General features: G+C 71.1%; 55 protein-coding genes, 1 rRNA gene, 1 pseudogene and 1 riboswitch (1 of these 58 only partly in view). Of the genes and pseudogenes, 25 read left to right on the top strand and 32 right to left on the bottom strand.

The genetic code is table 11. The annotated features are described in order from the left end of the window. A protein-coding gene (locus ACGFW5_RS19440; RefSeq protein ID WP_393835475.1) for a DNA alkylation repair protein crosses the window boundary here: on the bottom strand, window positions 1–686 show its 5' portion. 13 nt of this gene lie to the left of the window's left edge; only the first 686 of its 699 coding nucleotides appear in the window; the start codon lies at window positions 684–686; its stop codon lies off the left edge, out of view. Between the two features lie 84 nt (window positions 687–770). Here ACGFW5_RS19440 and ACGFW5_RS19435 point away from each other — a divergent pair, with 84 nt between their 5' ends. Then, window positions 771–1,499 carry a TVP38/TMEM64 family protein gene (locus ACGFW5_RS19435; protein WP_393835474.1) on the top strand — a complete coding sequence of 243 codons (729 nt, stop codon included), beginning with the start codon at window positions 771–773 and terminating at the stop codon, window positions 1,497–1,499. Between the two features lie 221 nt (window positions 1,500–1,720). Continuing rightward, complete coding sequence (locus ACGFW5_RS19430) at window positions 1,721–2,593, top strand: undecaprenyl-diphosphate phosphatase (RefSeq protein WP_393835473.1); 873 nt, start codon at window positions 1,721–1,723, stop codon at window positions 2,591–2,593. Window positions 2,594–2,622: 29 nt separating this feature from the next. Here the strand turns inward: ACGFW5_RS19430 and ACGFW5_RS19425 are convergent, their stop codons facing one another. Then, window positions 2,623–3,000, bottom strand: coding sequence for a hypothetical protein (locus ACGFW5_RS19425; RefSeq protein WP_393835472.1), 378 nt, complete (start codon window positions 2,998–3,000; stop codon window positions 2,623–2,625). A gap of 209 nt (window positions 3,001–3,209) precedes the next feature. On the opposite strand from ACGFW5_RS19425, the gene ACGFW5_RS19420 reads away from it, so the two are divergent. The 3 genes from ACGFW5_RS19420 (at window position 3,210) to ACGFW5_RS19410 (ending at window position 4,546) form a co-directional block, all read left to right on the top strand. Beyond that, window positions 3,210–3,386 (top strand): hypothetical protein, encoded by a 177-nt coding sequence (locus ACGFW5_RS19420; protein WP_393835471.1) that lies wholly within the window; start codon window positions 3,210–3,212, stop codon window positions 3,384–3,386. A gap of 116 nt (window positions 3,387–3,502) precedes the next feature. Next, on the top strand, window positions 3,503–3,697 hold the full coding sequence (locus ACGFW5_RS19415) for a hypothetical protein (RefSeq protein WP_393835470.1): 195 nt from the start codon (window positions 3,503–3,505) through the stop codon (window positions 3,695–3,697). A gap of 51 nt (window positions 3,698–3,748) precedes the next feature. After that, window positions 3,749–4,546 (top strand): GNAT family N-acetyltransferase, encoded by a 798-nt coding sequence (locus ACGFW5_RS19410; protein ID WP_393835469.1) that lies wholly within the window; start codon window positions 3,749–3,751, stop codon window positions 4,544–4,546. 235 nt (window positions 4,547–4,781) lie between these two features. Here the strand turns inward: ACGFW5_RS19410 and ACGFW5_RS19405 are convergent, their stop codons facing one another. Beyond that, on the bottom strand, window positions 4,782–5,567 hold the full coding sequence (locus ACGFW5_RS19405; protein ID WP_393835468.1) for a crotonase/enoyl-CoA hydratase family protein: 786 nt from the start codon (window positions 5,565–5,567) through the stop codon (window positions 4,782–4,784). Window positions 5,568–5,650: 83 nt separating this feature from the next. Between ACGFW5_RS19405 and ACGFW5_RS19400 the strand changes: the two genes are divergently transcribed. Then, window positions 5,651–6,127 (top strand): nuclear transport factor 2 family protein, encoded by a 477-nt coding sequence (locus tag ACGFW5_RS19400; protein WP_393835467.1) that lies wholly within the window; start codon window positions 5,651–5,653, stop codon window positions 6,125–6,127. Window positions 6,128–6,360: 233 nt separating this feature from the next. Continuing rightward, window positions 6,361–7,932, top strand: coding sequence for an apolipoprotein N-acyltransferase (gene lnt, locus ACGFW5_RS19395; protein WP_393835466.1), 1,572 nt, complete (start codon window positions 6,361–6,363; stop codon window positions 7,930–7,932). Here the strand turns inward: lnt and ACGFW5_RS19390 are convergent. Continuing rightward, window positions 7,856–8,761, bottom strand: a complete 906-nt coding sequence (locus ACGFW5_RS19390) for a Gfo/Idh/MocA family protein (RefSeq protein WP_393835465.1) — start codon at window positions 8,759–8,761, stop codon at window positions 7,856–7,858. The two genes, lnt and ACGFW5_RS19390, sit on opposite strands and share 77 nt — an antisense overlap. 237 nt (window positions 8,762–8,998) lie before the next feature. Here ACGFW5_RS19390 and ACGFW5_RS19385 point away from each other — a divergent pair, with 237 nt between their 5' ends. After that, window positions 8,999–9,529, top strand: coding sequence for a DinB family protein (locus tag ACGFW5_RS19385; protein ID WP_393835464.1), 531 nt, complete (start codon window positions 8,999–9,001; stop codon window positions 9,527–9,529). A 165-nt stretch (window positions 9,530–9,694) separates the two neighbouring features. After that, complete coding sequence (locus ACGFW5_RS19380) at window positions 9,695–10,177, top strand: hypothetical protein (protein ID WP_393835463.1); 483 nt, start codon at window positions 9,695–9,697, stop codon at window positions 10,175–10,177. Between the two features lie 21 nt (window positions 10,178–10,198). Here the strand turns inward: ACGFW5_RS19380 and ACGFW5_RS19375 are convergent, their stop codons facing one another. The 7 genes from ACGFW5_RS19375 to ACGFW5_RS19345 all read right to left on the bottom strand — a co-directional run bounded on the left by ACGFW5_RS19375 (window position 10,199) and on the right by ACGFW5_RS19345 (window position 16,324). After that, window positions 10,199–10,663, bottom strand: a complete 465-nt coding sequence (locus tag ACGFW5_RS19375; protein ID WP_393835575.1) for a hypothetical protein — start codon at window positions 10,661–10,663, stop codon at window positions 10,199–10,201. Window positions 10,664–10,880: 217 nt separating this feature from the next. Further along, window positions 10,881–11,564 (bottom strand): uracil-DNA glycosylase, encoded by a 684-nt coding sequence (locus tag ACGFW5_RS19370; protein ID WP_393835462.1) that lies wholly within the window; start codon window positions 11,562–11,564, stop codon window positions 10,881–10,883. A 93-nt stretch (window positions 11,565–11,657) separates the two neighbouring features. Continuing rightward, entirely contained in the window at window positions 11,658–13,193 is a 1,536-nt protein-coding gene (locus ACGFW5_RS19365; RefSeq protein WP_393835574.1) for an ABC transporter substrate-binding protein, read from the bottom strand. 189 nt (window positions 13,194–13,382) lie between these two features. Beyond that, complete coding sequence (locus ACGFW5_RS19360; RefSeq protein WP_393835461.1) at window positions 13,383–14,144, bottom strand: SDR family oxidoreductase; 762 nt, start codon at window positions 14,142–14,144, stop codon at window positions 13,383–13,385. Window positions 14,145–14,161: 17 nt separating this feature from the next. Then, window positions 14,162–14,923 carry a 3-oxoacyl-ACP reductase FabG gene (gene fabG, locus ACGFW5_RS19355; protein WP_393835460.1) on the bottom strand — a complete coding sequence of 254 codons (762 nt, stop codon included), beginning with the start codon at window positions 14,921–14,923 and terminating at the stop codon, window positions 14,162–14,164. A 148-nt stretch (window positions 14,924–15,071) separates the two neighbouring features. Then, the gene (locus ACGFW5_RS19350) at window positions 15,072–15,455 is read right to left on the bottom strand and encodes a DUF3037 domain-containing protein (protein WP_393835459.1); all 384 of its coding nucleotides are present in this window, start codon (window positions 15,453–15,455) and stop codon (window positions 15,072–15,074) included. Beyond that, window positions 15,452–16,324, bottom strand: coding sequence for a HipA family kinase (locus ACGFW5_RS19345; protein ID WP_393835458.1), 873 nt, complete (start codon window positions 16,322–16,324; stop codon window positions 15,452–15,454). The genes ACGFW5_RS19350 and ACGFW5_RS19345 overlap by 4 nt, the downstream gene beginning before the upstream one ends. Before the next feature lie 671 nt (window positions 16,325–16,995). Between ACGFW5_RS19345 and ACGFW5_RS19340 the strand changes: the two genes are divergently transcribed. After that, window positions 16,996–18,417: a hypothetical protein gene (locus ACGFW5_RS19340; RefSeq protein WP_393835457.1), complete on the top strand. Its 1,422-nt coding sequence runs from the start codon at window positions 16,996–16,998 to the stop codon at window positions 18,415–18,417. Between the two features lie 245 nt (window positions 18,418–18,662). Continuing rightward, a complete protein-coding gene (locus ACGFW5_RS19335; protein WP_393835456.1) occupies window positions 18,663–19,109 on the top strand; it encodes a Rieske (2Fe-2S) protein in 447 nt (148 codons plus the stop codon). Here ACGFW5_RS19335 and ACGFW5_RS19330 read toward each other — a convergent pair. Continuing rightward, the gene (locus ACGFW5_RS19330) at window positions 19,096–19,746 is read right to left on the bottom strand and encodes an isochorismatase family protein (RefSeq protein WP_393835455.1); all 651 of its coding nucleotides are present in this window, start codon (window positions 19,744–19,746) and stop codon (window positions 19,096–19,098) included. The genes ACGFW5_RS19335 and ACGFW5_RS19330 overlap by 14 nt on opposite strands. 114 nt (window positions 19,747–19,860) lie before the next feature. Between ACGFW5_RS19330 and ACGFW5_RS19325 the strand changes: the two genes are divergently transcribed. Then, complete coding sequence (locus ACGFW5_RS19325; RefSeq protein WP_393835454.1) at window positions 19,861–20,337, top strand: pyridoxamine 5'-phosphate oxidase family protein; 477 nt, start codon at window positions 19,861–19,863, stop codon at window positions 20,335–20,337. A 196-nt stretch (window positions 20,338–20,533) separates the two neighbouring features. On the opposite strand, the gene ACGFW5_RS19320 is transcribed toward ACGFW5_RS19325, so the two are convergent. Then, window positions 20,534–21,436, bottom strand: a complete 903-nt coding sequence (locus ACGFW5_RS19320; RefSeq protein WP_393835453.1) for a LysR family transcriptional regulator — start codon at window positions 21,434–21,436, stop codon at window positions 20,534–20,536. 74 nt (window positions 21,437–21,510) lie between these two features. Here ACGFW5_RS19320 and ACGFW5_RS19315 point away from each other — a divergent pair, with 74 nt between their 5' ends. Continuing rightward, window positions 21,511–22,551, top strand: a complete 1,041-nt coding sequence (locus ACGFW5_RS19315; RefSeq protein WP_393835452.1) for an EamA family transporter — start codon at window positions 21,511–21,513, stop codon at window positions 22,549–22,551. Here the strand turns inward: ACGFW5_RS19315 and ACGFW5_RS19310 are convergent. Next, on the bottom strand, window positions 22,545–23,885 hold the full coding sequence (locus ACGFW5_RS19310; RefSeq protein ID WP_393835451.1) for an aminotransferase class I/II-fold pyridoxal phosphate-dependent enzyme: 1,341 nt from the start codon (window positions 23,883–23,885) through the stop codon (window positions 22,545–22,547). The genes ACGFW5_RS19315 and ACGFW5_RS19310 overlap by 7 nt on opposite strands. 23 nt (window positions 23,886–23,908) lie before the next feature. Here ACGFW5_RS19310 and ACGFW5_RS19305 point away from each other — a divergent pair, with 23 nt between their 5' ends. Continuing rightward, on the top strand, window positions 23,909–24,592 hold the full coding sequence (locus ACGFW5_RS19305) for a pyridoxamine 5'-phosphate oxidase family protein (protein WP_393835450.1): 684 nt from the start codon (window positions 23,909–23,911) through the stop codon (window positions 24,590–24,592). 159 nt (window positions 24,593–24,751) lie between these two features. Here ACGFW5_RS19305 and ACGFW5_RS19300 read toward each other — a convergent pair whose 3' ends face one another. From ACGFW5_RS19300 to ACGFW5_RS19290, 3 genes are all read right to left on the bottom strand, one after another. Continuing rightward, window positions 24,752–25,711: a DMT family transporter gene (locus ACGFW5_RS19300; RefSeq protein ID WP_393835573.1), complete on the bottom strand. Its 960-nt coding sequence runs from the start codon at window positions 25,709–25,711 to the stop codon at window positions 24,752–24,754. Window positions 25,712–25,902: 191 nt separating this feature from the next. Then, window positions 25,903–26,886: a DMT family transporter gene (locus ACGFW5_RS19295; RefSeq protein ID WP_393835449.1), complete on the bottom strand. Its 984-nt coding sequence runs from the start codon at window positions 26,884–26,886 to the stop codon at window positions 25,903–25,905. 394 nt (window positions 26,887–27,280) lie between these two features. After that, window positions 27,281–27,823 carry a Clp protease N-terminal domain-containing protein gene (locus ACGFW5_RS19290; RefSeq protein WP_393835448.1) on the bottom strand — a complete coding sequence of 181 codons (543 nt, stop codon included), beginning with the start codon at window positions 27,821–27,823 and terminating at the stop codon, window positions 27,281–27,283. Between the two features lie 397 nt (window positions 27,824–28,220). Here ACGFW5_RS19290 and ACGFW5_RS19285 point away from each other — a divergent pair, with 397 nt between their 5' ends. Continuing rightward, entirely contained in the window at window positions 28,221–28,412 is a 192-nt protein-coding gene (locus ACGFW5_RS19285; protein WP_393835447.1) for a hypothetical protein, read from the top strand. Window positions 28,413–28,536: 124 nt separating this feature from the next. Then, window positions 28,537–28,965 (top strand): SRPBCC family protein, encoded by a 429-nt coding sequence (locus ACGFW5_RS19280; RefSeq protein ID WP_393835446.1) that lies wholly within the window; start codon window positions 28,537–28,539, stop codon window positions 28,963–28,965. Window positions 28,966–29,016: 51 nt separating this feature from the next. On the opposite strand, the gene ACGFW5_RS19275 is transcribed toward ACGFW5_RS19280, so the two are convergent. Then, window positions 29,017–29,622, bottom strand: a complete 606-nt coding sequence (locus ACGFW5_RS19275; RefSeq protein WP_393835445.1) for a PadR family transcriptional regulator — start codon at window positions 29,620–29,622, stop codon at window positions 29,017–29,019. Window positions 29,623–30,028: 406 nt separating this feature from the next. On the opposite strand from ACGFW5_RS19275, the gene ACGFW5_RS19270 reads away from it, so the two are divergent. The 5 genes and pseudogenes from ACGFW5_RS19270 (at window position 30,029) to ACGFW5_RS19250 (ending at window position 34,355) form a co-directional block, all read left to right on the top strand. Further along, the gene (locus ACGFW5_RS19270; protein WP_393835444.1) at window positions 30,029–30,550 is read left to right on the top strand and encodes a DUF2199 domain-containing protein; all 522 of its coding nucleotides are present in this window, start codon (window positions 30,029–30,031) and stop codon (window positions 30,548–30,550) included. A 239-nt stretch (window positions 30,551–30,789) separates the two neighbouring features. Next, the gene (locus ACGFW5_RS19265; protein ID WP_393835443.1) at window positions 30,790–31,359 is read left to right on the top strand and encodes a DinB family protein; all 570 of its coding nucleotides are present in this window, start codon (window positions 30,790–30,792) and stop codon (window positions 31,357–31,359) included. A gap of 503 nt (window positions 31,360–31,862) precedes the next feature. Continuing rightward, a pseudogene (locus tag ACGFW5_RS19260) lies at window positions 31,863–32,110 on the top strand (SCO4226 family nickel-binding protein). 240 nt (window positions 32,111–32,350) lie between these two features. Continuing rightward, window positions 32,351–33,118: a dienelactone hydrolase family protein gene (locus tag ACGFW5_RS19255; RefSeq protein WP_393835442.1), complete on the top strand. Its 768-nt coding sequence runs from the start codon at window positions 32,351–32,353 to the stop codon at window positions 33,116–33,118. 400 nt (window positions 33,119–33,518) lie between these two features. Continuing rightward, window positions 33,519–34,355: a PhzF family phenazine biosynthesis protein gene (locus ACGFW5_RS19250; protein WP_393835441.1), complete on the top strand. Its 837-nt coding sequence runs from the start codon at window positions 33,519–33,521 to the stop codon at window positions 34,353–34,355. Window positions 34,356–34,405: 50 nt separating this feature from the next. Here the strand turns inward: ACGFW5_RS19250 and ACGFW5_RS19245 are convergent, their stop codons facing one another. After that, window positions 34,406–35,188, bottom strand: coding sequence for a CPBP family intramembrane glutamic endopeptidase (locus tag ACGFW5_RS19245; RefSeq protein ID WP_393835440.1), 783 nt, complete (start codon window positions 35,186–35,188; stop codon window positions 34,406–34,408). Window positions 35,189–35,371: 183 nt separating this feature from the next. On the opposite strand from ACGFW5_RS19245, the gene ACGFW5_RS19240 reads away from it, so the two are divergent. Continuing rightward, window positions 35,372–37,162 carry a substrate-binding domain-containing protein gene (locus ACGFW5_RS19240; RefSeq protein ID WP_393835439.1) on the top strand — a complete coding sequence of 597 codons (1,791 nt, stop codon included), beginning with the start codon at window positions 35,372–35,374 and terminating at the stop codon, window positions 37,160–37,162. Window positions 37,163–37,472: 310 nt separating this feature from the next. Here ACGFW5_RS19240 and ACGFW5_RS19235 read toward each other — a convergent pair whose 3' ends face one another. After that, window positions 37,473–38,993, bottom strand: coding sequence for a glutamate--cysteine ligase (locus tag ACGFW5_RS19235; protein WP_393835438.1), 1,521 nt, complete (start codon window positions 38,991–38,993; stop codon window positions 37,473–37,475). Between the two features lie 489 nt (window positions 38,994–39,482). Between ACGFW5_RS19235 and ACGFW5_RS19230 the strand changes: the two genes are divergently transcribed. Both ACGFW5_RS19230 and ACGFW5_RS19225 read left to right on the top strand, forming a co-directional pair. Beyond that, complete coding sequence (locus ACGFW5_RS19230) at window positions 39,483–40,070, top strand: hypothetical protein (protein ID WP_393835437.1); 588 nt, start codon at window positions 39,483–39,485, stop codon at window positions 40,068–40,070. A 330-nt stretch (window positions 40,071–40,400) separates the two neighbouring features. Beyond that, the gene (locus tag ACGFW5_RS19225) at window positions 40,401–40,607 is read left to right on the top strand and encodes a DUF5999 family protein (RefSeq protein WP_393835572.1); all 207 of its coding nucleotides are present in this window, start codon (window positions 40,401–40,403) and stop codon (window positions 40,605–40,607) included. Window positions 40,608–40,727: 120 nt separating this feature from the next. On the opposite strand, the gene gcvP is transcribed toward ACGFW5_RS19225, so the two are convergent. Beyond that, window positions 40,728–43,613 carry an aminomethyl-transferring glycine dehydrogenase gene (gene gcvP / locus ACGFW5_RS19220; RefSeq protein WP_393835436.1) on the bottom strand — a complete coding sequence of 962 codons (2,886 nt, stop codon included), beginning with the start codon at window positions 43,611–43,613 and terminating at the stop codon, window positions 40,728–40,730. Between the two features lie 193 nt (window positions 43,614–43,806). Continuing rightward, window positions 43,807–43,914: riboswitch (glycine riboswitch) on the bottom strand. Between the two features lie 135 nt (window positions 43,915–44,049). Here gcvP and ACGFW5_RS19215 point away from each other — a divergent pair. Then, a complete protein-coding gene (locus tag ACGFW5_RS19215) occupies window positions 44,050–44,427 on the top strand; it encodes a PRC-barrel domain-containing protein (protein ID WP_393835435.1) in 378 nt (125 codons plus the stop codon). On the opposite strand, the gene ACGFW5_RS19210 is transcribed toward ACGFW5_RS19215, so the two are convergent. The 11 genes from ACGFW5_RS19210 to rrf form a co-directional block, all read right to left on the bottom strand. Continuing rightward, window positions 44,343–45,953, bottom strand: coding sequence for a DNA polymerase IV (locus tag ACGFW5_RS19210; RefSeq protein WP_393835434.1), 1,611 nt, complete (start codon window positions 45,951–45,953; stop codon window positions 44,343–44,345). The genes ACGFW5_RS19215 and ACGFW5_RS19210 overlap by 85 nt on opposite strands. 71 nt (window positions 45,954–46,024) lie before the next feature. Beyond that, a complete protein-coding gene (locus ACGFW5_RS19205; RefSeq protein ID WP_393835433.1) occupies window positions 46,025–46,612 on the bottom strand; it encodes a MerR family transcriptional regulator in 588 nt (195 codons plus the stop codon). 345 nt (window positions 46,613–46,957) lie between these two features. Further along, window positions 46,958–47,431 carry a bifunctional nuclease family protein gene (locus ACGFW5_RS19200; protein ID WP_006123076.1) on the bottom strand — a complete coding sequence of 158 codons (474 nt, stop codon included), beginning with the start codon at window positions 47,429–47,431 and terminating at the stop codon, window positions 46,958–46,960. 53 nt (window positions 47,432–47,484) lie between these two features. Next, on the bottom strand, window positions 47,485–48,228 hold the full coding sequence (locus tag ACGFW5_RS19195) for a MerR family transcriptional regulator (protein ID WP_393835432.1): 744 nt from the start codon (window positions 48,226–48,228) through the stop codon (window positions 47,485–47,487). Window positions 48,229–48,249: 21 nt separating this feature from the next. Then, the gene (locus ACGFW5_RS19190; protein ID WP_393835571.1) at window positions 48,250–49,152 is read right to left on the bottom strand and encodes an FHA domain-containing protein; all 903 of its coding nucleotides are present in this window, start codon (window positions 49,150–49,152) and stop codon (window positions 48,250–48,252) included. 82 nt (window positions 49,153–49,234) lie between these two features. Further along, window positions 49,235–50,044 (bottom strand): DUF881 domain-containing protein, encoded by an 810-nt coding sequence (locus ACGFW5_RS19185; RefSeq protein WP_393835431.1) that lies wholly within the window; start codon window positions 50,042–50,044, stop codon window positions 49,235–49,237. A gap of 5 nt (window positions 50,045–50,049) precedes the next feature. Beyond that, entirely contained in the window at window positions 50,050–50,382 is a 333-nt protein-coding gene (locus ACGFW5_RS19180; protein ID WP_003970459.1) for a small basic family protein, read from the bottom strand. Beyond that, complete coding sequence (locus ACGFW5_RS19175) at window positions 50,379–51,311, bottom strand: DUF881 domain-containing protein (RefSeq protein WP_393835430.1); 933 nt, start codon at window positions 51,309–51,311, stop codon at window positions 50,379–50,381. Before ACGFW5_RS19175 ends, ACGFW5_RS19180 begins: the two co-directional genes overlap by 4 nt. An 88-nt stretch (window positions 51,312–51,399) precedes the next feature. Further along, complete coding sequence (locus ACGFW5_RS19170; RefSeq protein ID WP_393835429.1) at window positions 51,400–53,895, bottom strand: sugar phosphate nucleotidyltransferase; 2,496 nt, start codon at window positions 53,893–53,895, stop codon at window positions 51,400–51,402. Window positions 53,896–54,009: 114 nt separating this feature from the next. Beyond that, the gene (locus ACGFW5_RS19165; RefSeq protein ID WP_393835428.1) at window positions 54,010–54,618 is read right to left on the bottom strand and encodes a CDP-alcohol phosphatidyltransferase family protein; all 609 of its coding nucleotides are present in this window, start codon (window positions 54,616–54,618) and stop codon (window positions 54,010–54,012) included. A gap of 182 nt (window positions 54,619–54,800) precedes the next feature. After that, a 5S ribosomal RNA gene (rrf, locus tag ACGFW5_RS19160) occupies window positions 54,801–54,891 on the bottom strand; the annotation flags it as partial.

The raw sequence follows: 54,891 nt of genomic DNA, 5'->3' as shown, positions 1-54,891 counted from the left end.
AGGGCCTCGCGCACGGACAGCGGCGACAGGCTCTCCTGCTCGGCCGCGACGAAGGAGCGGACCGCGCCCGGGTCGGTTTTGGCGTACTCGCGCAGGCTCCAGCCGATGGCCTTGCGGATGAAGAAGTCCGGGTGTCCTGCGCGGCGCAGACAGTGGCCGAAGAGGCGGTCGGCGTCGGTGCGGTCCTTGTAGGTGAGCTGGTGCAGCAGTGCGGTGCGGGCGAGCCAGAGGTCGTCGTCGTCGATCCACGCGTCCATCACCGTGGCCAGTTGCCCGTCGGCGGCGACAAGCGGGCCGACGACGTGGGCGGCGAGGTGGTCGACGGTGTCCCACCAGGAGGTGGTGACGACGAGGTGGCGGGCGATGGGCAGGAAGGCGGACGAGCAGACCCGGACGTGGCGCCGCAGGTAGTCGACCGCGAAGTAGTGGTACTCGCGCTCCTCCAGGGCCCAGCACCGCAGGGCGACGGCCGTGCAGTCCGCCTCGGTGGGCCGCGGGAGTCCGGCGAGCACGGTCCGCGACAGCGCGCGGCGTTCGGGGGTGCGTACGCCGAGGAAGGGCGCGACGCCTTTCATGTACGCGACCATCTCGGCGGCCCGGTGCGGATTCCCGCCGCCCGGGTAGACCCGCACCAGGCGCGCGAGGACGTCGTCGGCGAGCGGGCTGTGCGGCACACGGGCGGTCATGGGGTCACCGTACGCATCGCGCGCCGCGATCGTGTGGGACTGCACTCACGGCGGGCGGGTGCCCCGGTCGGTTAGTCTCCCGAGATGTTCGAGCCCGCTGCCCGACCCATGTCCGGTCTCACCGCACGGTGCGGCAGAGCCCTGCTCTCGCCGTGGTCGCGGCTGTCGCTGCTCGTGGTGGTGCTGGCCGGCGCCGGGGCCGCCGTGCTGGTCCTCCAGCCGCAGCGGCTGCTCGCCGACGGCCTGCCGCCGCAGGTGGGCGGGGCCGGGGCGGTGGCGCTCTTCGCGGTGGCGTACGGGCTGTGCACGGCGGCTTTCGTGCCGCGCCCGATCCTCAATCTGGCCGCCGGGGCCCTCTTCGCCACCCAGGCGGGGCTGTTGTCCGCGCTCGCCGGCACGGTGCTGGGCGCCGGCATCTCGTTCGGGCTCGGCCGGGTGCTCGGGCAGGACGCGCTGCGCCCCCTGGTGCGCGGGCGCTGGCTCAAGGCGGCGGACGGTCAGCTGTCGCGGCACGGGTTCCGTTCGATGATGGCGATCCGGCTGTTCCCGGGGGTGCCGTTCGCCGCCGCCAACTACTGTGCGGCGGTCTCGCGCATGGGGTGGGCGCCGTTCCTGCTGGCGACGGGACTCGGATCGGTGCCCAACACCCTCGCGTACGTCGTCGCGGGCAGCAGCGCGTCGTCGCCGACGTCGCCCGCCTTTCTGGTCGCGATGGGCTTCATCGTGCTGAGCGGGGTGGCGGCCGCCGTGGTGGCCTGGTGCAGGCGGAGCCGGTTGCGCCGACGCCGGGCGGGCCGCGGGCCTGCGGCCTGACCCCACCGGTCAGAGGGGCCGGGCGGTGTCCGATGCCTGTTGCCACCGGGATGCGGCCGCGCGGCCACCGTCCGTTCACCCGCCGTCGCTAGCGTGCCCCTCGTTCCGCGCACGGTCACCTGCGCGCCGTGCGGCCAGGCAGCCGTGCGGCCCGGTGTGCCGGCCGGTCCCGTCGTGCCGGCCGGCTCTCGCCCCGACCCCCTTGGATGGCGCAGCACCCCATGTCTTGGTTCGAATCGTTCATACTCGGGCTCGTCCAGGGGCTCACCGAGTTCCTGCCCGTCTCCTCCAGCGCGCACCTGCGGCTGACCGCGGCGTTCGCGGGCTGGCACGATCCGGGGGCCGCGTTCACCGCCATCACCCAGATCGGCACGGAGACGGCCGTTCTCATCTACTTCCGGGCGGACATCGCGCGCATCGTGTCGGCGTGGTTCCGCTCGCTCGGCGACCGTTCGGTGCGCGGCGAGAGCGATGCGCGCATGGGGTGGCTGGTCATCGTCGGCTCGATCCCGATCGGGGTGCTGGGCATCGTCCTGAAGGACCAGATCGACACCTCCTTCCGCGATCTGCGGGTGATCGCGACCACCCTGGTGGTGATGGGCGTCGTACTCGGCGTCGCGGACCGGCTGGCGGCCCGTGACGAGTCGGGCGGCCGGCACCGCGCGGCCAGGGAACGCAAGTCGTTGGCCGAACTGAGCACCAGGGACGGCCTGGTCTACGGAATGTGCCAGGCCATGGCGCTCATCCCGGGGGTCTCGCGGTCCGGCGCCACCATCAGCGGCGGCCTGCTCATGGGGTACACCCGCGAGGCGGCGGCCCGCTACTCCTTCCTGCTGGCCGTGCCCGCCGTGCTGGCGTCCGGGGTCTTCGAGCTGAAGGACGCGGGCGGCCCGGGCCAGGCCCCCTTGCTCGCGACGCTGTTCGCCGCGGTCATCGCCTTCGGCGTGGGCTACGCGGTCATCGCCTGGTTCATGTCCTTCATCTCCAGCAGGAGTTTCATGCCCTTCGTGGTCTACCGCATCGTGCTGGGCGTCGTCCTGTTCGTCCTCATCGGCGCGGGCTCCCTCGATCCGGACGCCGGTGGCGGACTCTGACTCGGGCCGCGCGGGCTCCGGTTGGCCGCTCAGTCCGCCGCGGGGCCGGGGCCGCCCCCCTTGATCTCCTCCGCGCGCAGCGCCAGGTCCTGGAGCACATCGGCCGACGACACGTCCTGTTCGCCGGCGTCGTGGACCTGCGCGAGAGCCACGAAGGCCAGGCTGAAGGCGGCCACGAGCTGCCGGATGGCGCCGCCGACCTCCCTGGCCACGAGCGTCGCCATCTCCTGCGGCGTGGCGTCCGCGGGGATCTCGATGTGCGGCATCGTCTCGTTGAGCAGAGCGGTGACGATGCCGATCTCGGTGTCCCGGCCGGTGCGTTCGCCCTCTTCCTCGATACGGCGGCGGTAGTCCCCTGCCTCGGTGAGGATGCCGATCACACGCTTGAGAACTTCGCTCTGCTCCATGCCGCGAGGATAGGCGGCGCCGCCCGCGACGGCACCCGACAACGCCTTGCCCACGCCGCGCAGTTGACCCGCCGCGCCTCGCACCTGCCCGGATGCAGCTTCCCGGGGGCCGCCGGCACCGGTTCCGCCACCGCACTCAACCGGCCCGAGTTGGCTGAGAGTTCCCACTCCGTGGCGGTGGGTCACATCATGGCCGTAGGCTTGTCCTCATGCCCCCGACTTTCGACCGCCGCTGCCTTCGCCCTGCCGACGTGGTGAACGCGGAGATCCGCTCCCTGTGGGAGCGGTCCGACGGACGCCTCTCGCCCGACGAGGAGGAGCGCTACCGCCGGCTCCTGATCGAGTGGGCCGCCGCAGTGCGCACCGACACCGCGCAAGCGGCCTGAACCAGACCCTTCCAAACCTCCCACGGCCTGTGATCTTGGCCACCCCGCACGGCTCCCACCTGGGCTTCCTCGCATAAACGCGTGTGGGCGCACGGCCGGACCCGTAGCCTGGTCACATGTCCTACTCCCCCGAACGGTCCGGCCCCGAGCCGTCCGACGCGGATGCCGCCAACGACGCCATCCGTGCGCTCGTCGACGGCGCGGACGGGCAGTGGCCCGCGGAGGAATACGAGCGGCTGCTCGCCGAATGGGCGGCGGCCGTGGGCGAGGGAGTTCCGCTCGCAACGGCAGCGGCCCGGCCGCAGGCCTGAGCCACCCTATTCCGCTTGCCGCCGCCCGCACACGGGTGTTGGAGTGGCCCGATGGACACCGACCCCTTGGACAGCGGGACCGATGACGCGCTGCTCGCCGTCTTCGACCGGCAGATGCGCGAGAACGCCCAGCCCGACGGGGCCGGCGCCCGGGTCGAGCGGAGCGGCGACGTCGTACGCCAGGTGGGGCCCGCCCCCGTCTGGAACGGCGTGCTCTGGTCGGACCTGACCGCGGCGAACGCGGATGCCCACATAGCCTCGCAGGTAAGCCACTTCGCCTCTTGCGGCACCGAGTGGGAGTGGAAGCTGTACGCCCACGACTGCCCCGCCGACCTCGGCCGGCGCCTGCTGGCCGCAGGTTTTTCGGCCGAGCCCGAGGAGACCGTCATGGTGGCCCGCGTCGCGGAGCTGCCTCTCGGCGTCGAGCAGATCCCGGGCACCCTGCGTCCCGTGACGGACGCCGCGGGGGTGCGTCTGATGACGGAGGTCCACACGGGGGCGTTCGGCAGCGACTCCTCGCGCCTCGGGGAGCGGCTGCTCGCCCAGTTCGCCGAGGCTCCCGACACCGTCATCGGGGTCGTCGCCATGGCCGGGGACCAGCCGGTGAGCGCGGCCCGCATGGACTTCCATCCCGGCACGGAGTTCGCCAGTCTGTGGGGCGGGGGCACCCTGCCCGAGTGGCGCGGCAGGGGCATCTACCGGGCGCTGGTCGCCCATCGCGCCCGCATCGCCGCCCGACGCGGCTACCGCTACCTCCAGGTCGACGCCTCCGCCCAGAGCCGCCCCATCCTGCGGCGCCTCGGCTTCGTACCGCTGACGGTGACGACGCCGTACATCCGCCGGCCGTAGGCGTCCGGGCCCGGGCCGGACGCGGCCCGCGATCCGGCTGCGGCCGTACGCCGGGTTCGTGGCCGGCGTCGGTGTCGGCTCGGCCCCGACTCGCTCAGGTCAGGCCGCGGTCAGGCCCGGTCAGGTCAGGCCCGGCCCCGTCAGGTCAGGACCGGCCCGGCCCCGTCAGGTCAGGACCGGCCCGGCCCCGTCAGGTCGCATCAGGTCGGATCAGGTCGGATCAGGTCAGGGCACATCAGATCGGGTCCTCGAAGGCTCCGTGCCGGCCGGCTCCCGAGGTGAACCTCGCCGCTCCCTCGGCCGCTTCGCCCAGCGCGTGGAGGCCGTGCCGCACCTCACCCCGCAGCGCCTCCTCCTCGCCAAGGCCTTCCTGTTCGAGCAGGGACATCCGGTCGTGGCGCAGGCAGGTCCCCGGGAAGGCGGCGATCTCCGCGGCGAGCCGTTCCGCCGCCGTGCGGGCGGCCCCGTTGGGTACGACCCGGTCCGCGAGGCCGATGGCGTGGGCCTCCGCGGAATCCACCGGCCGCCCGGTGAGGACGAGGTCCATGGCACGGCCCGCCCCGATGAGCCGCGGCAGCCGGACCGTGCCGCCGTCGACCAGCGGCACGCCCCAGCGGCGGCCGAAGACGCCGAACACAGCGTCCCGCTCCACCACCCTCAGGTCGCACCAGAGGGCGAGTTCGAGCCCGCCCGCCACCGCGTGCCCGGCGACGGCGGCGATGACCGGCTTGGAGAGCCGCAACCGGGTGGGGCCCATCGGTCCGTCGCCGTCCTCGGTCACCGTGTTGCCGCGTCCGGTGCCCAGCGCCTTGAGGTCGGCGCCCGAGCAGAACGTGCCACCCTCGCCCCAGAGCACCGCGACCGCTGCCCGCTCGTCGGCATCGAAGGCGCGGAACGCGTCGGCGAGCGCCCGTGCGGTGGGGCCGTCCACCGCGTTGCGCACGCCGGGGCGCGAGAGGATGACGGTCGTGACCGGGCCGTGCCGTTCGCTGCGTACCGCCGGGATGGTGTCGTCAGTCATGGCGCCAGCGCTAACACGGCGCGCCAACCACCCACAAGTGCAGGGCTCTTGGACTTACGGGCCAGTGGGCGGAGACTGACCCGATGACGCAGCGTGTGGATCTCGGGACCCTCTTGGACCGCCTGGCCATCGACGAACTCATCACCGGATATGCCGCGGCCGTCGACGACGGGGACTGGACCGCCTACCGCGCCCTGTTCGCCGCCGACGGCCGCGCCGACTACCGCGCGGCGGGCGGCATCGAGGGCGGGGCCGAGGAGGTGGCCCAATGGCTCACCGAAAGCCTGCGGCTCTTCCCGGTCCGCCAGCACCTGATCACCAACCGGATGCTGACCCTCCAGGACCTCGGCGGCTACCCGGGCGACCGGGCCGAGCTGCGCGCCGACTACGTCAACCCGATGTGCTTCGGCGCCGACGGCGGCACACCGTCCGCGCCCGACTTCGAGTCCGGCGGGCGGTACGCGTTCTCGCTGGTGCGCACCGAGGAGGGGTGGCGGCTGCGATCGGTCACCGTGCACGAGAAGTGGCGGCGGATGTCGGGGGCGCTCGCCGAGGGGTGAGTGACGGCGGGTGGCGGGGCCCCCGCCAGGGGCTGAGTGGCGGCGGATGTCGGGGGCGCTCGCCGAGGGGTGAGTGGCGACGGTACGCGCCGGGACGTCGGGTCCGCCGGCCCCCGGCCGTGGCTCCGCCCGACACTGCTGTCACACGTGGGCTGTGGACACGCCGGTTGTGGGCACACTGACGGGGGGACGACACAACTGATCACCGGGGGGGGTGGGCAAGGAGGCGCGGTATGCGGATGTGGGTCGGCCGTCATGGACGGAGTCTTGCCTCGGCCTGGTGGCGGGGAGCCGCCGCGCTGCTGGCCGGGGCGCTGCCGGCGCTCGCCTTCCCGGCGCCCGCGCTGTGGTGGCTCGCCTATGTCGCGCTCGTGCCCCTGCTGCTCCTGGTCCGTTCCGCCGACAGTGTCCGGCGGGCCGCGCTCGACGGCTGGCTCGGCGGCACCGGGTTCATGCTCGCCGTGCACCACTGGCTGCTGCCGAGCCTCAATGTCTTCATCGTGGTGCTGGCCGGGCTGCTCGGCCTGCTGTGGGCGCCGTGGGGCGTCCTGGTGCGCTCGACGCTCGGCGGCAGGCCCTCGGCCCTGCGCGCCCTGACCGCGGTGGCGGTGGTGCCATCGGGCTGGCTGATGGTCGAGCTCGTCCGGTCGTGGCAGGGGCTCGGCGGCCCATGGGGGCTGCTCGGCGCGAGTCAGTGGGAGGTCGCTCCCGCGCTCCGGCTGATGTCGGTGGGCGGGGTCTGGCTGGTGAGCCTGCTGGTGGTGGCGGTGAACACCGCCGTCACGCTCATCGTGGCGCTCCCCCCGGTGCGGACCGCCATGGTGGCCGCCCTCGTAATGTGTGCGCTCACCACCGGCGCGGTGTGGATGTGGGCTCCGCACATGGAGCGGGAGGGGCACCTCAGGGTCGCCGTCGTACAGCCGGGCGTGATCGAGAACGAGGACGCGCGGTTCGCCCGCGGCGAGGCGCTGACCCGCTCCCTCGCGGGGCAGCGCGTGGACCTCGTCGTGTGGGGTGAGAGCAGCGTGGGGCAGGACCTGGCGGCCCGCCCCGATCTGGCCGCGCGGATCGCGAAGCTCTCGCAGGAGCTGGATGCGGACATCCTCGTGAACGTGGACGCGCACAGGTCCGACAAGCCGGGGATCTTCAAGAGCTCGGTGCTCGTGGGGCCGCACGGCCCGACCGGGCAGCGCTACGACAAGATGCGGCTCGTGCCGTTCGGTGAGTACATTCCGGCGCGCTCGCTGCTGGGCTGGGCCACCTCGGTCGGCAAAGCGGCCGACGAGGACCGCAGGCGCGGTACGACGCCCGTGGTGATGACGCTGCCGAACGCCGTGCGGGTGGGACCGCTGGTGTGCTTCGAGTCGGCGTTCCCCGACATGAGCCGTCATCTGGTGCGCAGCGGCGCGCAGTTGCTCATCGCGCAGTCATCGACCTCGTCGTTCCAGGACACCTGGGCCCCGGCCCAGCATGCCTCGCTGGCCGCACTGCGCGCCGCCGAGACGGGCCGCCCGATGGTCCATGCGACGCTGACCGGCATCAGCGCGGTCTACGGTGCGGACGGCGGCCGGATCGGCAAGTGGACCGGCACGTCCGCCAGCACCGCCACGGTGTACGACATTCCGCTCGCCACCGGCACCACGCCCTATGTGCGTTTCGGCGACTGGGCGGTGTACACGGCGCTCGCGACGCTCGCCGTGTTCTGCGCGGCCGAGGCGGCGCGTGCGTTCAGGAGGCCTGCTCCAAGGACTCCCGCACCACCCGCTCGCACAGGGCATGGGTCGCCAGCGCGTCCTGGGCGCTGAGCAGCTTTTCGGCCCGTACGGCGTCGAGGAAGGACAGCACGGCCTGTTCGATGCCGCGCTGGCGGGCGACCGGCACCCAGTCACCGCGGCGGCGCAGCGTCGGCTGGCCCTTGTGGTCCACGACCTCGGCGAGGTTGAGGACCTGGCGCTTGCTGTCCTGCCCGGAGACTTCGAGGATCTCCTCGGTGGAGCCGCTCATCCGGTTCATGGTGCCGATCGCGGTGAATCCGTCGCCGGAGAGCTGGAGGACGACGTGCTCCATGAGGCCTTCGCGGATCCGGGCGCGTACGACGGTGTGCTCGATCGGGCCGGGCGCCAGGAAACGCAGGGTGTCCACGACGTGGATGAAGTCGTCGAGGACCAGGGTGCGCGGGTCCTCGGGCAGTCCCACGCGGTTCTTCTGCATCAGGATCAACTCGCGCGGATGGTCGGCGCACTGGGCGTAGCCGGGCGCCAGACGCCGGTTGAAGCCCACGGCGAGGCTGACGCCGCGCTTTTCGGCGAGCGCCACCAGCCGCTCGGACTCGGCGAGTTCGTACGCAAGCGGCTTGTCCACGTAGGTCGGTACGCCGGCTTCGAGCAGCCGCGTCACGATCGCCGGGTGCACGGCGGTCGGCGCGTGCACGAACGCCGCGTCGAGGTCCTGCGCGAGCAGCGAGTCGAGGTCGGTGTGGCATTGCGCGGCGGGAATGCGGTGGGTGCCGGCCACCGCGGCCAGGGTGGCCGGGGTGCGGGTCTGGAGGTGCAGTTCCGTGTCCGCCAGCTGGGTCAGAACCGGCAGATAGGCCTTCTGCGCGATGTCCCCGAGCCCGATGCATCCGACCTTCACGGGATCTCCCTGTCGCCGAGTGGTGTCCTGCTCCGTCGCCCGGTCAGCATACGTGCGGCCGGAAAGCGGCCGGAAAGCGGCCGGGCCGCGGGCCGAATCCGGTCGGTGGCTGGGGCCGCGGAGCCCCCGCCCCGCCGAGTGCCGCGCGCGGTCCCGACGGCGCCGACGCCGCGACAACCGCCGGCCATGACGCGATAACCGCTGGCCATGGACGGGGCAGGCGGTAAGGATGGCGGCATGACGACCTCCGAAGTACCGCCGGCCGCGACGGCCGAACGCGATGAGCCCGCCCTGGACGCCGGCGAGCGGGCCATGCTCGACGGCTGGCTGGATTACCACCGCGAGACGCTGGTTCACAAATGTTCCGGGCTCACCGACGAACAGCTCAAGCTGACCGCCGTGGCACCCTCCGCGCTCACCCTGCTCGGACTTCTGCGGCACATGTCCGAGGTCGAGCGCTGGTGGTTCGTCACGGTGTTCGCGGGCGAGCCCGAGCAAGGCGTGTACGGCGAGGACCCGGACGGCGACTTCCACTTCGGCCCTGACGACACCTACGCCGAGGCGCTTGCCACCTGGCGGAGCGAGGTCGCCGTCGCACGGAAGCAGGCGGCCGGGCACGACCTCGACGAGCTCAGCGTCGGCACCGCGCGCGAGGGGCAGCACTTCAACCTGCGCTGGATCTACACCCACATGATCGAGGAGTACGCCCGCCACAACGGTCACGCCGATCTGCTTCGCGAGGCGATCGACGGTTCGACCGGGACCTGAGGCAGCCGCCTTGAGCCTTGCGCCTTGAGCCCGGGCCGCAGGAGGCCCGGGGCAGCGCCCTCGGGGTGTCACTCGTGCGGGCCATTCCCGCGGGGTGTCACTCGTGTGGGCCATTGTGGTCCCGCGCCCTGGCCCAACCCCCGTGGTGGTCAGCAGAGTTGTCGGATGCACCGAACCAGGAACGCGCTGAACCTGCTGACGGCCGTGGCGGCGCTCGCCGTCTGCGGATGCGCCGCGGGCTGTGTCTCCGTGGATGCGGGCCCCGCACCGTCCCGGTCTGCCGTACCGCCCGCCCGCCGGCAGGGTCTGGTCGCCCCGCAGGTCGTGCAGGCGCCCGCCCGCGAGGCACTGGAAGCGGTCGCCCCCACGGACTCTTCGGCACCCGCGCCGGCCCCACCGCCCTCGGCCGGCCGCCCGACGGCCGATCGACCGACGGCCGATCACCCGGCGGTGGCCCGTCATGACCATCGCCATCGGGTCGAGCAGCCCGGCCACCGGCACCTGCCCGCCGCCCCGGACAGGCCTCGCCATCGGCCAGCCCCCGCGCCGCCCGCGCTCGGCGGCCTCTGCGCGCTCGGCCAGGACTACGGCGGCTGGCGGCCCGACAGCCCCGAGGCGCGCATCTGCCGTGCGACGTACGGCCCGTGACCCCCGTGACGACGCGCCTCGTCACACGGTGTCGAGCTCTCGTTCGAGCCGGCGCAGCGCCTCGCGGATGTCGTTGCCGTAGGCGTCGCCGGACAGCGCGTCCAGGGCGGTGTGGGCGCGGTCCAGGTGCAGGCGGGCCTCTTCGGGGCGGCGCAGCTTCACATAGTCGGCGGCGAGGTTGAGGTGCAGTGAAGGGTAGAAGGCGCGCACCGCGAGTGAGGCGTGGTGTTGCGCGAGACGGTCCTGGCTCAGACCGTCGGCGGCTGCCAACGCCCTGAGATCCCAGGCGAGTTCGTCCCCGGCGTCGTCCTGGGCGTCTGCCATGTAGTGGGCCAGGGTGCAGCGGTGCAGCGCGTCGCCGCCTTCGCCGATCTCCGACCACAGGGTGGCGAAGCGGTTGCGGGCCTCCTCGCGGTCCCCGCCGTGCAGCAGCATCATCGCCTGCCCGATCCGGGTCATCACGATGTCCCCCGGGGCTTCCCGCATGTCCGTCACCGCTGTCTCCGACCGGTCGTCACGAAAGTCGAACGACGTCGACGCTAGCCCCCGCCACTGACAATCGGCCTCAGGCTCGGGCGGGGGCACCGGCCTGTCAGCCGGACGCCGTCACACGCCCGGCCGGGCCACCGCCCCCGGCCCCCTCTGCCGGACGCCGTCACACGCCCGGCCGGCCCTCCGCCCCCGGCCCCCTCTGCCGGACGCCTCAGCCCAGGTTCGGAATACGCCAGTCGATGGGGTCGTGCCCCTGCGCCGCGACGGCCTCGTTGATCTGCGTGAAGGGGTGCGAGCCGAAGAACTTCTTGGCCGAAAGCGGCGAGGGGTGGGCGCCCTTGACCACGATGTGACGCTCCTCGTCGATCAGCGGGAGCTTTTTCTGCGCGTAGTTGCCCCACAGCACGAAGACCGCCGGGTCGGGCCGCGAGGCGACCGCCCGGATCACCGCGTCGGTGAACTTCTCCCAGCCCTTGCCCTTGTGCGAGTTGGCCTCGCCCGAACGCACGGTGAGGACGGCGTTCAGCAACAGCACGCCCTGTTCGGCCCAGGGCATCAGATAGCCGTTGTCCGGGACGTCGTGGCCCAGCTCGTCGCGCATCTCCTTGTAGATGTTGCGCAGCGACGGCGGCGTCTTGACGCCGGGCCGCACCGAGAAGCACAGGCCGTGCCCCTGGCCCTCGCCGTGGTACGGATCCTGACCGAGGACGAGCACCTTGACCTTGTCGTACGGCGTCGCGTCCAGGGCGGCGAAGACCTCGTCGCGGGGCGGGAAGACGGGACCCTTCGCCCGCTCCTCCTCGACGAACGCGGTGAGCTCCTTGAAGTACGGCTTATCGAGCTCCTCGCCGAGGACGCCCTGCCAGGACTCGGGCAGCATGGCGATATCGGTCACGTCAACAACCTCCGTGGGACATTCGGTTCCACACCCTCGGTGCGGAGTTCAGAACCTACCCGCCGCCACTGACAACGCCGTTCGCACCCGTCCCTACCAGCTGGTCTTGCGGTGCAGCTCCCACATCTGCATGACCGTCTGCGGGTCCATGGCCCGTTCGCCGCCCGCGATGTCGTCGCTCACCGCGATGAAGAGCTTGCCCTGCCACAACGGCAGCAGGCGTACGTCGTCGACGAGGATGTCCTGGGCGCGTTCGAACTGCCGGCTCGCCGCGCCCCGGTCGGAGATCTCACGGGATCGCGGGATCAGCTGTGTGGTGATCTCCAGCGGCTCATAGGGCGTGCCGACCGCGTTCTCCTTGCCGACGAACGGCGCGATGAAGTTGTCCGGGTCGGGGAAGTCGGGGAACCAGCCGCGTCCGAAGACGGGGAGGTCTCCGGCCTGGACGCCTTCGGTGTAGGTCTTCCAGGGGCGGCTGTTGAGGGTGACCTGGAACAGCCCGGACGTGTCGAGCTGCCGCTTGAGCTCCTTGAACTCCGCGGCCATGGACGAGCCGTACCGGTCGGTGGTGTACCAGAGGCTGAGCGGGACCGGGCCGGTGATGCCGGCCTTGCGCAGGATGTCCTTCGCCTTGGGGACGCTGGGCGATCCGAAGGTGTCGAAGAAGCTGGTGGTGTGCCCGTTCACCCCCGTGGGGACCATGGAGTAGAGCGGCTCGGCGGTGCCTTTGTAGACCTTGGCGACCAGCGCGTCGCGGTCGATCAGCTGGGCGACGGCGCGGCGCACCGCGGGGTTCGCGGCCTGTGGGTCCTTGGGGTTGAACACCAGGAAGCGGATTTCGGTGCCGGTGTTCTCCACGAGGTCGAGCGGCTTGCCCGCGGCCTTCTCGGCGCGGATGTCCTCGACCTCGTCGGCGGTGATGCCGCGATAGGTGACGTCGATCCGTTTGTCCTTGAGCGCGTCCACCATGGCGGTGGAATCACGGAAGTAGCGGATGGTGACACCGTCGTTCGCACGCTGCGCGAAGCCCTGGTAGCTGTCGTTCTTCTTCAGGACGGCGCGGTCGCCGGCCGCGTAGGACGCCAGTGTGTACGGGCCCGAGCCCGTGAGGCCGCCGTCCGCGCGGAGTTTGCCGGCCGGGTACGTCTTGGGGTCCACGATCGACATGGCGGGCGCGCCGAGCACGTAGGGGAAGGTCGCGTCGGGCTTGTTGAGGTGGAAGGTGACCGTGAGGGCGTTGTCGACGGTGACCTTGTCCAGGCTGCTGAGCAGTCCGCTGGGACCGGCCTTCACGTTGATCTTCACGATCCGGTCGATGGAGTATTTGACGGCGTTCGCGTCGAGCACGGAACCGTCGGAGAAGGTCATTCCCTTGCGCAGCGTGCAGGTGTACGTGCGGATCGACTTGTCCTGGAAGCCGCAGGACCGCGCGGCGTCGGGCTGCGGCGATGTGCTGCCGGTCGGGAAGGCCAGCAGGGTCTGGAAGACGTTGCGGTACAGCTCCCACGATCCGTCCCAGGAGGCGGCGGGGTCGAGCGTGCTGGGTTCGCTCGTCGTCCCCACCGTGATCTCCTGCTGTGCCTGCCCGCCACTGCCGGGTATCAGCCCGCAGCCGCCGAGCAGGGCCATGGACGCAAGGGCCGTGAAAGTACGCCGGCGGATGGTCCGTTCGAACACGTGCACGCTCCTCGATCGGCCAGGGGTCGGCAGACCATACCGCAGTGCCCTGCCGGGTCAACTGACCTTTCCGGCAGGGCACTTGGCGCATTCGGGAGCGAAACCGCTCAGGGGCGGCGAGCGTCGCTTTCGGCCCGTTCCTCAGTGCACTCCGGCGTTCAGGAACAGCCCGCCGTCGACCACCAGGGTCTGTCCGGTGACCCAGGCCGACTGGTCGGAGGTGAGGAACGCGGCGGCCCCGCCGATGTCGGACGGCACGCCGAGCCGGCCCATGGGGTAGACGGCGGCGGCCTCCGCCTCGCGGCCCTCGTAGAGCGCCTGCGCGAACTTCGTCTTGACCACGGCCGGGGCGACCGCGTTGACCCGTACGGACGGCGCGAATTCGTGCGCCAGCTGGAGGGTCAGATTGACCATGGCCGCCTTGCTCATGCCGTACGCACCGATGAAGGGCGAGGCGGAGACACCGGCGATGGAGGCGATGTTGACGATCGCGCCGCCGTTCTCCTTCTGCCACGCCTTCCAGGTCTGCTGCGCGAAGCCGAGCGCGGAGATCACGTTCGTCTCGTACACCTTGCGCGCCACGTTGAGGTCGAGCTCGGCGATGGGGCCGAACACCGGGTTGGTACCGGCGTTGTTGATCAGGAAGTCGACCCGGCCGAAGGCGTCCATGGTGCGTGCGACGGCCGTGGCCTGGTGGGCTTCGTCGGCGGCCTTGCCCGCGACCGCGATGACCCGGTCGGAACCGAGCCTGTCGACGGCCTCCTTGAGGGCGTCCTCTCCGCGTCCGGTGATGCAGACGCGGTCACCGCGGGCCACCAGTGCCTCTGCGATGCCGTAGCCGATGCCGCGGCTGGCCCCGGTGATCAGGGCCACCTTGCCGGACAGTTCAGGAAATGCAGTCATGTCCCTTGCCCCTGGCGTTAGTTGAGCGGTCCGCCGGCCACGTACATGACCTGGCCGGAGACGAAGCCTGCGTCGTCACCCGTGAAGAAGGCGATGGCGTTGGCGATGTCCGCCGGGTGACCGACGCGCTGGACGGGGATCTGGGTGGCGGCGGCGGCCTGGAAGTCCTCGAAGCCCATGCCGACGCGGGCCGCGGTCTGCGCGGTCATCTCGGTGACGATGAAGCCGGGGGCGACCGCGTTGGCGGTGATGCCGAACTTGCCGAGCTCCTTGGCCAGGGTCTTGGTGAAGCCCTGGAGGCCGGCCTTGACGGCCGAGTAGTTGGCCTGGCCGCGGTTGCCGAGCGCGGAGGACGACGACAGCGAGACGATACGGCCCCACTTGGCGTCCACCATGTGCTTCTGGCAGGCCTTGGCCATCAGGAACGCGCCCTTGAGGTGCACGTTCATGACCAGGTCCCAGTCCGACTCGCTCATCTTGAAGAGGAGGTTGTCGCGCAGCACGCCGGCGTTGTTGACGAGGATCGTGGGCGCGCCGAGCTCGGCGGCGACACGCTCGACGGCGGCCTCCACCTGCGCGCTGTCGGAGACGTCGCAGCCCACGGCGATGGCCCGGCCGCCCGCCGCGGTGATGGTGTCGACGGTGTCCTTGCAGGCCGCCTCGTCGAGGTCCAGTACGGCGACGGCCCGGCCCTCGGCCGCAAGCCGGACGGCGGTCGCGGCGCCAATGCCCCGCGCCGCCCCGGTCACGATGGCGACACGCTGCTCGGTGGTGGACATGCTGTTCTCCTCGCCCTGGGATCCGCGGCTCTCAGTCACTGAGCAACCGCTTAGTAGCTTCAGCAGACGTGACGCTAGAAGCCCTGGCACGCGGTGTCAACGGCCCACGGATCCCCGGGCGCATGTCACACCCCCGCCGGGGCCGTGATCAGCGCACCAGCAGGTCGAGCAGCCGCTCGGTCTCGGCCACCGGGTCCATGGTCAGGCCGGTGTGCACGGGGCCCGGCTGGACGACCGTGGAGCGGGGCGCGATCAGCCAGCGGAACCGGCGCCCGGCGTCGTCGCCCGCCGCCTGCCCGGCCCCCTCGCCGCCACCGCAGACACCCTCGACGGCGCGCAGCGCGGCCCGTACGCCCACGACGTCGGCGGCCGGGTCGAGCGCCCTCAGCTTCGCCTCGTCCAGATGGGTGCGGGCCGCGACGTAGGAGTGGGCGCGGCAATAGACCAGCACGCCCGCGTTGAAACACTCACCGCGCTCCACGCGCGGCACCACGCGCAGCAGCGCGTACTCGAAGACATCGCGCTTGCTCAACGGTCGGCATCCTTCTGGACGTACTGGCTGTTCTCGGCGTTCTTGGTGGGGTGCGGCCAGGGCCTGCTGTGCTCGGTCAGCCAGCCGGGGGCCCGGGAGGGCTTGGTGGCCGTGGGGGCGTCCAGCGTGATGCGCTCATGGATCGTCGCGGCGCGGGCGAGCAGCGGCTCGGCGTAGGCGCGGCGCAGTTCGCCCGTGGTCTCGAAGCCGGGCTCGCCGGCCAGCCACGCGTCGGGCACCAGGGCCGTGACCTCACTCAGCAGCTCCTCGGTCACCAGGGGCGCGAGCTCGGCGGCCGCCGATGCGATGTCGGGGCCGAAGGGCGCGAGTGCGTGGTCGGATGCGTTGTAGGGCTTGGCGGCGGAGGCGGCGGCCGCCGGCCAGTTGTGGTGCCAGATCATGGTGGCGCCGTGGTCGATGAGCCACAGATCACCGTGCCAGACCAGCATGTTGGGGTTGCGCCACGACCGGTCCACGTTGTTGATCAGCGCGTCGAACCAGACGACCCGGCCGGCCTCGGCCGCGTCCACCTGGTAGGCGAGCGGGTCGAAGCCCAGCGAGCCCGGCAGGTAGTCCATGCCGAGGTTGAGGCCACCGCTGGCCTTCAGGAGCTCCTGCACCTCCTGGTCGGGCTCGGACAGGCCGATGACGGGATCGAGTTGGATCGTGACCAGTTCCGGCACGCGCAGCCCGAGCCGCCTGGCGAGTTCCCCGCAGATGATTTCCGCGACGAGCGTCTTGCGGCCCTGTCCCGCGCCGGTGAACTTCATGACGTAGGTTCCGAGATCGTCGGCCTCGACGATGCCCGGAAGCGATCCGCCCTCACGCAACGGCGTGACGTAGCGGGTCGCTACGACCTCTTTCAACACTTTCCCAGGCCACCCATCTCTTCAGCCTTACCATCCACGGAAAGCCTCGGCCCTCCACGGGCTGCTCTCTGCGGCGCAAGGGCAGGGATCGCCGGTCGACGGCTCCTGGGGAGATCGAGGGAGTTGCAGCCGGCGGCCCGGTCCCGGTCTCCCGGCCACCCGCTCCGGGCTGCCCGCTCCCGAAGCAGACCGTCGGTGGTGTCGCGCCCCTTGCTGCCGCCTTCCGGCATGAGGTGAGCATAGTAACCGGGGGTGATCGCGGCGGGGAGTGCCGAAGTGCGTGCGTAAACCGTCCTCCGGGACCGCCGCCCCGGCCGGGCTTTCGTCCCCTCGACCCGTGTCGGGACGACGCCGCCTGCGGCGCCGGTGGGGAGGCGGAGCCGGCGCGGGGAGGGGGAAAGAGGTCCGTGCGCGACGCGTCGGGCACGTCCTCGCCCGCGTGAAGGCCTCAACGTTCCTCCGTGGCCGACGTCGCGGAGGCGATGGCGGCCACCACGCCATGCTCGGCTGCGGCCGGTACGGGCCGCGCGCTCGGCCGCCGCGGCCGGTCCATGCCCCGCGTGCCACCTTGTGAAATGTTTATCGCACAATTGGTGTTCTCTGTCCGCCCTCTGACAGTGGTTCAGCGACCAGCAGGGCAGGCACCCCGAAGAAGGCCCTCACCCCATTGGATGACCATGTGGACTGCCCTGGAGCCCCCCGCCACCACCGTCGCCCCCGGTGACAGCGCCGTCGTCCGGCTGCGGGTGCGCAACACCGGGGACACCGTCGAGGAGTACCGGCTCACGCCGGTCGGTGACGCGGCCGGATGGGCGCGCGTCGAGCCGGCCACGCTGCGGCTCTACCCCGGGGCGGAGGGCACCGCCGACATCGCCTTCACGCCGCCAAGGACCTCGGACGCCGTGGCGGGCCCGAGCCCGTTCGGCGTCCGGGTCGAGCCGCGCGAGCACCCCCAGGACGCCGACGTCGTCGAGGGCCGGCTCACCATTGGTCCGTTCGCCGAGATGCGTGCCGAACTCGTGCCGCGCTCCCTGCGGGGCCGGCGCCGCGCGCGCGGCCGGCTGGCCGTCGACAACCTCGGCAACCAGCCCCTGACCGCGTCCTTCTCCACCCGTGACAACGGCGACGCCGCGAACGTGGAGGCCAACCCCACCGCGGTGCGGGTCGACCCCGGCCGGGCCGGCTTCGCGGAGGTGGAACTCACCGCGGTGAACGTCAGCTGGTTCGGCGGGACACGCCAACACCCCTTCACCGTCACGGTGTTACGTTCAGGCGAAGCGGCCCCGCAGGAGCTGCGCGGCACCTACCTCCAGCCGTCCGTGCTCCCGCGCTGGGTCCTCGCGGTCGGCTCGATCCTGCTCGCGCTGACCGTGGCCTTCGTGATGATCTGGCTGCGGCACGACACCGGGGTCAAGAGCCAGACCGCAGAGCAGGCGCCCGCCAGGCAGATCCCGCTCCCGCAGGGTTCCCCGAGCGCGCTGCCGTCCGCCCCGGCCGCCCCGTCCAAGGAGCCGAGCCCGCCGCCGTCCGGGCCCCCGTCCGCGCCGGCAAAGTCGAAGCCGGCCGCAGGGGGATCCGGTGGCGACAGTGGGGGCGGCGGTGACAGCGGCCCGAAGAAGCCGCAGTACGACCCGACGAAGCTGGTCCGCATCCAGTCCGGGCTCGGGATGTACCTGACGACGAAAACGTCCGACAAGCCGGAGGGCCGGTACGTCACCACCTGGCGCGAGATCAAGGACGATCCCACGTGGGACCAGTACTGGTACGTCCGGCCGCTGCCGCGCGACGAGTTCGCGTTCACCTCGTCCTCCGAGCCATGGGCGGTCGTGGACAACACGCGGGAGGGCGACAAGATCCAGATGTGGGGGGCCGTGGGCAGGGAGGCCAGCCTCACCAACGGGCAGATGACCAGCAACCAGAAGTGGTCGATCCAGCCCATCGACGGGGCGGAGGGGTTTGTGAAGCTGGTCAGCAAGGACGATGGATGGTGTCTGTCGGACCTGTCGCCCAACGACAAGCTGCTCCAGGTCGCCGAGGTGCGACCCTGCGGCGCCCTCCCCACCGACCAACAACGCTGGCGCATAGTTCCCTGAGCCCAAGCCCCCTGGGCCGACGGCGGCCCGGTGCGGTCCTGCGGCGGCCCGGTGCGGTCCTGCGGCGGGCCGCCGTCGGGCGGGCGCCAACCGGCGTCCCAGGAAGTCACCCTGTCGCTGAACGCCCCGCCCCGCTCTCCCGTACTCCCGGGCGCAGCTACGCGTCGTACGTCGAGAGGACCCTCAGGATGAGCACCGCATCGCAGCCCGTACCCGTACCCGCATCCGCGCCTACGCCCGCGCCCGTGCAGGTTCAAGGACAGGTACCGGCGCGCCGTACCGTCATCGCCTGCGTCGGCGCGGCCGGGCTCGCTGCCGCGCTCACGGCGTGCGGGGGCGGCTCGGACGGCGCGGCGGGGTCCGACACCGTCACGCCGGCCGGGGACGGCGGCGCCAAGGGCGGCGGGAGCGTACTGGGCAGGACGGCCGACATCCCGCAGGGCGGCGGGAAGATCTTCGCCAAGGAGGGCGTCGTGGTGACCCAGCCCACGGCGGGCCAGTTCAAGGCGTTCTCCGCGAAGTGCACCCACCAGGGGTGCGCCGTGTCGTCCGTCTCCGCCGGAACCATCAACTGCCCGTGCCACGGCAGCAAGTTCGACGTGACGGACGGCAGCGTGAAGGCCGGTCCCGCACCGTCTCCGCTGCCCGCCGCCGCGATCTCCGTCGAGGGAGACTCGATCAAGCTGGCCTGACCCGGCCCGCCGCCCGGAAGCAGCCCAGGATGTCGTCGGTGGTGGTCACCGTGGCGACCAGGGCGAGGGTGTGGCGGATCATCGCGGGGGTGTAGTCGGCCGGCACCCCCGCGATCGCGTCGGCGGCGACCACGGCCGTATAGCCGAGGTTGACGGCGTCGAAGACCGCGTTGGGGATCGCCACGTTGGCCGACACGCCCGTGACGATCAGGGTGCGGCAGCCGAGATTGCGCAGGATCGGGTCCACGTCCGTGCCGGACACGGGCGACAGGCCGTGCAGCCGGCGTACGACGATGTCCGCGTCGGCCACCTCGATCGGCTCGGCGACGCGTACGGCCCGCGAGCCCGAGTACTGCTGCACGGGCAGCCGCTCGGCGGCCCGGAAGAGCCGCGCGTTGCGGCTGGCCCCGCGGCCGTCGGGGCGCCGCTCCGCCACCGCGTGCAGCACCTGGACGCCCGCCTCGTGTGCGCCCGCCACGAGTCGCGCCACGTTGTGCAGCACCCCCGTCTCCCGCGCCTGCGCGGCGAGTTCGGGCAGCGCGCTGTCCGCTCCCACCACGCCTTGCTGGCACTCGACGGTCATCAACACCGTGAAGGCGGGGACGAGTTGCTGAGCGAGGAGTTCCTTCGTCGCCATGGCGCGGGAGGTTAACCGCCATTGCGCGACGGGGGAAGAGCGCGCCATGATTCCTGACGTGCCGTCAGAACTCCTTTCGGCGCGGCACCGTGGACGCACGGAAGGGGAGGCGCCATGACCGCCACACAGCGCAGGGGCCGCCGGATCATGATGAGCGACGAGGAGCGCGACGCCTTCCTCGGCGCGCAGCGCACCTGCCGGGTCGCCACCGTCTCCGCGGACGGCAGTCCGCACGTCGCCCCGCTCTGGTACGTCTGGGACGGCGGCTCGCTCTGGCTGTACTCGATCACGCGCAGCCGCCGTTGGACCCAGCTCGGCAAGGATCCGCGCGTCGCGGTGGTGGTGGACGACGGTACGCAGTACGGGGAGCTGCGCGGGGTGGAGCTGAGCGGCCGCGCCGTCCCCGTCGGCGAAGCACCACGCACCGGTCTGGACTGCCCCGAACTCGCCGACGTGGAGCGGCTGTTCGCCGCCAAGCACTTCGGCCTCGACGACATGGTCCACGACGGGCGGCACGCGTGGCTGCGGCTCACACCGGACACCGTCGTGTCGTGGGACTTCCGCAAGCTGGGGGGCCAGTTCGGACACTGACGCCGGGCGCGCGGGCCGGACGGCCGGTCCCGACACCCCGGTCCCGCAGCACGCGCGGGGCGGGCGGCCGGCCCGGACACCCGGGGCGGGCGCAAGCGGGTGCCGCCCCGGGGCCTCCCCTCGGGACCATGCCGGGCTCGGCTCGCGGGGGGGCCTGGCACCGCCCCCCGATCCGGCCCGACCCGGACGAAAGACCCTAGGTGAGCCGGTCCCCCGCAGCCGTCAGGGCGTCGACGGCGGCCCTGATCGAGGGCCTGCGGTCGGCGTCCGCGCGCCACACGGCGTACACATGGCGGCTCATCGCGTGGCGCACCGGGACCACCCGAATCCCGTCCGGGACCGGCCCCCGGCCCAGACGCGGCGCGACGCTGACGCCCAACCCGGCCTCCACCAGGGCGAGTTGGGTGGCGTGCTCGCGGGCCACATGGGAGATTTTCGGCTCGATACCCCTGCCGCGCAGGGTGAACAGTAGCCATTCGGTGCAGAACTCACCCTCGGGCCAGGTGATCCACTCGTCCTCGGCGAACTCCTCCAGGTCCACCGCGTCGCGGCCCGCCAGCGGGTGACCCGCGGCCAGCGCGACATCCGCGAGGTCGTCGAGGACGGCCCGCTTGGCGAGCCCGGCCGGGAGCGGAAGCGGTTTGTTGTACCAGTCGAGCACGAGCGCGAGGTCGAGGTCGCCGAGCAGCACGCCCCGCACCGACTCGTCGACCTCCAGCTCCTGCGAGCATACGGAGAGCTGGGGGTGGTCGGTACGCAGCCGGGCGAGGGCGGCGGGGAAGAGGCCGCGGGCAGCGGTGGCGAAGGCCGCGATGTTGAGCTCCCCGACGACGCGGTCCCGCTGCGCCTCCAACTCGGCCTGGGCCACCTGCACTTGCGAGAGGATGCGCGCGGCGTGCTCGGCGAGCAGCCGGCCGGCGTCAGTGAGCCGCACCCCGCGTCCGCTCTTGGCGAGCAGCGGCTGGCCGGCCTCGCGCTCCAGCTTGGCGAGCTGCTGGGAGACGGCGGAGGTCGTCACGTGCAGGGCGTCGGCGGCGCCGCCCACCGAGCCGTGCCGTGCCACCGCGTCGAGGGTGCGCAGGCGCTCCAGATTCAACATGTAAGCGATGCTAACCGAACACTCGGATGAAGTCTCGCTTGTACTACGTGGTTATGGCCGCCATCGTGGTCGTCATGAGCACCGCCACCCCGCCCCGGCCGCCTTGCGCCACACCCTCCCCCGCGACCTCACCGACGGCCGCCTCGCCCACCGCCGCCTCGCCGTCCGCCCCCTCGCCGAACGCCACCCCGCTGCCCGACGCGGCCTCCGTCCCCGGGGGCCGCGCCGCCCTGGACTGGCGTGCCCGGTTCGTGGGGCTCTCGCTGATCTGGGGCTTCAGCTTTCTGCTGATCAAGGTCGGCACGGAGGGATTCGCGCCGTTCCAGGTGACCCTCGGGCGGCTGCTCTTCGGCACCCTGGTGCTTGCCGTGGCGATGGCGGTCAAGCGCGAGCGGCTGCCGCGCGGGCTCCGCACCTGGTCGCACCTCACCGTGGCGGCGCTGCTCCTCAACGCCGCGCCGTTCTCGCTGTTCGCGTACGCGGAGCTGACGATCCCCTCGACGCTGGCCGGCATCTGCAACGCGACCTCGCCGCTGTGGGGCATGGCTCTGTCCATGGTGGCGCTCTCCGAGGACCGGCCGACGCGGCGCCGCGTCGCGGGGCTCGGCCTCGGATTCCTCGGTGTGCTCACGGTGCTCGGCGCCTGGCAGGGCTTCCACGGCCTGGACGCCCGGGGCACCGCGATGGCCCTGCTGGCCTCGCTCTGCTACCCGATCGGCTGGATCTACGTACGCCGGACCCTGGCGGGCAGCGGGCACTCCAGCCTGTCCCTCATCGGCCCCCAGCTCGGCCTCGCCACCCTCCAACTGGCCCTGGTGACCCCGCTGTTCGCGGGCCTTCCGAGGTCCTTCCCGCTCGTGCCGCTGCTGGCCGTCGCGGCGCTGGGCGCGCTCGGCACGGGTCTCGCGGTGCTCGTCCAGTACGGGCTCGTCAACGAGGTGGGCCCGACGACCGCGGAGATGGTCACCTACTTCATTCCGGTGATCGCCACGGCCGCCGGCGTCGCGGTACTCGGCGAGAGCCTGAGCTGGAACACCCCCGTCGGCGCGGCCGTCGTCCTGGCGGGCGCCGCCCTCACCCAGAGCCGGCCGCGCCGGCGACGGCGGTCTCAGTAGACGGAGCGGACCGCGGAGCCGGGGCGGATCGCGGCGGCGACGGCGTCGGCGAGCGGCTCGATGTCGCCCTGCGTCAGCCGCGACACGGTGAGCCGCACCCCGGGCTCCGACGCCATGCGGAAGCGGGCGCCGGGCGCGACCGCCCAGCCCGCGTGCAGCAGCCGCGCCACCGCTCCCGTCTCGTCGGGCACCGGCACCCACACCACGAACCCGCTCCGCCCCTGCGCCGCGACCCCGCGCGCACGCAGCGCCCACAGCAGAGCCTCGCGGCGCTCGCGGTAGGAGGAGGCCACCTGCGCCGGGTCGACGGCGCCGGACGTCCACAGGTCGACCACGGCGCGCTGAAGCAGGCGGCTGACCCAGCCGGGCCCGAGCCGCTGACGGCCGCGCACCCGGTCCAGGGTGACGGGGTCGCCGGTGAGCAGCGCCAGCCGCAGGTCCGGCCCGTACGCCTTGGCCACCGAGCGCACGAAGGCCCAGTGCCGGGTCGCCGGGGCGACCGGGTGCAGCGGCAGATCGACCATGCCGTGGCCGTGGTCGTCCTCGATGAGCAGTACCTCGGGGTGGGCGGACAGCACCTCGCGCAGGGCCCGGGCGCGGGCCGCGGTCACGGCGGCGCCCGTCGGGTTCTGCGCGCGGCACGTGATCACGACGGCTCTCGCGCCGGCCGCAAGGGCGCGTTCGAGCCCTTCGGGCCGCGGTCCTTCCTCGTCGAGGGCCATGGGTTCGGGCCGCAGTCCGAGCGCCGGTACGAGGTCGAGCAGCGCGCCCCAGCCGGGGTCCTCGATCGCCACGGCGTCACCCGGCTTGAGATGGGCGCCCAGCACCCGCTCGACCGCGTCCAGCGAACCCGACAGCACGCCGACCGGACCGTCGGGCACCCCGCCCTCGTCGAAGGCGGTGCGGGCCAGGCGGCCCAGTTCCTCGTCCACGGGCTCCTGTCCGTACAGGTAACGGCCGGGATCGCGCTCCTGCTGCCGGACGGCGGCGGCCAGTGCGTCACCGAGCGGCGGCAGCAGCGCGGAGTCCGGATTGCCGTCGGCGACGTCGCGCACACCTTCGGGCACGTGCACACGGATGAGGTCGCGGGCGCTGCTCGCCGGCCTCGGCCGTACGCGACTGCCGCGCCGGCCCGCCGTCTCGATCACCCCGCGATCCCGCAGCAGCCGGTAGGCGGCCGCGACGGTATTGGCATTGACCCCGAGCTCGGTCGCCAACTCCCGTAGCGGGGGCAGCAGTTGACCCGGTTCGAGCTCGCCCGTACCCACGGCGCGCTCCACGCTCCCGGCAATCTCCGATGCGCGACGCCCTACGATCCGATATTCTCCTAGCACAAACACGATTATGCACTAGTGCAATGGAGATCGCAATGCCGGACACCTCGACCTCGGCGGCCTACCAGGAGACCGACCGGACCGTCCCCGCTCGCTACCGCGACCGGACCTCGTACGACCGCGCGTTGGTGCACGGCATCCTCGACGCGGCGTACGTGTGTCACCTGGGGTTCGTCCGCGACGGCGCACCCGTGGTGCTGCCGACGCTGTTCGGCCGCGTCGGCGAACGGCTCTACATACACGGCTCCACCGGCTCCCGCCCCCTGCGCGCGGCGGGCCAGGCCGACCCGGGGCTGCCGGTCTGCCTGACCGTCACCCACGTCGACGGGCTCGTGCTCGCCCGCTCCGCCTTCCACCACTCGATCAACTTCCGCTCCGTCGTGGTGCACGGCGTCGCGCACGAGGTCACCGACCCGCAGGAGAAGCGCACCGCGCTGAACGCGCTGGTGGACCACGTCGTCCCGGGTCGCTCCCTCGACTCGCGCCCGCCGGTGGCGAAGGAACTGGCCGCGACCGCGGTGATCAGCCTCGACCTCAACGAGGTCTCGGCGAAGGTCCGCACCGGAGGCCCCAACGACGACGCCGAGGACCTTGCGCTGCCGCACTGGGCCGGCGTACTGCCGCTCGCCGCAAGCTACGGCGCGCCCATCCCGTCGGACGACCTCGACCCGGCGGTGGCCGTACCCGCGTACCTCACCGCACGCTGAGACCGGCCGGCCAGGGGCCGCCGCCCGGTATCGAATGCCGCCCCGCATCGAATGCCGCACGGCACCGGCCCGACGCGGCTGGGCCGCCTCGCACGGCGCGAAGGACGCCGCGGGCCCGGGCCCGGGCTTGCCGAGCCCGCGGCCGGGGCCTGTCGCTCGCTACAACGCCACCGCCTCCCGGCGGGCCCTCGCCGCGTCCCTGGTCTCGGTCGCCGCGAGCCCGAGCACCGCGAGCAGCAGCAGCGCGGTGCCCGCCGCGGTGGCCACGGTGATGCGTTCGCCGAGCACCGACACGGCGATCACGGCCGCACTCACCGGTTCGAGCAGCATGATCACGGAGACGGTCGCAGAGCGCACGACCGCCGCCCCGGCGAAGTAGAGGGCATACGCGAGCGCCGTCGGCACGGCCGCCACGTACAGCAGCAGGACGACCACCCGCACCGGATCCCCGGTGTGCGGCAGCAGGCCCTCGGAGCACGCGAACGGCGCCAGGCACAGCGCCGCCACACCGAAGGCCCAGGCCGTGGTCGTCGAGGGGTCGGCGGCGCCGCCGCTCCGGCCGAGCCATCGGGTGAGCAGCGTGATGGCCGCGTACCCGGCAGCCGACAGCAACGCGAGAGCGACCCCCGAGGGCCGGACGGTGCCTGCGCCGTTGCCGGTCCACAGCACGGCGAGCCCGGCGAGCGCCCCGGCGACGGCCGCCGTACCCCACAGGCCGATCCGCTCCCCCAGGGCGAGCCGGGCGCCGAGCGCGATCAGCACGGGGCCGGCGCCGAGCGTCACCACGGTCGCGACCGCGAGGCCGGTCGCCTCGACGGCCGCGAAGTACGCGCTCTGGAACACCATCAGGCCGACGCCGGTACCGAGGATGCGAAGGAGCCGGCGGCCGCGCGCCTCGGGCACGACCGACGCGGCGGGCCCGGGCCGGCGGCGCAACGCCATCGCGCCGAGCAGCAGGACGAGTCCGCCCGCGCAACGCCAGAAGGACAGGGCGAGCGGTCCGAGGTCGCTCGCGCCGAAGACGAGAGCCGCGGCAGCGCCCGCCGTACCCCAGGCGGCGCCGGCGAAGGCGAGGTAGAGCAGACCGCGCCCGACGGACAGCGGGGTGGGGGTGGCCATGGCAAGGCCCGTTGAAGCGTTCGACACGTGCGTACTCCGAGGAGGAAGACTGCTGGCTGGTCGCTGGCGTGGGATGCGCGGGCAGCGACGAGCCGCTCGGGGAGTGCCCGAGCCGGATCTTCGTCAGGGAGTGCGGCCGCCCGCGTTACGCGGCGGGAGGCGGCAGTACGGTCGCGTGCATGATCGCCACCCTAGGCGGCGGAGTGCCCGGCCGACAACTCCCCTTCGGCGGAGGCGGGTCCGCCCGCTGCGACCGGTCCCGAGGGGGCTCGCGGCGTCGAGGACTGGGCGATGAAAGCGCCGCACAGGACCACCGCGCCGCCGATGATCTGCGGAGCGGCCAGGTGCTCGCCGAGCAGGACCCAGGCGAAGACCGTGGCCAGCACGGCTTCGAGGCAGGCGACGACTCCGGCGACCTGCGGGGAGAGCTTGCGCACCGAGACGACGCCGGTGATGTACGCGACGACGGTGGCGATCAGCACGATCCAGCACAGCAGCAGCGCCGCGGGAACCGGCGTTCCGTTCATGTCGGCGCTGCCGCCGAGCACCGACCACTTCATGCCCCAGGGCCGGGCGAGGACCGTCAGGACGAGGGAGCCGATGAGCAGTCCGTACGCGATGACGCCGATGGGGTCGGCCGCGTCGTCACTGTCGCCGCCATGGTCGGACAGGACGAAGTAGCCGACCTGGCAGCAGGCGGCGCCGAGGGCGAGGAGCAGGCCGAGCGCGTCGAAGCTCAGCCCGGACCAGATCTCCACGACGCAGGCGAGTCCACCGGCGGCGAGGACCACTCCGGCCGCGGCGGCCCGGGTCACGGGCCTGCGCTGGACGAAGCGGACCCAGCCGAGGACGAGCGCGGGCGCGAGGTATTCGACGAGCAGGGCCACGCCCACGGGTATGCGGGAGAGCGAGGCGAAGTAGCAGGCCTGGACGCCGGCCACGGCAAGGAGGCCGAACCCGGCGAGCAGCGCGGGTTTGCGCAGCACCAGGCGGCGGTGGCGCCAGGCCACCGGGAGCATGACGAGCGCGGCCCCGGTGACCCGGAGCCACACCACGTGCAGCGGGTCGAGCCCCGCTTCGATGAGCGGCTTGGCCGCCACACCTGAACCGCCGAATGCGAACGCCGACGCCAGGGCCAGTCCCAGGCCGACGCTTCTTCCCTGAGACGCGTGCATCGGCACATGATGACAGGCCGGGTCAGGACCGTCATCCGGGTGACACCTGTCGAGACGGGGGCCGACCGTGACACGGCGTGCGCCGGGCAACGAAGCGGTTCGGTGGGGGTGGTGGGCTGCCCTCGATGCCGTTCAGGCCGGGCGGGACGACTTGTCCCCGCGCTCGGTCCGCGGGGCCCCGGCGCCTTCGCCCTGGCCGATGCCGTTCACGTCGGGCGATGCCGTTCGACCTGGGCGATGCCGTTCACGCGCCGGGCGATGCCGTTCAACCGTGGCGGGACGGCCGTTCACGTCGGGCGATGCCGTTCGACCCTGGCGGGACGGCCGTTCAGGCGGGCGGGTGGCGGAGCTGGGCGCGTCCATCCCACGGCGGTCCACCCCCCGTGGGCGCCACTCACCCCTGGCGGGACGACTCGTCCAGGCGACGGGTGAGCGAGGCCGGGTCCACGGCCGCGTGGTGGAGCACCTCGACGGCGCGGCACTCGGCATCGGCGGCGAGGGCCGCGAGGAGGTCGCATCCTCCGGCCCGGTCACGGCCCCTCGCCGCGGCGCGCCGCAGCGCGTGGTCCATCGCCGTGAGCGCGCTCGGCGACCAGCCGGGCTGGGTCATCACCGGCACCTCCCCCGAGTCCTCCACGGATCCCTGCCACCGCAGCCCGTATCCGATGCTGCGCTGCACCAAATACCCGAGCACGCGCGCGATCTGCGGTGTGCTCTCGAAGGCGGCCCGCACTTCCGGGTCGCTCTCCATCAGCGAGTGCAGCAGATGCGCGGTGTCCAGCTGCCGGTCTCCGTCCCGCAGCGCCCTTCTGCGGGCGCCGGCGACCACCGAGGCGAGCTCCGCGGTGAGCCTGGCTTCGATGTCTGCGGCGGAAGAGGCCCGGTCGTCTGCGGGGGAAGAGGCCTGGTCGGGCGCTCGGGAGGTAGCACTGTGCACCCCTCTACCCCATCAGCCGCCGACCCGGGACACATCCCCGTCCGGGAGCATTTGCGCCTCCGACAGAAGGTGGGCACGGATGACCGGGTTCTCCTCCTTACGGAGGAGATCGCGGGATTTTCCCCCACGGGGGCAACCATGACCCCGCGTGGGACCCGGCCGAGGGCACACGTCGGCAGCCATGACCCCGCGTGGGAGCCGGTGGAGCACACACGTCGGCAACCATGCCGCCGCGCGGGAGCCGGTCGAAGGCACACCCCGGCAAGCACGACCCCGCGTGGGGGCCGGCCGAAAGCGCACGCCACCCCTCCCCCGCTCCCGGCGCAACCGCGCCGACGTTCGGGCTCGTCCTTCCCGGGTGACACACCCGTCCCCGCAGCCCGCCGAGGGAGCGTTGATGTGCTGGATGATCGCCCTCCTGGCCAAGGACGGACTGCAGTACGTGTACCGCGTGTACGCGCCGCGCGACGCGTTGCCGGGCGATCTGTTCTGGGCCGCGTTCCACTGCCACGACGAGTCGGACCGGCCGCGCGCGTCGGACCTGTTCGACTCCGCCGAGATCTGGGCGCTGGAGACGCAGCGGATCTGAAAGCCTTACGGGGTACGCGAGTTCACCATCTGAAACCTGACGGTTCATCAGTATTGAATGTTGTGCGACGCCCCGCTACGTTCCGCGCCAGGTCCCCGACACCGTCCCACGAAGGAGTGGTCGCATGGCCGAGGTCAGCGCGGAGGCACGTATCGAGGCCCCGGCCGAGAAGGTCTGGGCGCAGCTCACCGACTTCTCCTCGTACGGCGAGTGGAACGCCACACACACCAGTTTCCCCACGGGTGGCCCGGAGAAGCTGGAGCTGGGGGCGACCTACGCGGAGAACATGAAACTGATGGGCTTCCCGGCCGAAGTGGCCTGGACGGTGGACGAGTTCGAGGCCGGGCGGGTGTTCGCGGTCAAGGGCAAGGGCCCGATGGGCGTGAACGTCGCCAACCGGTACACCGTGGTCCCCGACGGTGCGGCGAGCACGGTCCGTATCGAGGGGGAGTTCACCGGCGCGGCCGTCTCCCTCATGGCGGGCAAGTTGAAGGACTCGGCGACGGCCGCGCTCAACGAATCGCTGCGCAAGCTCGGGGGCCTGTGCGCGTGACACACGAAAGCCCCGCGGCGGGTGGCCGCGGGGCTTCGCTCTGCCCGAGGTTCAGTCCTCGTCGGCGAGGATCAGATACAGCTTCTTGCGGGCGTCGTTGATGACGGCGAGCGCCTTGTCGCGCTGAGCGGCCGAGCCCGTCTTCCAGACCTGGCCGAACGCCTCCATCAGGCCGAAGCCGGCCTGCCGGATCTCCTGCATGGCCTCCCAGTCGACTCCGCGCCCGGCGTCCTCCCAGGGAGCGTCGGCTCCCGATTCGGCCTCCGTACGCCCGGTGTCGGTGAGCGTGAACAGCTTCTTGCCGCCCTCGCTCTCACTGGTGATCAGGCCCTCGTCCTCCAGGAGCTGAAGGGTCGGGTAGACGGAGCCCGGGCTGGGCTTCCAGGCCCCGCCGCTGCGCTCGCCGATTTCCTGGATCATCTCGTAGCCGTGCATCGACCGGTCCTTCAGGAGGGCCAGGATCGACGCGCGGACATCGCCGCGCCGCGCCCTGCCCCGCGGGCCGCCCCGGCCACCACGGCCGGGCCCGAACGGGCCGCCGCCCCAAGGTCCCCCGCCGAAGCCGGGACCGAAGGGCCCGAAGGCGGCACGCCGCCCCTCGAAGTCACCCCGACCGCGATGGCCGGGCCCGTGCTGTCCGTGTCCATGTGAACGCATAGTTCATTTCCTTCCATCGTTGATCTGTCGCGATGCGTCAACGATATATCGCCGACTTACGCTTGGCAACCCTCTTCCTTGACGACTGTGGTGAGCCGGTGACCTGCCTCAACGAATCTGGCACGGATCTCATCGAAGCTGCTCTGATCCAACTTCGTCTCAGCGCCTCTGCACGTCGCGACGATGTGACTCAGCGAATCGGCATCCAGCACTGGTTCCGGGTTACGCAATCCGCAGACGTGCCACCGCCGTTGACCAGCGGAATGACGCACTTTCCCCCGATCTCTCTGCAGGCTCAGGCGGGGGCTCTCAGCAAGGTGTGTCGCATCCTCTGACGACTGTCGTGCCGACGGAGGGCTTGGGTGCAGGCACCAGGGGGCGGGATCCGATCATTAGGCTTTCGTCCATGACCAGCGTCCCCGGATTCACCTGCTCGTGCTGCGGCCAGTTCCACGCGGAACTGCCGATGAACTACTCGGCCACGGCCCCCTACTCCTGGGACCCGAGCTTCGCCGACAGCGACGACAGCCTGCTCTCCTCCGACCAGTGCGTCATCAAGGCTGAGCACTACTTCGTCAAGGGGCTGGTCGAGATACCGGTCATCGGCAGCGACGACGTGTTCTCGTGGGCCGCCTGGGTGTCTCTGAGCAGGGAAAACTTCTCCCGCGCGGCAGACATGTGGGAGACCCCCGGCCGCGAAGCCGAGAGCTCGTACTTCGGATGGCTGACCACTGAACTGTCCCCGTACTCGCCCAGCACCATCAACCTGAAGACCCACGTCCACACACGTCCCGTCGGTCAGCGCCCCTTCATCGAGCTGGAGCCCACCCACCATCCCCTCGCCGTGGAACAACGCAACGGCATCACTCTGGATCGCGTTCGCGAAATCGCCGAAGCTGTTCTCCACTCCACCAGCGATGACGCCTGATCCGAGCCCATGGACGGCCTGATGAAACAGCGTCGCCCGGACTAGCTACTGCTGGCAGTGGCCTTGCGGCGGCACCGCTGGGCCTTCTCCCGGCAGCTCCATGAGCACCATCGAAAGGCTCTGCCGGGCTCATCTCTCTCCGGCATGCCGAGCAGGCCCTCAACCTTCGGTGAGACTAACGAGCGGATGACCGCAGACGGCGACGATCACCCTGCTCGACGGGTCTGTAGTGTGCGGCAATGACAAGAAGCGAGCGGCTTGCGGAGCAGTTGGACTGGTACTGGCGCAAGAATCTGCGGCCACGGCTGGACGGTCTTACTGACGAGGAGTACTTCTGGGAGCCGGTGCGCGACTGCTGGAGCATCCGCCCGCGTGGCACGTCGGCCGCACCGATGTCGGAAGGTCCGGGGGAATGGACGTTGGACTACGCGTCCCCTGACCTGGTCCCGACGCCCGCGCCGGTGACCACGATTGCCTGGCGGCTGGCGCACATCATCGTCTCCTGCCTGGGCTATCGGGCCGGATGGTATTTCGGCGGCCAGGCTGTCGACTCTGAGACGTTCGCCTACGCGGGGACCGCTGACGAGGCGCTGAAACAGCTCGATGAGATGTATGGGAGATGGAACGTTGGGGTCCGCGAGCTCTCGGACGCTGACCTGGACAATCCGCCCACGGTGGGTCCCGAGCGGTTTCCCATGGAGAACAGGGTCCTGCACGTCAACAGGGAGCTGATCCATCATGGCGCCGAGATCTCCCTGCTGCGCGACCTCTACCGCTGGCGGGACGGGGCCGGGCCGCACCGCATATGACTTTCGGTAACCGGCGACGAGCTTCGGGGACTTACGGGGAGTCCGTGATGCTCCATGGCTGCTGCCGCCGCCGATAGGTCTCGCGATCTTTGAACCGTCGTTCTGCCTTCCCTACTTCTCCCTTGGGATGGGACAGCGTCACCTTCCGTCGCCGCTATGTCTTCCGGCGACAGCACTGAGAGCATGTCCGGCGCGGTGGCCCAGGCCGGGTGCGACGCCAGTCGGCGAACCCGGGGCTGTGCTTGTGCCGGCTGGACTCCCGCACCGGATCCGTGGCCCCAACCGGCATATCCCAGCTGGTTGATCATCCTTCAGTGGCATTCGATCAGCGATCACTGGCACAGGCCACCGTGATCGACCCGCGCCGCCGCCGGGCCGCACCCGCCTCGGTGGTCCGGTCGCTCGGGCAGCCGTTCGGGCGCAGGCTGGAGTGAGCGGAGCTGGAGCCGCCGAACGGACGTGGCGGCTCTGAATGCTCCAGGAACCCGGAAGGGGGTGCCGTCATGTCCCGGTTCATGGACGTCCACCACGGAATGGCCGGCATCACGGCCGACCAGCTGAAACAAGCCCACCAGGCGGACCTCGCCATCGAGAAGGAAGAGGGCGTCCACTTCGAGAGCGCCTGGGCCGACCCGGAGTCGGGGACGGTGTACTGCCTGTCCGAAGCCCCGTCGGCCGAAGCCGTACAACGCCCCACGAGCGGGCCGGTCACCCCGCCGACGAGGTCCACCCCGTCCCGCTGACCGCCTGAAGCCGAGGACCCGCCGGACGGCACAGCCGCGTACGCGACGTCGGCGCACCACCGGTGTGTGCCGATGCGCTTCCCTGCGTCCCGGCGCTTGCGTCCGGATGGTGCGTCCCGCTCGTTCCCGCCGCCCGAACCAACCCTGTTCCCACCGCACTTGGCCGCGTACGAAGGCCCCGGGTGACAGCGCACGGTGAACGTTCTGCCACGATACGGAGCTCGATCACCAGGGTGGGAGTGACAGCGATGACGTACGAGATCGTTTCCGAAGAGGTCGACATCGAGGTGGGCGGCGCCCTGCCGATGTCCGCGTACCTGGCGCGTCCGGCCGGGAGCGGTGAGCACCCGGCCGTGCTCGTGTGCGCCGAACTATGGGGCGTCACCGATGACGTACGTGACGTGGTCAGGCAGGTCGCGGCGCTCGGCTACGTCGCGATAGCTCCGAACCTGTACCACCGCTCCGGCCCGGAGACCGCCACGGGTTTGGCGGAGAGCGCGGCCAATCGCGAGCGTGCCTTCGGGCTGCTCGGCCGGCTGACCCGGGACGGCGTGGAGACAGATCTGCGGGCCGCCCTCGATTTCGTCCGCGACCACGCGCACGCCGCCCACAGGACCGGCGTCCTGGGATTCAGCCTCGGTGGCCACATCGCCTACTTCGCGGCGAGCCGGCTCGACCTCGCCGCGGCCGCGATCTTCTACCCGGGGTGGCTGCCCACCACGGGCACCGCGCTCAGCCGGCCTGAACCGCTCCTGGAGGTGGCGACCAAGGGCATCGCCGACCATGACGTCAACATGCTCATGTTCTTCGCCGAACTCGACCACGTGATCGACGAGAACCAGCGTCGCCAGATCGGCGAAGCGCTCACGTCGGCCGGGGCGCGGCACGAGGAAATCGTCTACCCGGGCGCCCAGCACGCCTTCTTCTTTCCAGGACGTGAGCCCTATGACGAGGCCGCCTCACGGGATTCCTGGAGCCGCGTACGCGATCTGTTCGCCAGTGAGCTCGGCCAGTAGGCGGGCCTGGGGCCTCGGGCCTCGGGCCTCGGGCTCGTGAGCGCGCAGGCCGGCCCGGGGTTCGTGAGCGCGTAACCCGGTCCCGGGGTTCGTGAGCGGCCGGGCGGTCTCCCGCCTCCGCGGCGAAGGACCGCCGACCCGCCGGGGCCCGGGCCGTCGTCCTCGGCTCGGTCGCGTCTGCCCGGGCCGCGGCCGGCCCCGGCGGGTCAGCCGCGGGACGAGATGGCATGGCCACGGGCTCGGCAGACGGCGCGGCGTCCGTGACACCCGTGACACCCGTGACACCCGCCGCGTCCGCCGCGTCCGCCAACCTCCGTACGCAAGGACGGTCCCGCACATCAAGCCGGCCGTCCCGAATTGGCCTTGGTTCCCGGTGTCTTCCACCCCGTACGGTGTCGCCATGCGCATCCGAATCGTCGACGCCTTCACCGACCGTCCCTTCGCCGGCAATCCGGCCGGGGTCCTCCTGCTCGACGGCTTCCCGGCCGACAGCTGGCTTCAGGACGTGGCCCGGGAGGTCAATCACGCCGAGACCGCCTTCGCCCACCCCCTGCCGCCCGGCAGTGACGCGGACTGGGCGCTGCGCTGGTTCACTCCGGCGACCGAGGTCGACATGTGCGGCCACGCCACGCTGGCCACGGCGCACGTCCTGCATTCCACCGGGGCCGCCACAGGGACGGTACGGTTCGCCGCGCGCTGCGGCATCCTCACCGCGAGGGCCCAGGACGACGGCGCGATCGTCCTGGACTTCCCCACCTCGTCCCTGACGGAGGAAGCCGTACCGGACGGCCTCGCGAAGGCGCTGGGCGCGGAGGTCGTGTCGGTCCACGACACCTCGCCGGACATCGGCGACCTGCTGGTGGAACTCGCCGACGAGCGGTCCGTACGCGCCCTCGCGCCCGACGCCCGCACCCTGGGACGGCACTCGCGGCGCGGCATCATCGCCACGGCCGCGGCGGCGGATCCCGGCGCCGGGTACGACTTCGTGTCCCGTTGCTTCTTCCCCAACGTCGGCATCGACGAGGATCCGGTCACGGGCAGCGCCCATACCGCGCTCGCTCCGTTCTGGTCGGCGCGCCTGGGCCGTGCCGAACTGACCGGCCTTCAGGCCTCGGCCCGCTCCGGCCTCGTCCGCACCGAACTGTGTGGTGAGCGCACCCTGCTCACCGGACGCGCGGTGACCGTCATCGACGGCGAACTCCTGACCGCACCCCGCAAGCACGCCGCCGACGTGTAAGGGGCGCCGGCAATGGCCGAACGCCCCTTACCGTGCCCCGCTCCCCCGCCTCACATGGTGGGCAGCCAGCTCACCCTGCCCGCGAGCAGCGCGTACCCGACGAAGGCGCCGATGTCGAGGAGCGCATGCGCCACCACGAGCGGGCCGACCCGCCGCCAGCGCCGGTAGAGCAGCACGAAGACCACGCCCATCACCATGTTGCCGAGGAAGCCGCCGACGCCCTGGTAGAGGTGGTACGAGCCGCGCAGCACGGAGCTCGCGACCAGCGCGGCCATCGGCGTCCACCCCAACTGGCCGAGCCTGCGCAGCAGATATCCGACGACGATCACTTCTTCGAGTACGGCGTTCTGGAGCGCCGACAGCACGAGTACCGGGTACTTCCACCAGACGCCGGGCAGCGATTCGGGTACGACGGTCAGATTGCCGCCCGCGGCGCGCGCCACCAGGTAGAAGGCGAGCCCCGCGCTGCCGATCCCGGCGGCGATCAGGACACCCCGGCCGATGTCCGGCCACGGCCGCGTACGGTCGAAGCCGAGCGCCCGCAGACCGCCGGCCCGTTCGCGCAGCAGAAGGTGCGCCACGAGCGCGACCGGCACGAGCGCCGTCGCGATGCCGAAGAGCTGCCAGGCGAGGTCGAGCCACGGTCGCCCGGGAGCGTACGAGGTGTTGAGGTGCGCCGCCTGGTGCTTGAGACCGCCCGGCTTGGTGAGCGATCCGACAAAGCTGATCAGCGCCGACACTCCGCTCGCGCCGAGCGAGAGCGCCAGGACGAGCAGGGTCTCGGACCGCAGGATCTGCGGTGAACTCCCCTCCTCGGGAAGAGAAACAGCCACCCGCTCAACCTCCACCTGCACACCTGCCTCCAGTTGACGAATCCCGTGCCATCCCCACCGCCGCCCCGCTAGGGTCTCGAAGGACATTACGAAGATCGCGCGCGACAGGCCGGGGGACGGGCGCCATTGCGATGGCGCGGTCCCCCTTTCCTTGTTCACCATTCAAGGAGGGGCACCACCGCCATGGGACGTCACAGCTTGCCCGACGACGCCGCGTCCGCGAGCAGCGGGGCCACCCGGGTGGCCGCCTCCCGGCGCACGGTCGCCCTCGCCACGGTTCTCGTGATGGCCGTGGCCGGGGGTACGGCCGTCGCGGTCCAGCGCGGGGTGCTCTCCTTCCGCCGCTCCTGCACGGACTCCGCCGTACGGCTCGATCTGGTCGCCTCGCCCGATGTGGCGCCCGCCGTCAGGGCCGTCGCCGACCGGGCCCGCCGGGACAAGATCACCTCGGACGGCTCGTGCATGGACGTGCGGGTGAGCGCCCGTGACTCCTACGAGGTCGCCGCTTCGTTCGCCTCCGCCGCCAAACCCGACTTCTCGGTGTGGATACCCGACGCCTCGCTGTGGATCGACCGGGCCAAGGACGCCTCCGCGAACGTGCTCACCGCGGGCCACGTCGCCGCCTCGCCGGTCGCCCTCGCGGTCCTCCCCCGGGCCGCCCAGACGCTCGGCTGGCCCAGGAAGACGTACACGTGGGCGGAGTTGGCCACCGCCACCGCTCAGGACGACACGGTGGGACTCGGTTCGGCCGACCCCGCTCGCAGTGCTTCCGGACTGCTCGCCCTGAGCTGCGTCGGGAAGTCGGCGGCGAGCGCGGGAGCCGACGGCGACACGCGGACGGCCGCCCTCGCCAAGCTGCTTGCGCGGCGGGTCTACGCCGACGACGCGGAGGCGGTGAAGACACTCGCATCGGGCAGCTCGGGCGGCTCGGGTGGCTCTGACGACTCGCGGCGCAACCAGGCACTGGTCCTGTCCGAACAGGCGGCCTTCACGTACAACGCCGCACACGGGACGGCGCAGCGGCTGCGGCTCTTCTACCCCGAGGACGGCGCACCCCAGCTCGACTATCCGTACACCATGGTCCGCGAGGCGCGGATGAGCACCGACGAGAGCCGGGCCGCGATGCGCTTCATGACCCTGCTTGGCGATCCCGAATCCCTGCGTGTCCTGGGCGAAGCGGGCTTCCGTACCCCCGGAGGTCCTGCCGCGGAACAGGTCGCATCGGCGGCCGGCGCCCGTTCCCCCCAGCCGTACGCGAGTGCGACCGCGGAGCCGCCGTCGGCGCAGGAACTCCAGGACGCGCTCGGCATGTGGACGATCACCGTGCAGAGCGCACGGCTGACGACGGTGGTGGACGCCTCGGCTTCGATGGCCACCCCGGTGCCGGGCGCGGGCGGGCGTTCCCGCATGGACGTCACCAAGTCCTCGCTGACGCGGGCGCTTTCACAGTTCACGCCCGACGACGAGATCGGTCTGTGGGACTTCGCCACCCACCTCGACGGCTCGCACGACTACCGTCGGCTGGTGCCGACCGCCCGGCTCGGCGATCCGGCGGGCGGGGGCCGTACCCAGCGCGACCGGCTCACCCAGGCTTTCGCCGCCCTCCAGCCGGTGCCCGACGGCGGGACCGGCCTCTTCGACACGACGCTGGCCGCATACCAGGAGGCGACCTCGACGTATGCGCCGGGCAAGTTCAACGCGGTGGTGCTGCTCACCGACGGCGCCAACGAGGACCCGGGAAGCATGTCGCGGGCCGACCTCGTCTCGCGGCTGCGCAAGCTGAGAGACCCCGCGAGACCGGTGCCGCTGATCGCCGTCGCCGTCGGCCCGCAGGCCGATGCGGACGAGGTGCGGGGGATCGCGAAGGCGACCGGCGGCGCGGCGTACCGGGTGAACGACCCGGCCGGCGTCCAGGCCGTGATCCTTGAGGCGATCATGGAGCTCGGCCGGGCACAGAGCCGCGAAGGACGTTGAAGGACCGCGCGCCGAGGGTCGGCCCCGACCGCGAAGACCCGTCGACCAGGACCGGCCCCGCGTCGGCCACCACTGGGCCAGTCGGCCGCGCAAGGCCGGCGCTGCGGGGCCCGCGGGCCGCGAAGACCCCCGCTGGCCCAGACCAGCCCCCCGGCGGCCCCACGCGGGCAAGCCGACCGCACACAGTCAGCGCTGCTGCCGGGCCTGCGGGCCGCGAAGACCCGTAGACCAGGACCGGCCCCGCATGGGCCCCACGCGGGCAAGCCGACCGCACACAGTCAGCGCTGCCGGGCCTGCGGGCCGCACGCGGTCAGCCCTCCCGGGCCTGCGGGCCCGGGAAGCCCGTCGGCCAGGTGTGCACCGGTTCGCCCGCGAGCATCAGCTCCCGGTAGCGCCGGGTGGTGGCGGCCAGCGCCGCCTCCCGGCCGAGCCCGGCCGCCAGCGCCCGGTGGTAGGTGTCGACCTGCCAGGACGCCCCGTTGACGCGCCGTCGGCACCGCTCCTCGATGATGCCCAGATAGTGGTCCCGGTCGGCGGGCGCCACTCCCCACGCGTCGAGACCGGCCGCCGCGAGCGGCAGCAGCTCCTCCCGCAAGAGCTTGACCGCGGGCACCCGGGCGACACCGCCGCCGCGCCTCGGCACCGGCCACAGCAGCTCGGCTTCGATGCCGTATCGGCACGCCGCGTCGAAGTTGGAGGCCGCTGACGCGAACGGCAGCCGCGTCCACACCGGCCGGCTGTCCTCCGCGAGGGCTCGTACCAGGCCGTAGTAGAAGGCCGCGTTGGCCAGGACGTCGCTGACGGTGGGCCCGGCCGGGAGCACGCGGTTCTCCACCCTGAGGTGCGGCACGCCGTCGGCGATCCCGTACACCGGCCGGTTCCAGCGGTAGATCGTGCCGTTGTGCAGCACCAGTTCCTTGAGCTGCGGCACGCCGCCGTCCGCGATGACCCGCAGCGGCTCCTCCTCGTCGCAGATGGGCAGCAGCGGCGGGAAGAACCGCAGGTTCTCCTCGAAGAGTTCGTACGCGGACGTCACCCAGCGCTCCCCGAACCAGGTGCGCGGACGCACGCCCTGGGCGCGCAGCTCGGCCGGCCTGGTGTCGGTGGCCTGCTCGAAGAGCGGCGGACGCGACTCGCGCCACAGCTCCCGGCCGAAAAGGAACGGCGCGTTGGCCCCCACCGCGATCTGCACGGCCGTGACCGCCTGCGCCGCGTTCCACACCGCGGCGAACCGCGCCGGTGTCACCTGCAGATGCAACTGCACGGAGGTGCAGGCCGCTTCCGGAGTGATCGAGGCGGATGTGCAGACGAGTCGCTCGACTCCTTGGATGTCGAGCGTGAAATCCTCGCCGCGGGCCGCCACTATTTGATCGTTGAGCAGGGCGTAGCGGTCGACGTCGGACAGGTTCGCGGACACCAGATCGCGCTGCGACAGCGTCGGCAGAATTCCGATCATGATGATGCCCGCGTCGACCTCGGCGGCCTTGCGGTCGGCATACCCGAGACCCGTGCGCAGCTCCTCTGCCAGCTGATCGAATACGCGGCCGCCGAGCCGGTGCGGCGCAATGTTCACTTCCAGATTGAACATTCCGAGCTCGGTCTGGAAATCCCTGCTCGCGATGCGCTCCAGCACCTCGGCATTCATCATGCGCGGCATACCGTCGGGACCCGCGAGATTCAGTTCCAGCTCCAGCCCCATCAGGTTCCTGGGCCGGTCGAACCGTTTCTGCGCCAGCAGTGTCCCAAGTCCCTCCAGGCACTGCCGCAGCTTCTCCCGGTAGCGGTGCCGATCGGACAGGTCGAATCCGCCTGCCACGACCTTCTCCCCCATCGAAGGGTCCCTCCTCGAATGGGCGGCCGGCAACACCGGCCGCTCGCGTCAGGGTCGATAATGCCCACGCTGACTGATCCATAACGCCTGCGCGAGGAGCACCGGAGGAGTACCGTCTGGTGCCACGGCCTCCGGCACATTCATCGGGCATACAGCAACGTGCAGTTACCGCCTTCTCGGCAATGGTGAAAAACACGGACGCGTTTCGGCCGACCACCGCCGGGGAACCTTTCCAGGTCGAAGCCCCGGGCCGGACATTCCCCCGGGTCAATCACCCGTACAGAAGGACTCGATACCGCCTTGCGGGCAATATCGACGACAGCTAGGCGAAACACTGTGTGAACACGTGTCGTATAAACTCTGCAAACGAGGCAGAGAGTTGGCGCCCCCGGCCATCCTTCGTCGGCCCCCCTCTGACCCCGCACCGCAGACAGCGCCGTCCGCACTGCCCACGCATCACCGTGTCTCCGAAGTGAGAGGCGACCCACCATGCCGCTGCATGTCCCCCCGGCCCCCGCGCCCGCCCTGCGCAGCGTCCTCGCGGCACTCGGTTCCCCCACCGCCGTCCGCGAGGCCCGCACCCCGGCCCTCCGCTCCGCCCCAGGCCCCCTCACCCCCGAACTCCCGCTCCCGCTCCATGTGCTGGACGGAATCACCTCGGGCGGCCGGGCCGCGCGCACCCGCCTGGCCGGATGGCGCTTCCTGATCAGCGACCGCGACCATCCGGTCGCCGCCGCCGACACCCGGCTGACCCCGGACGGCTGGGCCTTCTCGCACTTCTTCGAAGGCCCCTACATCGCCTCGACCGGGCGCGCCCTGCGCCAGGCCGAACTCCTCGCCACCCACTACCAGCCCCGGCTCCTCTCGGTCCCCGAGCTGTACATGCTCACGCTGTGGCTGCACGAGGACACCACCGCGGACGGCGCGTCGGGCGCGCCCGCGCCCCACGACCTCCTGGTGCCGCTCGCCCCCGCCCCGCCCGGCATCTGCTCCCATCGCCCGCTGCGCGTCAGCGAGCTCCTGCCCGTACTGACTCTGCGTCTCACCCCGGCTCCGCTGCTCGGGCAGGCCGTCTGAGCCGACGCCCGACGCCGCCCGAAAAAATGTGCCCCGCGACCGGTGTGGTCGCGGGGCCTGGTGTGTCTATGCTGCGTACGCGCTCCTGCGCCATCCGGGCTAGTCCCGTCGGGCCACGCCAGAACCACCCGAAAAGACAGGGCAGTTGAACTGAACCGTCCGCACGGGTGATACGTCAGTAAGCAGTAGGAAGCGCTGCCGCGAAATCCCTGCGGATTGACTCCCGTGGGGCAACACTGGGATCGACCGACCGACTGACTACGGGGGGCGGCCATGAACAACGCATCAAGCCGCAGCACACTCACCACGACGCAGCGAAAGAACGCATCCATGTGCCAGCACAAGCCAGCCTGTCCGACAGCCTTCTCCGCCGACCGGGAAGCCGCGAGGCCCGTGGCACGCCACCCGGAGCAGGGCTGGAGCCTGCTGTGCAACGGCGTCCTGCTCTTCGAGGACACCGGTGAGCTCCTTCCGGACGGGCAGATCATCGCCCCGCACCGGTCGCTCACCGCGGAGCAGGTGGCGACCGCCGCCTAGGCGGCCTCGTACGGGCAGCAGTTCCCGTACCGAGGGGTCCGCGGCGGACTCGTCCGGTACGGACACACAAGGGCCGGCCCGGGGGAACGCACCCCGAACCGGCCCTCACGCATGTGCGGATCAGTGGTCGTACTCGTCCAGCGGCGGGCAGGAGCAGACCAGGTTGCGGTCGCCGAAGGCACCGTCGATGCGGCGCACCGGCGGCCAGTACTTGTCGGCGGCCGACACACCGGCCGGGAAGACGGCGTCCTCACGGCTGTAGGCGTGGTTCCACTCGCCGCCGAGCGCGGCCGCGGTGTGCGGGGCGTTCGCGAGCGGGTTGTCGTCGGCCGGCCAGGCGCCGGATGCGACCTTCTCGATCTCGCCGCGGATCGCGATCATCGTGTCGCAGAACCGGTCGATCTCGCCCAGGTCCTCGGACTCGGTGGGCTCGATCATCAGCGTGCCGGCCACCGGGAACGACATGGTCGGCGCGTGGAAGCCGTAGTCGATCAGGCGCTTGGCGATGTCGTCGACGCTGACGCCGGTCGACTTCGACAGCGGCCGCAGGTCCACGATGCACTCGTGCGCGACGAGTCCGTTGGGGCCCGTGTACAGCACCGGGTAGTGCGGCTCCAGACGCTTGGCAATGTAGTTGGCGGCGAGCACGGCGACCTGGGTCGCCCGCTTGAGGCCTTCACCGCCCATGAGACGTACGTACGCCCACGAGATGGGCAGGATGCCCGCCGAGCCCCACGGGGCGGCCGAGATCGGACCGACGCCGGTGGCCGGGCCGGCGGACGGCTGGAGGGGGTGGTTGGGCAGGTACGGCGCGAGGTGGGCGCGCACGCCGACCGGGCCGACGCCGGGGCCGCCGCCGCCGTGCGGGATGCAGAACGTCTTGTGCAGGTTGAGGTGCGAGACATCGCCGCCGAACTTGCCCGGCTTGGCGAGCCCGACCAGCGCGTTGAGGTTGGCGCCGTCGACGTACACCTGGCCGCCGGCCTCGTGGACCAGGCCGCAGATCTCGGCGACGTGCTCCTCGAACACACCGTGCGTGGACGGGTAGGTGATCATCAGGACCGAGAGCTCGTCGCGGTACTGCTCGATCTTGGCGCGCAGGTCGGCGGCGTCTACCTCGCCGTCGTCGGCGGTCTTGACGACGACGACCTTCATGCCCGCCATCACGGCGCTCGCGGCGTTGGTGCCGTGCGCGGAGGACGGGATGAGGCAGATGGTGCGCTGGGTGTCGCCGTTGGCGCGGTGATAGGCGCGGACCGCGAGCAGGCCCGCGAGTTCGCCCTGGGAGCCGGCGTTGGGCTGGATCGACACGGCGTCGTACCCGGTGACCTCGGCAAGGCGCTCCTCCAGCTCGCGGATGAGCGTGAGGTAACCGGCGGCCTGGTCGACGGGCGCGAAGGGGTGGATCTGCCCGAACTCGGGCCAGGTCACCGGCTCCATCTCGGTCGTCGCGTTCAGCTTCATGGTGCAGGAGCCGAGCGGGATCATGCCGCGGTCCAGCGCGTAGTCACGGTCGGCCAGCTTGCGCAGATAACGCAGCATCGCCGTCTCGGAGCGGTGCTGGTGGAAGACCGGATGGGTCAGGAAGTCGTCGCTGCGCAGCAGGGCGGCCGGCAGGGTGTCGGCGGCCGTGGTGTCCAGCGCCTCCACATCGGCGTCGGCGCCGAACGCGGCCCACACGGCGCCCAGTTGGGCCCGCGTGGTGGTCTCGTCGCAGGCGATGGTGACGGTGTCGGCGTCGACCAGGTGGAGGTTGACCCCGCCTTCGCGGGCGGCGGCGACGGCCTGGGCTGCCCTGCCCGGCACGCGGACGGTCAGCGTGTCGAAGAAGGCCTCGTGGGCGACGTCGACACCGGCGGCCTTCAGGCCGTCGGCGAGCAGCACGGCGTACCGGTGGGTGCGCTGCGCGATCTGCTTCAGGCCGTCCGGGCCGTGGTAGACGGCGTACATCCCGGCCATGACGGCGAGCAGCACCTGGGCGGTGCAGATGTTGCTGGTGGCCTTCTCGCGGCGGATGTGCTGCTCGCGGGTCTGAAGGGCCAGACGGTAGGCCTTGTTGCCGTCGGCGTCGACGGAGACGCCGACCAGGCGGCCGGGCAGGCTGCGGGCGAACTTCTCCTGGACGGCCATGAAGCCGGCGTGCGGGCCGCCGAAGCCCATCGGGACGCCGAAGCGCTGGGTGGTGCCGACGGCGATGTCCGCGCCGAGCGAGCCCGGCGAGGCGAGGAGGGTGAGGGCGAGGAGGTCGGCGGCGACGGTGACGATCGCGCCCAGCTCGTGCGCGGCGTCGATGACCGGCTTGAGGTCGCGGACCTGGCCGGAGGCACCGGGGTACTGGAGCAGCACGCCGAAGACGCCGCGCTCGGCGACCTCGGCCGGGATGCCCTCGCTCAGGTCGGCGACGACGACCTCGACACCGGTCGGCTCGGCGCGTGTCTGGATCACGGCGACGGTCTGCGGCAGGGTGTCGGCGTCGATGAGGTAGACCCCGCCCTTGACCTTGCCGACGCGCCGCGAGAGCGCAAGGGCCTCGGCGGCGGCGGTGCCCTCGTCGAGCAGCGAGGCGCCCGAGGTCGGCAGGCCGGTCAGCTCGGCGACCATCGTCTGGAAGTTGAGCAGTGCCTCAAGGCGGCCCTGCGAGATCTCCGGCTGGTAGGGCGTGTACGCCGTGTACCAGGCCGGGTTCTCCATGACGTTGCGCAGGATCACCGGCGGCGTGAACGTGCCGTAGTAGCCCAGGCCGATCATGGGGGCGAGCACCTGGTTGCGGTCGGCGAGCTGTCGCAGCTCGGCCAGCACCTCGGCCTCGGTCCGCGCATCGGGCAGCCCCAGCGCCCCGGCGCTCTTGATGACGTCGGGAACGGCAGCGGCGGTCAGCTCGTCGAGCGAGCCGTATCCGACCTGCGCGAGCATCTTCGCCTGGGCCTCGGCATCGGGCCCGATGTGGCGCTGCTCGAAGGGAATGCCACGCTCCAGCTGACTGAGCGGAATGCGGTTGGCGGTCATGACGGAGGCCTCCTGGTCGCACGACCTGCGAGGGGCACCACGGCGCGGGTGCCCGGACGGCCTCCCCCTCTGTCATCTCAACCTGAGAGCTTCACCGGGCGCATGATGGCGACCCGGCTTTCACCGTCGGTGAGGAAAGGTTCCGTCCGGGCAGCGATGCCCGTACGTACCCCGTCCTGCTTTCCAGAGTGACCTCGTCCGTGCGGTCCGTGGGCCTGAGAGATTCCGGGGAGGATTTGCTCCTTCGGCGCCCGCCAGTGCACTCAAGGAGTACGCCGGAGGGCTCTCCCGCACGGGGTCAGCAGCCGTTTGCCAGCCTACCAGCGCGCTCCGAGCCGATTCTTTGTTCAACTGCTCAAGTGGCCAACACCCCGGATGTGCACTTTTGTAGTGCTTATGGAGCAGTTGTAACCAGTTGCGACCAATTGGAGGGACCGTGCAGACCGATATCGATCCGCGCAGCCTGATCGGCCGCAAGGCATACGACCGCAATGGACGCAAGATCGGAACGGTGGACGAGGTCTACCTCGACGATGCGACGGGCGCACCGGAGTGGGCCGCCGTGCGCACCGGTCTTTTCAGCCGCGACGCCTTCGTCCCCCTGGACCCGAGCACCGTCATCGGCGAGGCGCTTCACGTCCCCTTCGAGCGCGGCCTGATCAAGGACGCGCCGGACTTCGGCGTGGGCCGCCACCTCTCCCCCGACCAGGAGCTTCAGCTCTATCACCACTACGGCCTGGACATCGCGGCCCCCGATCCCGGCCCGCCGCCGTCCGACCGTGACTTCGGCCGGCTCGCGGGCGGCGACTCCTGACCCCTTTCGTCCCTGCCCACGCTCGCCTCTCCCGCGTCGCCCTCACGGGCGGCCGCCGCCCGGCCGCACCGTTCCGCCTCCCCGGTGCCGGCCCCCGGGCACGCCGCCGTGTCCTCCCCGGTGCCCGCGCCGGTGTCCGCGCCCGTATCCGCCTCGGTGTCCGCCCCCGCATCCGCCTCCGTGCTCTCCACCAGGGCCAGCGGCTCCGATGGCGTAAGGCCGGGATCGTCCACCCTGAATGTCCGCACCCGCCCCGGCGCCGACGCCGTCGGGGTCTCGAAGCGCACGGTGACGCGCCCGACGCCGCTGCCCTGCACCCACCCCGGGCCGTACTCGCTGTGCCGCACGTCGTGCCCGGCCAGCCAGCGCCGCTGAGCCGGGTCCTCCACGGCCTCGGTCTGCGCGGCCACGGCCGCCTCCTCGTCCTGCGGCTCCTCGTGCGCCGCCCGCTCCCCCGCCGCCTGGGCGAACAGGTCCTCCTGCGTGAAGTCCGCGAGCCCGGTGACCCCCACACCGAGCAGACGCACGCCGCCCGTGGTGTCCACGGAGTCGAGCAGCCGCCCGGCCGCTTCGCGCACCACCGCCACGTCGTCCGTGGGCCCGCGCAGCGTCTCGGACCGGGTCAGTGTCGAGAAGTCGTAGCGCCTGACCTTGAGCACGATGGTGCGGCCGGAGTGCCCCGAGTCCCGCAGCCGCCGCACACAGCGCTCCGCGAGCCGCCCGACCTCGGTCGTGATCCGCACCCGGTCGTGCAGGTCGACATCGAAGGTGTCCTCCACGGACACCGACTTGGCGTCGCGCTCGGCCACCACGGGCCGGTCGTCGAACCCGGAGGCCATGCGGTACAGCGACGCCCCGTGCGACTTCCCCAGCAGCCGTACGAGCTCGTCCTCACCCGCCTCCGCGAGGTCGGCCACGGTCGTCATCCCGGCCCGCCGCAGGTGCTCCCCGGTGGCGGGGCCCACGCCCGGCAGGGTGCGCACCGGCATCGGGGCCAGGAGCTCACGCTCGGTGCCGGGCTGTATCAAGAGCAGCCCGTCCGGCTTGGCCCCCTCCGAGGCGATCTTGGCCAGCATCTTGGATCCGGCGAGGCCGACCGAGCCGCTGAGCCCGGTGACCGCTCTGATGTCCCTGCGCAGCCGCTCACCGGCCTCCCGCGCCGCCGACGCCCCGAAGGCCACCCCGCCGGCCTCCAGGTCCACGAAGGCCTCGTCCAGGCTCAGCGGTTCGACCAGCGGCGACAGGCCTCGTAGCAGCTCCATCACCTGCTCGCTGATCGTGCGGTACAGCTGGAAGCGCGGCACGAGATACGCGGCATTGGGACACAGGCGCCTGGCCTGGGCCATCGGCATCGCGGAGCGCACCCCGAACCGTCTCGCCTCGTACGACGCCGTCGAGACGACGCCGCGCGGCCCGAGACCGCCCACGACGACCGGCTTTCCGCGCAGGCTCGGCTTCGACGCCTGCTCTGCGGCGGCGAAGAAGGCATCCATGTCCAGATGCAGGATGGTCGGCGCGGCTCTCACATCTTCGATGCTGCCGTACGCCACTGACAATCACGCCACTGCCGATCGGGCGCGGCGCCGCCGTCAGGGCGTCAGACCGCCCGGTTGCGGCGCCTGGCCAGCTCATCGGCGGGATTGTGCCCGACCAGGGTCTCCCCCGTGTCGACGCGCTCGCCGTGCAGCTGCGAAAGGGCCGCCTCGACGTCCCGCCACACCACACCCACGGCGATCCCGAAGACGCCCTGGCCGCCCTGGAGCAGGTTCACGACCTCGTCCGGCGACGAACACTCGTAGACCGTGGCCCCGTCGCTCATCAGCGTCATCCGCTCCAGATCACGAAATCCGCGCTCGCGCAGGTGCTGTACGGCGGCGCGGATGTTCTGCAGGGCCACACCGGTGTCGAGGAAACGCTTGACGATCTTCAGGACGACGACGTCCCGGAAACTGTAGAGACGCTGGGTGCCCGAGCCGTAGGCCGGACGCACACTGGGCTCCACCAGGCCGGTACGCGCCCAGTAGTCGAGCTGTCGGTAGGTGATGCCCGCCGCCGCGCACGCGGTCGGCCCCCGGTATCCGATGGTCTCGGTGGCCGGATCGTCCGCACCGCCGTGAAGCGGGTACGGCCCGTTTTCTCCCGGACGTCGTCCGGGAGCGCCCCCTGCCGTACCGTCGCCGCTCATTTTCACGCCGACCCTCCGTCCTTGACCTGCCCACTCGACGGTAGGCAGTCACTCGGGGTGCGTCAACGATCGCCACACTCGGCACGCCGAGTGATAATCACCCTGAGGGTGGTTTCCCGTGACTCTCTTGCGGGAAAAGCTACTCGAATGTGCCGAAACGTCACCAGCGCACTTGCCGCGCGCGGCACCGCTCCCAGGGCCGCCGGATCACGCGTTTGCGGTGCTCACCGGCTGTCGGATCCGGCCGGATCCAACGGGACCCGACGGCAACCGACGGGATTCGCCGGGACCCGACGGGATTCGCCGTGATCCGGCCGGCTGCTGGATCTCAGCGGCCGGTGGCCCTCACTGGCTGTTGGTTCCGAAGTCCTCGGGCGAGATCTGGTCGAGGAATTCGCGGAACTTCTCCACCTCGTCCTCCTGCTCGTCCGGGATGGCGATGCCGGCGTCGTCCAGGACCCCGTCACTGCCGTAGATCGGCGTGCCGGTGCGCAGTGCCAGCGCTATGGCGTCGGACGGCCGGGCGCTCACCTCCACCCCACTGGCAAAGACCAGCTCCGCGTAGAAGACGCCTTCGCGCAGGTCCGTGATGCGGACCTCGGTCAGCTCCTGGCCCACGGCCTCCAGCACGTCCTTGAAAAGGTCGTGCGTCAGCGGCCGCGCCGGAGCCATCCCCTGCTGGGCGAAGGCAATCGCGGTCGCCTCCCCTGGACCGATCCAGATGGGGAGGTACCGATCGCCTCCCACTTCACGCAGGAGCACGATCGGTTGGTTGGAGGGCATTTCCACCCGGACACCCACGACGTCGAGCTCGTTCACACAGCAACCCTAGGACGTGCTCGGCAGGTTTGGGTAGTCGGGCACCTACAAGATCAGTGAAGCCGGACACCCAGGGCGGTCTGCACGAGCGCCGCGTGCAGCCGCACGGAGAGCGCCGCGAGCTCCTTGGTGGTGGCCTCCGCATGGGCCCTGGTCTGCGGATTGCGGTGCAAACGCAGGGGTGCCACGACCTGCTCGATCAGGCCCGCCTCACGGTCCGCGGCGGCCTTCATGGCCCGCAGATGGCGCGGTTCCAGACCAAATCGCCCCAGATCCGCCACAAGGCGTGCCACGTTCACCGACTCGGCCTCGAAACCGCCCTCCGGCCCCGGCGTGAGCAGCCCGTACGACTCCCATTCGGCCAGCTCCGCCTCGGTGACCTCGGCGGCCGCCATCAGCTCCGCCCGGCCCACCCGGGCGGCCGTGGGCCGGTCGGGATCCGGCTCGCCCAGCGCGTCGAACGGCTCCCGGGATCCCCCCGGCGCCGGCAGCGAGGGCTGCTCGCCGCGGCTGAGCGCGTCCAGGTGCTCGCGGATGACCCTGAGCGGCAGATAGTGGTCCCGCTGCATCCTCAGGACCTGGGCCAGCCGCTCGACGTCCCCGGCGGTGAATTTGCGGTACCCCGACGGCGTACGCCGCGGTTCCACCAGGCCCTCGGACTCCAGGAAGCGGATCTTCGAGATGGTCACTTCGGGAAATTCGTCCCGCAACTGGTTGAGCACGCCGCCGATGCTCATCAGCCGGCCGCCCGCGGGGGCGGTGCCGGATCCGGCACCGCCCGTCGGTGTCTGCAGCATGGACCTTCCCTGGCTGGATTCTCAGAGAGCGCGCTGGCTCGCGTAGAAGACCAGCCGGTACTTGCCGATCTGGACCTCGTCGCCATTGGCCAGGTCGACGGCGTCGATCCGCTCACGGTTCACATAGGTGCCGTTGAGGCTGCCGACGTCGGAGACCGTGAAACGCCCGTCGGCACCCCGCCGGAACTCCACATGGCGGCGCGAGACCGTCACGTCGTCCAGGAAGATGTCGCTCTGCGGGTGACGGCCGGCCGTGGTCAGCTCGCCGTCCAGGAGGAAGCGGCTTCCCGAGTTCGGCCCGCGGCGCACCACCAGGAGCGCCGAGCCCAGCGGCAGGGCGTCGACAGCGGCCTGTGCCTCCGGGGAGAGCGACGGCAGCTGCGTCTGACCGGTCACCTCGGCGTCGTACGCCTCAAGACCCGAGATCGAGATGGTCGAGGTGGTCTCGGAGGCGCGCTCCGGCACGACACCGGGGCGCAGCGGGGCACCGCAGTTGGAACAGAAACGGCTGGCTGCGGGGTTGCTGTGCCCACACCTCGTACAAACAGGCAAGCCCGACATCGACGGATCCTCCTGCCGCGGCGGTACCGCATGGGCACTGGTGGCATACGGGTCGGAACCTATGCGCCCTGCACCGGCAGGGTCAACAGACGACGCGCCCGGAATGTCACCCCCGGAACCGGCCACCTCGTCGCGGAACAGCGGACGCTCGCCGCCCCGCTCCTCCGTCCCTTCGGGGCGCTGAGCACGGTGCCTGGCGGCGCTGCCGCCCTCCTGGCGTGCGCTCTTGCCGAACAACTTCGCAAACAACTTCACGGGCGATTCCCCTTGACCGAAATAGACCCGCCCGTGGGGCAGGACGAACCCAGAATCAACACACCTGCCGAACCGGACATCCTCACAACGTCCGTATCCGCCAAACAGTTTCCACCACGCACCACTGTTACGGAGCGGCGACCCCCCGCAACCCCCTGCCGTTGTCCGGCGACTCTCACGCCCGCCTCCATCAGTGCGAGGACGACTGAGCGTAGTCAGGCCGCTTCGCCACCCGCAAGGCGTTCACGACGATCTTCTCCGAGCGGACCACTGTGGCGGTGGCCTGCTCCTTCTCCAGAGTCTGCACCACTCCGCCGGGGATGTTCAGCGCCGGCTCCAGATCCTGCGGCCTGCCGATCACCTTGAAGACGTAGGGCGCGCTCACCTTCTTGCCGTCCACCCCGATGCCCCCGGTCTCGTCCGAGAAGTACGTACTCGCCACCACGCGGACGTCGTTGATCTGGATCGCCTCCGCCCCCGCTGCCCGCAGTTCCTGCACGGTGTCAAGCACCTTGTCGGACTCGACCGCGCCCCGCGGGTCGCCGATCGTCAACGTGATGCCGGGGCCCTGCGCGGCGACCGTGCCGGCGAGAATACCGAGCTGCCGTTCCTTCTCCACGGTCTGCTTGCGCGCCTCCTCCGCCTGGTTGGAGCTCGTCTCCAGCTCGGTGCGCTGACCGTCCAGACGCTGCTTCTCATCCTCAAGACGCTTGGTGCGGGAATCCAGTTCATCCAGGATGCGCACCAGATCCTCCTGGCGGGCGCCCCGCAGCGCACTGTTGTCGCTGTTGGAACGGACCTGGATGGCAAGGCCCAGGCCGAGAACGAACAGCAGCAGCGCCACGATGAGCTGCGCACGGCTGACCCGCGGCGGCCACAACCCCGCGGCGAGCCGTTGGCGCCCCGTCAGCGCCGGTTTCGTGGCGCCCGGTTCACCCGAGGTGGTGACGGGCCGTTCCTCGTCGCCGTCACCCTGACCGGTGTTCTCCACGTCGCTCATCGGCCTCACGCCCTGAAGACGTGACGACGGATGGCGGCCGCATTGGAGAAGATCCGGATGCCGAGCACCACGACCACACCGGTCGAGAGCTGCGCTCCGACGCCCAACTTGTCGCCGAGGAAGACGATGAGCGCGGCGACCACCACGTTCGACAGGAAGGAGACGACGAAGACCTTGTCGACGAAGATGCCGTCGAGCATGGCGCGAAGCCCGCCGAAGACCGCGTCCAGTGCCGCGACCACGGCGATCGGCAGATACGGCTCGACCACCGCGGGCACCTCGGGCCGGACCAGAAGTCCGACCACGACGCCCACGACGAGGCCAAGTACGGCGATCACGATGTGCCCTTCCCTGTGGCGGCCGCGCCCGGAGCGGCGCCCGTGGCCATTGGCTGTGCTGTACGTACGGTCAGGCTCGGAGCCGCCGGGAGACGGACGTCGGACTCGGCCGAAATGCTCGCCCTGATCCCGTAGTTCTGCTGCAGCACATGCAGATACTGGCCGTCCGCGCTGTCCTGGAAGGCCGTGCTGAGCTTCTTGCCGTCCCCCACCGCGAGCACCGTGTACGGCGGCACCAGCGGCCTGTTGTCGACCAGTATGGCGTCGCCCGCGGCCCTGATCGCCGAAAACGATGTCAGGCGCTGCCCGTTGATGGCGATGGCCTCCGCGCCGGACTGCCACAGCCCGTTGACCACGCGCTGCATGTCGCGGTCGCGCACCCGGCCGGTGTCCGCGAACGTCGTGCTCTCGCGCGGCCTGCTTCCGTCGCCCTGCGCGGTGTCCTTGGCGTCGTCGACGACCAGCTTCACCCCCGGACCGTGCACCTCGGTCGCTCCCGACAGGAGCGCCACGAGCTCGCCCTGGTCACCGCCGTGCTTCTCAAGTGCCTTGCGCTGACGGTCCCCCACGTCGGTCCGCAGGGCGTCCACATCGCTCTGGAGCTTGTCGGCCGCCTTGGTCTCCGACTCGACGCGGTTGATCAGCTCCTGGCGCTCCTTGGCCACCACGGGGGCGGTGATGCGGGCCTGCGCGGCCCCGACCGTCACCACCAGGGCGGCGAGCACGAGCCCGGCCGCGAGCGCGAGCTTGGCGCGCAGGGTGCGCGGCATCCCGGCCCCGCCCTCGGCCTCGCGGCGCGCGGTCGCCTCGGCGTATCCGTCGTCGAGCGCGTGGTCCATGACATTGGTCAGCAGCGACATCGACGCGTCGGGACGCGGAGGCGGAGACGGCGTGCTCCGAACGGGGGGCTGCTGCGGCATGCCGCACATCGTCGCACGTCGGCCCCGCTACCACCGAATGGCCCCACCGGTGTGCCGGGCCGGACCTCCCCGTCCGGCCCGGCACACCCGCAGAACGTCAGTGACCTGCGCTCTCCACCACCGCGGCCCACTCGTCGAGCAGCGCCTGGGCCGATACGTCGTCCGGCCCCTCGGCCCACAGATGGGTGACGGCCTCGGCCGGGTCGGGCAGCACCATGACCCAGCGCCCGTCGGCCTCGACGACGCGTACGCCATCGGTCGTGTCGACGGACCGGCCGCCCGCCGCCTCGACGACCCGGCGCATCACCATGCCCTTGACCGCCCACGGCGTCGGGATGTCCCGCCGCAGCACGTGCGCCTGCGGGATCCGCGCGTCGATCTGGCTCAGCGTGAGCTGGGTGCGCGCGACCAGGCCGAGGAGGCGCACGAAGGCCGCCGCTCCGTCGAAGACGCTGCTGAACTCGGGCACGATGAACCCGCCGCGACCGTCACCGCCGAAGATCGTGGACTCCTCGCGGCCCACGCGCGTCAGATCGTCCGGCGACGTCGTCGTCCAGTCGACCTGCGTGCCGTGGTACGCCGCGACCTGCTCGGCGATCCTGGTGGTCGTGACGGGCAGCGCCACGCGGCCACTGCGCCGCTCGGCCGCCACCAGGTCCAGCATGACCAGGAGCGCCCGGTCGTCCTCGACGATCCGGCCGCGCTCATCCACCAGCGAAAGCCGCTCACCGACCGGGTCGAACCGCACGCCGAACGCGGCACGCGCCGACGCGACGATCTCCCCGAGCCGCACGAGCCCGGCCCGTCGGCTCTCCGCGGACTCCGTGGGCCGCGACTCGTCAAGACCGGGGTTGATCACCAGGGAGTCGACCTTGAGCCGGCCCAGCAGGCTGGGCAGCACGAGACCGGCGCTTCCGTTCGACGCGTCGACCACGACCTTCAGGCCGGCCTCGGCGATCCCGGCGGTGTCGGCCTTGCGCAGCAGCGACCCGGTGTACGAGTCGAAGACGCTGGAGGGGAACTGCAGATCGCCGATCTCCCCCGGGAAGGCCCGCCGGTACTCCTGGCGCGCGTAGACCCGGTCGAGCTTGCGCTGCCCGGCCTGGGAGAGGTCCGCGCCCCGCTCGTCGAAGAACATGATGTCCACGGAATCGGGCACACCCGGCGACGTACGGATCATGATCCCGCCCGCCGTGCCCCGCGCGGTCTGCTGACGCGCGACCGGCAGCGGCACGTTCTCCAGGTCGCGTACGTCTATGGCGCTGGCCTGCAGCGCCGAGATGACGGCCCGCTTCAGGGCACGCGCGCCGCGTGAGTGGTCACGCGCCGTGGTGACGGTCGACCCCTTCTTGAGGGTCGTGGCGTACGCACCGGCGAGACGTACCGCGAGCTCCGGTGTGATCTCCACGTTGAGGATGCCGGAGACCCCTCGGGCGCCGAAGAGATGGGCCTGGCCTCTCGACTCCCAGATCACCGAGGTGTTGACGAACGCACCGGCCTCGACCGTCTTGAAGGGGTAGACCCTGACGTTCCCCTGGACAATCGATTCCTCACCGACCAGACACTCGTCTCCGATGACGGCGCCGTCCTCGATCCGGGCGGCCCGCATGATGTCGGTGTTCTTGCCGATCACACAGCCGCGCAGATTGCTCTGCTGGCCGATGTAGACGTTGTCGTGCACCACGGCCTTGTGCAGGAAGGCGCCGCTCTTGACGACCACGTTCGACCCCACGACGGTGTGCTCGCGGATCTCCGCGTCCGCCTCGACCTTCGCGTAGTCGCCGATGTAGAGGGGGCCCTTGAGGACGGCGTCGGGGTGGACCTCGGCGCCTTCCGCGACCCATACGCCCGGGGAGATCTCGAAACCGTCGATGTCGACGTCGACCTTGCCTTCGAGCACGTCGGCCTGCGCCTTGACGTAGCTCTCGTGCGTGCCGACGTCCTCCCAGTAGCCCTCGGCGACATAGCCGTAGATCGGCTTGCCTTCCTTCATGAGCTGCGGGAAGACATCGCCCGACCAGTCGACGGACTTGTCGGCCTCCACGTAGTTGAAGACCTCGGGCTCCATCACGTAGATGCCCGTGTTCACGGTGTCGGAGAAGACCTGCCCCCACGTGGGCTTCTCCAGGAAGCGCTCGACCTTTCCCTCTTCGTCAACAATGGTGATGCCGAATTCCAGCGGATTGGGCACACGCGTCAGGCACACCGTGACGAGTGCGCCCTTTTCCTTGTGGAAATTGATGAGGTCGGTCAGATCGAAGTCGGTGAGGGCATCACCCGAGATGACCAGGAAGGCATCGTCCTTGAGGGCTTCCTCGGCGTTCTTGACACTGCCCGCGGTACCGAGGGGCTTCTCCTCGTTGGCATAGGTGAGCTCCATGCCGAGCTCTTCCCCGTCACCGAAGTAGTTCCTGACGAGCGACGCCAGGAACTGCACGGTCACGACGGTCTCATTGAGCCCATGCCGCTTGAGCAGCCGCAGCACGTGCTCCATGATCGGCCGGTTGACGACCGGCAGAAGCGGCTTGGGCATGCTTGAGGTCATGGGGCGAAGACGTGTGCCCTCGCCACCAGCCATCACGACGGCCTTCATGTCGGAAGCGTCCTCCTTGAAGAGACAACAGTCTTGCCGACTTCGCCCTGCGGGCAGTCCGTATGGCGCCGTGCGATGCTGCCGGCTCTACACCGGGATCCGCGGGCGCCGAGCTCAGTCGGCCGCTACGTCCGCCTTCACCAGTCGGCGGACCTGAACCACATACAAGATTCCTGCCCACCAATACAGAGTTGTACCCCATCCGGCGAACGCCCATCCGAAAATCGTCGCGAGGGAGGGCAGCCAGCCGCTTCCGTCGCTGAGCAGCAGCAACGGGAAGGCATACATCAGGTTGAACGTGGCGGCCTTGCCCAGGAAGTTCACCTGGGGCGGCGGATAGCCGTGCCGGCGAAGGATTCCCACCATCACCAGAAGCATCAACTCGCGGGCCAAAAGGGCAGCGGTCAACCAGAGCGGCAGGATCTCGCGCCAGGTGAGGCCCACGAGTGTGGAAAGGATGTACAGGCGGTCGGCTGCCGGGTCGAGCAACCGCCCCAGGCTGCTGATCTGGTTCCAGCGACGGGCGAGCTTCCCGTCCAGGTAGTCGCTGATGCCGCTCAGCGCCAACACCAGCAGCGCCCAGCCATCGCCGTTCGGCCCGCCGAAAACGGGGCGAAGGATCAGCCACAGGAAGACCGGTACGCCGACGAGGCGCGCCATGCTGAGGATATTGGGGATGGTGAGCACCCGGTCCGTCTGAACGCGAGTCTCCTGGACCTCCACCCGGGGGCCTCCTGTGGGAAATGTGCCGACGATACCCCCCGACCCTACCGTCAGCGAGGGCCAATGGATGCACAGGGGTACGGGCAGGAGCTCACCGGCACTCCCCTGCGCAACGGAACGCGAAAAAGCCCCGCACCATGACCGTATTTCTACGGTCTGGTGCAGGGCTTTTCCCACAATTTGTTCGGCGGCGTCCTACTCTCCCACAGGGTCCCCCCTGCAGTACCATCGGCGCTGAAAGGCTTAGCTTCCGGGTTCGGAATGTAACCGGGC

It is taken from the genome of Streptomyces sp. NPDC048416 (genome assembly GCF_043200435.1).
Lineage (GTDB): Bacteria > Actinomycetota > Actinomycetes > Streptomycetales > Streptomycetaceae > Streptomyces.
Note: the sequence above shows the minus strand (reverse complement) of the source record. Positions and strands in the feature narration are given on the sequence as shown.

What these genes read in the sequence shown, in the direction of transcription:
- ACGFW5_RS19435 (WP_393835474.1), top strand. Translation starts at nt 771, where the DNA reads ATGTTCGAGCCCGCTGCCCGACCCATGTCCGGTCTCACCGCACGGTGC.
- ACGFW5_RS19430 (WP_393835473.1), top strand. Translation starts at nt 1,721, where the DNA reads ATGTCTTGGTTCGAATCGTTCATACTCGGGCTCGTCCAGGGGCTCACC.
- ACGFW5_RS19425 (WP_393835472.1), bottom strand. Translation starts at nt 3,000, where the DNA reads ATGGAGCAGAGCGAAGTTCTCAAGCGTGTGATCGGCATCCTCACCGAG.
- ACGFW5_RS19420 (WP_393835471.1), top strand. Translation starts at nt 3,210, where the DNA reads ATGCCCCCGACTTTCGACCGCCGCTGCCTTCGCCCTGCCGACGTGGTG.
- ACGFW5_RS19415 (WP_393835470.1), top strand. Translation starts at nt 3,503, where the DNA reads ATGTCCTACTCCCCCGAACGGTCCGGCCCCGAGCCGTCCGACGCGGAT.
- ACGFW5_RS19410 (WP_393835469.1), top strand. Translation starts at nt 3,749, where the DNA reads ATGGACACCGACCCCTTGGACAGCGGGACCGATGACGCGCTGCTCGCC.
- ACGFW5_RS19405 (WP_393835468.1), bottom strand. Translation starts at nt 5,567, where the DNA reads ATGACTGACGACACCATCCCGGCGGTACGCAGCGAACGGCACGGCCCG.
- ACGFW5_RS19400 (WP_393835467.1), top strand. Translation starts at nt 5,651, where the DNA reads ATGACGCAGCGTGTGGATCTCGGGACCCTCTTGGACCGCCTGGCCATC.
- lnt (WP_393835466.1), top strand. Translation starts at nt 6,361, where the DNA reads ATGCGGATGTGGGTCGGCCGTCATGGACGGAGTCTTGCCTCGGCCTGG.
- ACGFW5_RS19385 (WP_393835464.1), top strand. Translation starts at nt 8,999, where the DNA reads ATGACGACCTCCGAAGTACCGCCGGCCGCGACGGCCGAACGCGATGAG.
- ACGFW5_RS19380 (WP_393835463.1), top strand. Translation starts at nt 9,695, where the DNA reads ATGCACCGAACCAGGAACGCGCTGAACCTGCTGACGGCCGTGGCGGCG.
- ACGFW5_RS19375 (WP_393835575.1), bottom strand. Translation starts at nt 10,663, where the DNA reads ATGCGGGAAGCCCCGGGGGACATCGTGATGACCCGGATCGGGCAGGCG.
- ACGFW5_RS19365 (WP_393835574.1), bottom strand. Translation starts at nt 13,193, where the DNA reads ATGGCCCTGCTCGGCGGCTGCGGGCTGATACCCGGCAGTGGCGGGCAG.
- ACGFW5_RS19360 (WP_393835461.1), bottom strand. Translation starts at nt 14,144, where the DNA reads ATGACTGCATTTCCTGAACTGTCCGGCAAGGTGGCCCTGATCACCGGG.
- fabG (WP_393835460.1), bottom strand. Translation starts at nt 14,923, where the DNA reads ATGTCCACCACCGAGCAGCGTGTCGCCATCGTGACCGGGGCGGCGCGG.
- ACGFW5_RS19340 (WP_393835457.1), top strand. Translation starts at nt 16,996, where the DNA reads ATGACCATGTGGACTGCCCTGGAGCCCCCCGCCACCACCGTCGCCCCC.
- ACGFW5_RS19330 (WP_393835455.1), bottom strand. Translation starts at nt 19,746, where the DNA reads ATGGCGACGAAGGAACTCCTCGCTCAGCAACTCGTCCCCGCCTTCACG.
- ACGFW5_RS19325 (WP_393835454.1), top strand. Translation starts at nt 19,861, where the DNA reads ATGACCGCCACACAGCGCAGGGGCCGCCGGATCATGATGAGCGACGAG.
- ACGFW5_RS19320 (WP_393835453.1), bottom strand. Translation starts at nt 21,436, where the DNA reads ATGTTGAATCTGGAGCGCCTGCGCACCCTCGACGCGGTGGCACGGCAC.
- ACGFW5_RS19315 (WP_393835452.1), top strand. Translation starts at nt 21,511, where the DNA reads ATGAGCACCGCCACCCCGCCCCGGCCGCCTTGCGCCACACCCTCCCCC.
- ACGFW5_RS19305 (WP_393835450.1), top strand. Translation starts at nt 23,909, where the DNA reads ATGGAGATCGCAATGCCGGACACCTCGACCTCGGCGGCCTACCAGGAG.
- ACGFW5_RS19300 (WP_393835573.1), bottom strand. Translation starts at nt 25,711, where the DNA reads ATGGCCACCCCCACCCCGCTGTCCGTCGGGCGCGGTCTGCTCTACCTC.
- ACGFW5_RS19295 (WP_393835449.1), bottom strand. Translation starts at nt 26,886, where the DNA reads ATGCACGCGTCTCAGGGAAGAAGCGTCGGCCTGGGACTGGCCCTGGCG.
- ACGFW5_RS19285 (WP_393835447.1), top strand. Translation starts at nt 28,221, where the DNA reads ATGTGCTGGATGATCGCCCTCCTGGCCAAGGACGGACTGCAGTACGTG.
- ACGFW5_RS19280 (WP_393835446.1), top strand. Translation starts at nt 28,537, where the DNA reads ATGGCCGAGGTCAGCGCGGAGGCACGTATCGAGGCCCCGGCCGAGAAG.
- ACGFW5_RS19275 (WP_393835445.1), bottom strand. Translation starts at nt 29,622, where the DNA reads ATGCGTTCACATGGACACGGACAGCACGGGCCCGGCCATCGCGGTCGG.
- ACGFW5_RS19270 (WP_393835444.1), top strand. Translation starts at nt 30,029, where the DNA reads ATGACCAGCGTCCCCGGATTCACCTGCTCGTGCTGCGGCCAGTTCCAC.
- ACGFW5_RS19265 (WP_393835443.1), top strand. Translation starts at nt 30,790, where the DNA reads ATGACAAGAAGCGAGCGGCTTGCGGAGCAGTTGGACTGGTACTGGCGC.
- ACGFW5_RS19255 (WP_393835442.1), top strand. Translation starts at nt 32,351, where the DNA reads ATGACGTACGAGATCGTTTCCGAAGAGGTCGACATCGAGGTGGGCGGC.
- ACGFW5_RS19250 (WP_393835441.1), top strand. Translation starts at nt 33,519, where the DNA reads ATGCGCATCCGAATCGTCGACGCCTTCACCGACCGTCCCTTCGCCGGC.
- ACGFW5_RS19240 (WP_393835439.1), top strand. Translation starts at nt 35,372, where the DNA reads ATGGGACGTCACAGCTTGCCCGACGACGCCGCGTCCGCGAGCAGCGGG.
- ACGFW5_RS19235 (WP_393835438.1), bottom strand. Translation starts at nt 38,993, where the DNA reads ATGGGGGAGAAGGTCGTGGCAGGCGGATTCGACCTGTCCGATCGGCAC.
- ACGFW5_RS19230 (WP_393835437.1), top strand. Translation starts at nt 39,483, where the DNA reads ATGCCGCTGCATGTCCCCCCGGCCCCCGCGCCCGCCCTGCGCAGCGTC.
- ACGFW5_RS19225 (WP_393835572.1), top strand. Translation starts at nt 40,401, where the DNA reads ATGTGCCAGCACAAGCCAGCCTGTCCGACAGCCTTCTCCGCCGACCGG.
- gcvP (WP_393835436.1), bottom strand. Translation starts at nt 43,613, where the DNA reads ATGACCGCCAACCGCATTCCGCTCAGTCAGCTGGAGCGTGGCATTCCC.
- ACGFW5_RS19205 (WP_393835433.1), bottom strand. Translation starts at nt 46,612, where the DNA reads ATGAGCGGCGACGGTACGGCAGGGGGCGCTCCCGGACGACGTCCGGGA.
- ACGFW5_RS19195 (WP_393835432.1), bottom strand. Translation starts at nt 48,228, where the DNA reads ATGCTGCAGACACCGACGGGCGGTGCCGGATCCGGCACCGCCCCCGCG.
- ACGFW5_RS19185 (WP_393835431.1), bottom strand. Translation starts at nt 50,044, where the DNA reads ATGAGCGACGTGGAGAACACCGGTCAGGGTGACGGCGACGAGGAACGG.
- ACGFW5_RS19175 (WP_393835430.1), bottom strand. Translation starts at nt 51,311, where the DNA reads ATGTGCGGCATGCCGCAGCAGCCCCCCGTTCGGAGCACGCCGTCTCCG.
- ACGFW5_RS19170 (WP_393835429.1), bottom strand. Translation starts at nt 53,895, where the DNA reads ATGAAGGCCGTCGTGATGGCTGGTGGCGAGGGCACACGTCTTCGCCCC.